A 43572-nucleotide genomic window follows, 5' to 3' on the forward strand; every position below is an offset into this window, starting at 1 on the left:
GCTTCACCACCGGCGCGACCGGCCCCGGCCGGACCTCTTCAACCGCCTCAACCGAGGCGATCACGTCGCTCATCAGGTGCTCTTCCTTGATCGGGAGATACACCGGTCACCGGGCTCTGTCCCGTAATCGGTGGTAGCGCTGTGTAGTGATCAGCGGAGGAGGATGCGGTGGCGGAGCAGGGGGAACCCGGCTCGGCCGTGCATCTGCCTCATGATCCGCTTGGTCCGTGTGTTGACGCCCTCGGTGCGGCCGTTGTGGTACGGGAGGGTGAGTCCGGCGTTGACGGCGGCGCGGTCGAGTTCGAGGCCGTTCGCGAAGGAGTGCAGGTGGGGCAGGTCGGCGGCACGAACCGTGGTGATCCAGTCGGTGAGCTTGACGTCGTTGCCCTCCGCTGGGGTCAGTAGCTGGGCGAACTCGCTGGTGAGGCGGGCGAGTTCGGTCATCTCGGGGCAGGCTTTGGTGAGTTCGTGCAGTAGTGCGGTGTCCTTGTCGCGCAGGTTCTCAGGGCGGGTGAGCAGGAGACGGGCGAAACGCTGCGGGGTGGTGACCGGTTTATCGCCCTCGGCGCGACCCTGGGTGATGTAGCGGACCAGGAGGTTCGCGCTGCCGGTGTAGCCCAGCTCCTTGATCTCGCGCAGGAGGTGGGTGACGGGTACCGCAGGGTCCTCGGCCCGGCGCCGACGCAGGTGGTCGCGGTAGGGGTCGACGAGCGTGGGCTTGTAGCGGGGTGCGCGGCGCTCTGTGGTGGGCTCCTTCATGCGGGCGTAGCGCTTGACGGTGTTCAGGGCGACATCGAGGCGGCGGGCGCATTCGAGCAGGCCGACGCCCTGGTCGAGCAGGTGGTGGACCCGCTGCCAGCGTTCGCGGGTGGTCTGCTCGCGTACGCTCCCGGGCCGGGCGGGGTTCACAGCGGTGGCCCAGCAGGCGGCGTGGGAGCGGACCTCGGCCAGGACCTTGCCGCACAGGTTGCTCCACAGGTGCCATCTGTCGCTGACCTGCACGGCTTCGGGGAGCCTGGCGGATCGCCTCGCCGTAGGAGGCGGAGCCGTCGCGGCAGACGTATTCGGCCCCGGGGTGCTCGCGCAGCCACGCGGCCAGGGTCTGGGCGGTGCGGTCGGGCAGGACGTCGATCCGCTCGCCGGTCTCGGCGTCGATGATCACTGTTGCGTAGCGGTGCCGGCGCTTGAGGGCGAAGTCGTCGATGCCGAGCACGCGCGGGACGCGCAGCGGCGGTGCCGCCCTGCGCATGAGCGTGCGCAGGGCGGTCGAGCGGGAGATCGCGCAGGCCAGCGAGCGGGAGAGTCGGGCGCCCGCCCGGCCCGCTAACTCCTTGACGATGAAGCCGAGTTGGTCGGCCAGACGGTTGGTGCGACGCTGGTAGCGTTCCACGACGCCCGGAACCTGCTCGCGGAACGTCTGCCTCGGGCAGCCGAGCACCGGACAGGCCAGGCGCCGGACCCGCACCGACGCCACGACCCGCCGTCCGTCCACCGGCACGTCCGCGACCACCCGCCCGTGGAAGCTGTGCACCCGCCCGGTCGGCTCCCCGCACACCGGGCACGGCACCGGATCGTCCCGGGTCCGCGCCGATACCCTGATGACCTCGCCCTCGTCTGTCACACCCTCGATGACGAGGGCTGAGAGTCCCGAAAACACCACATTCACAAGCTCATTGACATCGCGCACATCATGCCAACGACGGCCGTCACCCTTCGTTACCACCGATTACGGGACAGAGCCCAGTGAGCGGTGGGAACTTCTTTGATGGGGTTCAGCGGCGGGCGGCGGAGAGCCGTCCGTCACCGATACCGTGGAGACCCGCGGAGCTCGCCGGCTCCTGAGCTGTGGTCAGAGGCCGGCCTCGGTGATGATGCGATCCATGCGGGACGGTGGCAGCGCGGGGTTGGCTGCCGCGTCGTCGGCGACCCCGGGGTCGGGGTCGGCCAGCAACTGCTCCAGGAGGTCTTCGGTGGCACCGGGGTGGCGGGCGGCCCCGGCTCGCAGGAAGGACTCCTCGCAGGCGGCGAGGGCCCGCAGCTGGGGCAGGGGGAGTCCGGGGTCTTCCAGGGCGTGTGCGCGGGTTTGGGGGTTCGGGTCGTGCGCGAGGCCGCGCAGCTCCTGGCGTGGGAAGTTGGGGTGCTCGACGAGCAGGGGGCGCACCTTGGGGTTCTCCCCGTGGTCGCGGAGCAGCCGCAGCAGGGTCTGGGGCGGGGTGTCGGGGCGGCGGGCGGCGGTGCGCCGGACAGTGACGTCCGGGTCCTCGTCCAGCAGTCGCCAGGAACGATCTGGCAGGTCGCGGCCGGTTGCCACGATTCGCCGGAACGCCGTATGCGGGCTCTGCAGATGCTTCAGGCGCTCGGTCAGTGGCGCGGCCCGCAGCCAGTCGGGCTCACGGGACCAGTGGAGGGCGATCTCGGCGTCGATACTGCCGGCGGCTTCCTCGGCCCGGACCATGGCCAGCAGCCGGTCGCGGTCCGTGGGTGCGGTGTGGCGGCTGTAGGCGACCGCGACCCGCACGAACGGGCTCGCGCTGTCCCGCAGCCGCTCCACCATGTCGGCGCTCAGGTGCGGGTTGCCGGCCACGGAGTCCAGCACGTCCTTCTCCCCGGTGGCGAGCAGCCGCTCGAACTGGTCGGGGGACAAGGGAAGCCGACGCGCGATGTTGGCCCGGACGGCAGGGTCGGCCAGGCAGCGCTCGTAGTACTCGGGCGGGACACCCGGATGCCGGCCTCGCGTGGCCGCAGCCCGCACCCTGGGGTCCGGGTCGGTGAGCAGCGCCCGCTGCACGGCCATCGGCCGATCCCTCCAGGCCTGCGCGACGGCCGCACGCAGTTTCACATCCGGGGCGGCGGCCAGCTGCTCCGGCTCCTGTCCGTAGACCTCGACCAGGTCCCCGATGCCCAACGCGACGCCGCGCTTCACCATCAACTGGACGAAGTCCGCAAAGGCGTTGCGGACCGCCGGGTCGGGATGTCCGGCGATCGTGCGGCGTATCGCCGGGGAGACCCGCCTTCTGTGCAGCAGCACCGCCGAGTCGCTGCCGCCGTGGGCGAGCAGCGCCTCGGCCACCGCATCCGGCAGCCGGCCCTCGCGCATCGTCAGCCCGTGCCGGCCGGCCTGGTGCGCGGCCAGGCGCACCAGGATCCCGACCGGGGCGGCCGGGTTCCGGCCCAATCCGGACAACTGCGGCTGTGCGAGATTCACCATGCGCCCACGCTACCGGGGCCGCGTAGAAGGCTGGAGTCCACCGGGGAGGCAACGACAGCGGTGACCGCTGCTTCCGGCCCACCGAAGGCGACGACCCGGATCCATGGCCCCGTGGTGATCTGGCTGCGGGGCCGGCGGCTGACCCAGCCGCGCCGTCTCCAGGTCCAAGGTGAGCGCGTCGCGCAGGGCGAACAGCGTGTCCAGGTCCGCATACTGCGGCAAACGCCCGCCCCGGTCCGCGCGGCGGCACACCGGCGACCGCAATGGAGACCGGCACCTGGCGCCGCGACGGGGCCTGCTTCAAAAGCTGCTTCGAGTGAGCGGTCAATCGGCAACGAGGATGTCGGAAAGGCTCATGGCGGGACGGCCAAGCATGGCGGTCAGCGTGCGCTGCTGGCGCTCGGTCAAGGAGGTAACGAAGACCACTGCGTCAGCCTTGGCCTGGTCGCAGGCCTGAGCTACCTCGCGGACTTTTCCATAACTCAGCAAGGTCCGCGAGGAGTAGGGCAGAGCCATCTTCTGGGCCCCGCCATCCGAGACGCCTCGTCGTTGCACAATCTGCACGGCGACCCGAGCGCCGCGCGCTGCCAGTTCTGTGGCGGCCGACGACATGAGCGTTTCGAAGTCCTTCTGCTTAGCGGAGAAGTAGCCAACCAGGACTACATCAGCGTCCACTGTCGTGAGCCGGAACGCCTGGCGCTGGGCCGTCTCCGCCGGCACACGGCGGCCCAGGCGCCTGTCGCGTCTTCGGGGCTGATGCATGCGCCACAGGCTAAATGCTTGGCTACCTGCACCGATACCGCGTTTCTCGCCGGCCGACCGACGCAGGCTCGAACCCGGCCCCGCCAGCACAGCGCACACTTCCTCGAACGGGGCCCGATCATCCACATTCGGTGCCCATCCCGGGGCACCCCGGCCGAGCGTCCGACGCCGGCAGGTGGAGTCAAATCTCGCTTACACAACGAGGGGCCCAGGGGTAGGAGGCGGAGTCAGAACTGACTGATAAGTGGAGCCCGACCTCACATACGAAGCCACCCGCTGGACGGTCCGTTCGGCGTAAGCGAGGACTCGCCGCGGATGAAGTCCGACGGCACCACCCCGGTTACCCGCGCGGGCCGGATCGCTTCTCACTGACGTCCAGTTGCCGAGCACCACCAGCACCTGAACCCCGCTCGCAGAGCCGCCCAGCGGGAGGTACTGCCGACAGCACTGGCCGCCCCCGTTGCCGGCGGTAGGCTGCGGGCAGGTGCCGGCGACGGTTGAAGAGACAAGACGGTGTCCGCTCAGACGGAGCACGCCAGCAACGAGCCGCTCTTCGTACAGCCGGCCACCACCGAGGCGGCGCTGCGCGCCGCAGTGAACCGCCTGCACGCACCGCCCGGGCCCTGTTCGACCACGAGTTCCGGGCCGCGCGGCAAGAGGCGATCCAGACCGGCAGCGTCGTGCCGACGCACGCCCCCCCTGCACCGCCGGGCGGAATGGCTGTGCATCGAGCGCCACCCCGCCAGCACGAACTCGAAGATCGCCCAGGAGCCGCCGGACACGGCGACGGTGAAGCACAACAGTCCGGTCGAGCACGGCACCTCGGGGATCCCGAAGGCGCCCACCTACGCGCGCGGCCCGTACCAGCAGTGGTACCTGCAGGACCAGCGCGGGGACGGGGAAGGGACCGACGACAGCCCGTGCGTGCGGATCCTGAAGGCCGCCGGCCGGCCGGTGTGAACCACCCCCGCGAACAGGAAGGAGGACCGGAGCATGGACTTCGCGGAGCTGTCCGGGCGATGGCGGTCGGCGGTCGGGCCGGACGTCGCGGCTGCCGTGGTACCGCTCGGCATCGACGACCAGGGCAGGCTGCGGGTCGCCTGCCACAGCCAGGCGTGGCGCCGACAAGTACAGGCACTGGAGTCTGTGCTGGTGGTCCGGTTGAACCGCGAGCTGGCGGGCCTGGCCGTGACGGGGATCGTGGCCCAGGAGAGGACCGGCCCGTAACCGGCCCCACAGTGGGTCTCCCTCGTTCACGACCGGCAGGCGCACGCCCGAGCCCCATCCGGCGGCCACCCGAAGAGATCGCGAACCCGAGCCGACCGCCGCCGCCGGGGGACTACTCCAGACGGAGGCAGGCAGTGACGCTCTGCCCGGGGCGGGCGTTGGACGTAGCATGCCCAATCCCGCATCCAGCCCCAGCCACGCCAGCCCCGCCCCACCGGGAAGCCCACAGCAACTGCCGTACCTGCTGACCGCCGCCCAAGGCCAGGCGGCCCGCACGCTGTTGAGCTACGCGGTGTCGCTGCCCCTGCCCAGCACCGATGCGCAGCTGCTGGCCGCGGTGCTGGCCATCCGAGGCCGGTGCGGACACCGGATGCGGCTGACCGACCTCCGCGAGGAGGTTCATGCCGCCGCCCGGCCGTATGCGGACCGGCTCAGTGCCCACGACGACGACCACAGCCACCGGCATGCCAGTTCGCCGGCCGGGTAGGCCATCAGCACCACGCTGCCGCCCTGATAACCCACCTCGGCGCAGGGAGCCTCCTGCAGCGTCAGTTGCCCAGGTTCGGGCCCCTGGTCTCCTTCAGGTTGAGCAGACTGACCCCGTAGAACAGGGGGTAGATCGTCCCGTCCGGGTACTGGATCTCGGCGCTGATGGTGACGCCACTGGGAATCGTGCTGGTTGGCGGATGATCGTACTTTGGCGCCACTTTGTAGAGGACTGCCGCTCCCGGGCTCGTCCGGGCAAGGTCCTTCACCTTGAGGTCGACTTCGTCTTCGTAGCTGCGCATGCTTCCCGCGCTGGTGTTGAGCCCCACTTGGTAGCAGAGGAAGAGGTTCGTCCAGTCAGCCTCGTACCACCCTTGCCCGCCCAGGAGGTCTGCGATCAGGTGGCAGCGGGCGAGGTCGACACCGGGGGCCTGGGCCTGGGCGTCCCAGTAGCCGGTGACGCTCTTCGACTTTGTGGCGGCGCTGCCTTTGCCGAGTGGGGCAGCGAGGCATGCCGTGGCCGGACCAGCCCGGGTGCCGGGCCGTGTCGCCACTGCCGCTGCCGTGGGCGGAGGGGTCAGTTTGTTGCGCGCCGGGACCGGGTCGCCGGTGTTGAGGATCCAGCCGCCGCCAGCGCCGTTGAGGCGCGCTCCGGTCGGCATGTTCTTCAGACAGTCGGCCTTGGAGTTCGGGGACGGCGGCGCGGACGCGGTTCCGCCGGCCGGAAGGGGGGATGCCCCGGGGAAGGCAACGAACTGCTTGACGGTCATGCGCTTGCCCGCGACGATCACTGTCGCCATGCCGCCGTTCTTCTTCTCCGTTCCCGTCCGCCTGGCGGCGGCGCTGAAGATGGTCTGACGGGGCGACGCGACCGCACCAGGGTCCAGGACCTTCAAGGCCGTGTAGGTGCCGTCAGTCTCGCGGACCAGCGCGTCGTAGGTGTCGGTGGGGGTGCCGAGTTGCGACGCCTGAGCAGGGGGCAGCGCTGCGATCGCCGCCGGTGTGAGGTAGGCCGTTCCGGGTCCGGTTTCGACGGTGGCGCCGGTGCGCTTCGCGTACTCCTGGATGGCTGCCCGCTGCGGCCGGCTGGTCGGGGTGTCGCCACCCTGGCTGTCAACCCCATGGGTTCCGGCGACTGGGTCGGCCTGCGGCTGCGGGCGGGCGGCGTCTCCGCCCTGGGCCATGGAGGCCACCGCCGCCTGCGGACTCCCATCGACGGCGAGGCCCTGGAGGGCTTCCGCGATCTCTTGGAGGAGCTGCTGGCCCATGGCTTCCAGCTGCAGCTCCTCGCTCTGCCGCGCGCTGTCCTTCTGCCGGTGTGCGGCCATGGCCGTGTTGAGGTTGCTCTCCTGCGCGGCGAGGGAGGAGGCCCTGGCATCAAGCTGGGTCTGCTCGGCTCCGATGGAGCCTGCCAAGGCGTCCAGCTGGCTCACCTCGCCATTCAGCTCGTCCGCTTCGCTGTTGTACGCCTGGGACCCGACCGGGTTGGCATTGTGCGCGTCGATCCTGGCGTTCAGGGTGGCCTGTTTGGCAGTCAGGTCGTTGGCCTTCTGCCCAAGGGCGGTTTCCTCACTGAGGACGGCCGATTCCTCCGCGTTGGTCGCGCTGGCCTGCTGGGTGAGCGACTGGTTCTCAGCCTCCAGGTCCTTCTCCTGCTGCCGGTTGGCCGTGACCCGCTGGTTGTACGACGAGATTTCGGAAGGCAGCGTAGTCATGAACGAGCTGATCTGCGGCATCTGCCCGACGAGGTCGGCACTTCCGCGCTGAATTGCTGCCGGTGGGGCCACCGTGTCGGCAACGGCTTGTGCCGTCGGGTTCACGGCTGACCAGAGCACCGCGATGAGCGTCAGAGAGAGCAGGCAAGCAGTACGCCGGCGGGCCACCGGTTCACGAGTGGCTGTCCTGCCCCGTGCGCCGCCGCTCATCCGCTGACCTTGCCCGCGAAGCCGTCTGCGATCTTCGATGCCACCGCCTGGCCGTCGCCCGCTTCGCACACGGCGACCTGGAGCAACGCCGGGCCCTTCAGCCGAGCCTGGCGGTAGCAGGCCCACCCCCCTCCGCCGTCCTGCGTCGCGGTCCAGGCGACCGCGACCGGCGTAGGTTCGTAGGTCTTGTAGGCCCACTTCGACGTGCGCCCCGCGCCGTCAGTGCGGGAGGAGGACGGGCACCGGCCGAGCCCATCAGTCAGTACTTTGAGCGCCCCGGCGGCCTTGCCGTTGTCCGGGAACACCCCGATGGCCTGGCTCACTGTATAGCTGCCCGTGCCCTCGGCGTCCTGGTACGTCGCGGACAGGAAGGCGCTCCACCCGTTCCCGTAGACCGTCCGCGTCACCGGCCCAACCGCCACGGCACACGACGACGGTACGGCAGCAATCGCCGGGGGCGGTTCGTGCGACGTGGCGCCCGGCCCCAAGGAGACACCGGCCAGCACGCTGGCCTGCTGCGGAGACAGCAATTCCGCTTGCACCGTTCCCACCACCAGGCGCGCGGGGCTCTTCCCCTGATGGCCCGGCCATACCCGCCAGCCAACTGCCGCCAGCACCAGGCAGACCGTCGCCGCGCCAGCAGTCAGCCACCGCCAGCGCACCCTGGCCGACCCGCGGGACGGACGCTGCTCGGCATCCACACCTGTCGAGCTCTCGTGGGACACGGCAGCACCTGGTGCTCCAGGCGTGCCGCCCGTCGCCACGCCTGCGGCGTCGCTCCGACCTGTATTCGGTAAGCCGTCGGACATGCCAGTCCTCCTCTGTGTCACGGCGCCCGTGTGGGGCCACGTCGGCGACTTGGTACCCGAACTACCGGGCTGCCAAGCTTCCCGGGGCCTACGCGGGGGGCACCGCGACTCGGTGCCCGCCGCTCATGCTGGCGACAAGTGTTCCCAGGGTCCAGGTCAAACAACCGGCCACAAATGGCCGGGCAGCCGAAGCTCCCACGGCAGCTCCCAGCCAGAGCCGAAGGGACAAGATCCTTAGACAGGTTGGCATGGCTCTTGAATGAGACGGTTGGACGACGTGCAGGTCATCACCGTGGAACGGGGCATTCCGAATGCGGGCCTACAGGTTGGCACCCCGAGGCCCTCACCACGGCGCGCAGCTGTTCCTGGTCCACATCTGCCCGGCGGCAGGGACCCCCTTACGGCCCGTCAGGGAGGACGAACTGACTCATTCGCGGCCTGGCGCGCCCCACGCTGGGGCATGATCACAGCGTGAGCATCTGGTGGGTGGGACGCAGGGACGATCTGCTGGCGGAACTGGCGGACGCGCTGGTGCTCTTCGGCGCGGAACCGGTCGAAGACCCCGGTATCGGCGAGCTCGCGCACACCACCGCGGCTCTCGCGGGGAGTACCGCACCAGTCACCGGGGCCACGGCATCCACCGAGTCGGGGACCTGCTGGAACGGGCCGCCACCGAGCTGCGGACCGCGGACCGCTTCCGCGGCACACTCCTGCCCGTCGTCAACCGCCACCTGCGCTGCGCCACTTCCATCCTGGCGCAGGCCCGGGCCTGCCTGCAGACGCTGGCCGGGCCAGCCGGCAGGGAGCACCCCCGGGCTGAGGGCGGACCGGTAGAGGCAGCGTGAGTCCCGCCCAGACCCGCTCGAACCCCTGACGGCTGTACGTCCACGCACCACCGCCCCTGAGCCCCGTAGAGGGCTCGGCACGCCGGCGTTCACTCGCGCACCGTCCGCGTTCGGCACCGTCCGCCCAAGACCGGCGCCCACCCCGCCTTGCAGGCCTCGGTTACCGGCGAGGGCCCGTGCGGTCCCGGGCCGGCATCCGGTGTGTCGGCGAAGGCCCCGCGCACGACGCGCCGGCCCGTGCGGGCAGCAGGCTCCGGCTACCCGCACGGTTGACTGGTTGCCAGCTCGTCACATGGCCGGAAACGGTCCCGGCCGGTGCACGGCGTAGCTAGCCTGCTCCCGTGCCCAACTACACCACACACGTGCCGGGGTGGACCAACCTCGGGCCGCTGTCCGCCGATCCCCAGAAGCAATTCGTCCGCGAGGCACGGCAGGCGGGGGAGAGCGGCGCCGAGGCGGTCCTGAAGTTCCGCGCCTACAAGTCGGACCACAAGCGCGGCCATCGCTTCCACAGCGAGGCGCAGCAGATGCGCGAGCTGACCCTGCAGGGCACCGCGGGCGTCCTGCCCGTCCTCGACATCGACACCGGGGCCGAACCGGCCTGGTACGTGATGCCCCGGGCCGGCATGCTTGCGGACGTCGTCGCCGAGGCGGTGACCCTGCAGCAGATAGCCGGCCACATCCTGGTCGTGGCGCAGACTTTGGCCGGCCTGGCTGCGCGCGGTATCTATCACCGTGACATCAAACCGGACAACCTGTTCTGGTATGGCGGCGGCCCGGTCCTGGCCGACTTTGGCATCGCCTACTGGGCCGAGCCGGGCCAGACCGCTGAAGGAGAGAAGCTGGGGCCGATGTGGTTCATGGCCCCCGAGATGCGCGCCATGGCCCAGGAGGAGACGGGCCGGCACGCCGACGTCTACTCGCTTGCCCAGACCTTCGCCGTGTTCCTGCATCCGGGACGGGACATGCCGCTGCCCGGCACGTTCCGCGCCGGGACGGAGGAGTGCCACCTCTACGACCACTGGCTCGGCGACCCCGACGCCGTCCACTCCCTGGAGCACCTGCTGGAGGCCGCCACCCGGTACGAGACCAGCGACCGGATCACGATCGGCGACTTCGCCCGGGAACTCGATGTCTGGCTGGCCGGCAGCCCGACCCCGATCACCCGCAACGAAGGGCTCCGCAGAGGCTGGGGCCCCCAAGACGAAGGCGACCGTGACCGGGCCGAGACCCGACGCATCATGATCCGGGCCGCCGGGTCCCTCGCGGCGAGCGTTGGTTCACCGGACGGCGCCCGCGAATACCGCCTCGGAGACCCGGATGGTCCCATCCTGCTCGGGTCCTACGAGTTGCCCCAGGTCGACCCCGACGGCTTCGAGACCGACGGTGAGCTGAACTTCATCATCGTCCACCCCGGCGGCCGGCGAACCATCCTCTGCGCCGTTTTCCTGGGCAGAGAGGTGTCGTTCACCGCAGAGGTCCATCGGGCCGCCACCGACGGTTGGGAGCTGGACCGGCAATGGCCGCTGACTCCGTGGGCCAGGATGCGGCTGCCCTCCGCCGCGCAGGCGCTGCACGCCCTCGCGGGGCAGGTGCAGCAGATGGAGACCTGAGCTTCTCCCGCTCTCGACATCCTCGGGCCGCACCAGACCGCCCCGCAGGGCCGCGCCGGGGACCTCGTCCCTGGGGCTCACCGGCTGCTGCAGGGCGCCCCAGAAGCAGGTCCTCGGCTCAGCCCCGGGCCTGTGCGGGGCGGACAGGGCCTGCGGCCTCGGCGGCGGCCGCCACGAGCCGGTCGAGCAGCGTGTGATCGCCCAACTCGACGCAGAGCAAGGCCCGCACGAACACCCGCAGCTCGATGGCGCCCTGGGGGAACTCGAAGCACCGGTGGACGTTGCCGGATGCGAACCGGGCAGGATGCCGACAACCGGCGAGCAGGCAGTGCGCCTCCGCCGCGAGCGCGAGCTGCTTGAACGCCTCGTGCTTCTCCGGCGTCGCCTGCGCGTCGCAGCCCAGGTGATCCAGCGTGATGCGGTGGTGCTCGGACCCCTCCTCGACGGTCAGACGGCCACCACCCGGCGTGACGGACCGCCCCTGCACGACCTGCCCGTACGGGTGGGCCAGCGGCAGACCCACCTCCCGGGCGTGCAGCGGCGGCAGCCCGTCGAACCCGACGTACGGGCCCAATACCCCACGGTCGACACCCAACGTAGCCCTCCCCCAGCGACAACACGGCCTGACCGAGCCCCAACAAGCAGCACACCCAGAGCCCGCACCGGCTACGGACACCAGACACCTCGGCGAATCTACCCGCCACGCCCCCGCCACCGCAGCCCCTTCCACACGAGAGCACCCATGTCCGCTCTCCCGACGCCAGCGCCCCGTCCCCGGCCCGATACTGGCCGAGTGCCCGCCCACACCGAGACCAACGTCCGGCTACCGCACTGCGCACTCGACGCCCTGGCCGCCGTCGCATCGCATCGCGGCACTTCACGAGACGAGACGCTCCGCCAACTGCTCGCCGAGCACGTCGAAGCACAGCAAAAGCTCGACCCCGACGACCGTCTGACCCACATCTCGACCGTGCTGCGCTACCCGCCACCACCACGCTGGCGCAACGACCCCAGACACGACACACCCGTGCGGCTGCGCGCCCCCGCCGCCCTGCTGGAACGGGCCCGCTCCGTCTCGCTGACACTGCCCGGCCAGCACGAGCGCGCCCACAGCGACTACCAGAGCCGAAGGCTCACCGACGCGGTCATGACCGCCATCGCGCGCACCGAGCCCTTCACCGACGACTTCCTGACCGGCCTGCTCCCGCTGCTGCGCCACCGCGCAGCGCTCGGCCTGTGGCGGCTGACCACCGCAGTCACCAGCACCACACCGGAGAGGATCCTCCTGACCGAGGCCGAACACCTCCGCATCAACATGGCGTGGCTGGACGAGGCACCACCGCACGACAGCCGCACCGCCGAACAGCGGCACCTGCTCCTGACAGCCGAGGCCCTGGAGGAGGAGGAGGCCTGGCACTCCCCAGAACGCTTCCGGGCAGCCGCCCGCCTCGCCCGACACCTCCTCACCGGCCCCGACGCCAAAACCGGCGAACAACTGCTCCACACCCAGGGCGAGGAGTGGCACGAGCAGTACCAGGACGCACTCCACGCCCAGGACCCGGCCGCCACCTCGGAAGAAACCACCGGCTACGACTGGACCGGACGCGGCGGCACCGCCGTGTGGCGGGCCCACCGCCGCGTCGACCTGCAGGACTTCGAGGACTGGCTGATCAGCCGCGAGGACACCAACACCAAGCGCACGATGCCCCGGCCCGGCTGGCTGCTGCGCACCCCCGCCACCTGGCACGCCCACGCCCCCGCGAGCCGAGGACCACTACCCGAGCCGTACGCGACCTGGGTGGCCGAGGGCCGGGCGCTGGCCTTCCCCCACAGCAGCAGGCAGGCAGTGTGGCCCCTGCTGCGCTGCCCTGGCACCGGCTGGGAGCCGGTCCAGGCATCGAGCCACTGACCCGGGCAGCCGCCGCCCTGCAGCCCGACACCGTCACCGGCTTCATCGAGGCCGTCCTCGTCGACTGGAACCACGAGTTCGAGAGCGACTCCTCCCTCCCCATCTGGCTTGACCTCCCCGCGGACAAGGCGCAGGCCTTCGGCTTCATCACCGGCCCCGAGAAGCTCGAAGCCATGGCCGCAGCCCGCCGCGCGACCCAGCGGCACATGGACGACGTCATCAGCGAGTTCAAGGACCACGGGCTCGGCGAGGAGCGCCTGCAACTGCTCCGGGAAGCCCGGAGCAGCATCCGCGAGTTCCGCGCCTTCGCCAGGCAGTTCGACAAACGCATCGCAGCGAAGTCACCCAGACCCGGACCACGTGGCGCTGGCCAGGTCCCTCGGTGGCCGACACCCTCCTCGACGGCGCCGCAGCCGGCGTGGTGGAGTGCCTCGCCACTCAGGCCCATCGGCGATCCGGTCTGCTCATCGAGTACGCGCAGCACGAAGCCTGGCAGCTCGCGTTCGGCCGCTACAGCCGCCGCATGTGACACCCACCGATACATCAAGCTCCTCACCCTGCTGAAAAGTGGACCCAGATCCGAGCACCACAGCCCTCGGATCCCCGACGTCCCGCGCACCACCCCGGTGCGCCCGCCCGACAGGGGAGACCTCGCATGAACGCAAACCGTCCACTGATCACTGCCGTCGCCGGCGGCATGTCCACCCCCGCACTGGCCCTGACGGGAGCACCGTGGTGGCTGACCGCCCTCGCCTTCGGCTGCTTCGCCCTCAGCCTGCTCGTCGTCGCCCTCCAGTCCGTCTTCCCGCAGGAATCCGCGCACCGGCTGGCCTGGTGGCGCGCCCGCTGGCGCCACCAGCAACTGCGGCGTCAGAGCCAGCACTCCCACCACCTGGCCACCGGGCCCGGGACGAGGGCCGCCCGCCCCGACAGGCCTGCCCTACCGGGCGGCGGGTCACCAACCCACGAAGCGACACGCCACGACTGCTGAGGCCGGCGAACCTACGCAGGTCAGGCCCGGACGGCGCCCCGCACCGTCCGTAACTCGTTAGACCGGAACCCCACCACCACCGGCCGCAGCTGGCACGGACGTCCACCCGCGTCGCAGGGCGGCCGATCGGGGTATCCAAGCAGACGTGGCGTACCCGCCGGGACGCCGGTCCCAAGCCGCCGTCGGATGCCCCACCGCCCAGCTGCGTCTGAGCACCACCATCACCACCGCGGTCGCCCACCCAGCATTCCCAGGGTCACCCGGGCGTCACCGGGAGACAGTCCCGGCCCCGAGCGGCCTTCGCGGTCTGTGCCCGGGGCTCCTCGACAGCGCGTGGACCGGTGTCCATGGCCTCGGTGGGCAGCAGTTCCATGGCGGCAACCGCGGTGCGGGCCGGCTTGTCGCGGCGCTGTCCGAGCGGGGCCTTCTGGTGCCGGACCATCGCCATGGTCGCCGCCAGGCCGCCCGCCTTCGCGCCGTCCTCGAGCAGCCGTGCCTGACGCCCGCCGGGGCGAGACGGCACACCGGCCACGGGCCGCAAGGCCACCTGCCTCTCCGCCGCTGGGCCGACCGCCCGAAAATGCGTTGTCCCCGCTGGCAGTCGTGCGTCACAGTGGGCCCATCGCGCACGACGACCTGGAAGGAGCGCGACGATGAACGGTTTCACCTGCTTCTCGTATCAGCGCTCCCCATCGAGTTCCCGGACCAGCGGGACGTCCTCGTAGCGCGCTTCACCGGCCTCACCGCCGGGCCGCCCCGGGGATGGGTCCCCGTACGGGCGGCCCTTTCTCGTGTGCCGCCCAGCCGCAGTGCCGGATGGTGCAACTGGCAGCATGCCTGACTCTGGATCAGGGGACTCGGGGTTCGAATCCTCGTCCGGCAGCGCAGGCACCGGGAGAGTTGGCCGAGTGGTAAGGCAGCGGCTTGCTAAGCCGTAGTCGGGTGCAAGCCCGCGCGCGTTCGATCCGCGTACTCTCCGCGCAACAGAGAAGTTCACTGGAGGAGTCAGCCGGCAGGCGGCGCCGGCCTCGGTCTTGAAAACCGCCTGGGTGCGCGAGCACCCGTGTGGGTTCGACCTCCACTTCCTCCGCCAAGGGCGAGCTGGGCACTGGAGAGCCCAAGGGTCTGTAACACCCCCGCTTCGGCTGTGCCGGTTCGACTCCGTCCTCGCCCACCACCCCCTTCCCCCGTACCGCGCTGCGCCAGTCACCCGACAGCCAGCGTGCCCACACACCGGACTCCCCGCCGGCCAACGAACCGGCACAGCGCCGCCGTCCGCCCCGGTGCCGGGCCCAGCACCCGCGAACCTCCGGCCCACCGCGCCCTTCCGTTCCCGCCCGGAGCCGCATGACACCGCGCCAGCTGTCCCTCGGTAGCAGCCACGGCTTGCCGGACCGGTGCCGTGTCGGGCGCAATCACCCGTTCGAGGGACCGACACCGGGGGTAGCGGGTGGATAGCCTCCTGGCAGGGCCGCGCTTCGGGCGCACGGGAGGGACCGAGGAGACCATGACAACCGCCGTCTCGGTGGGCGAGAACGAACTGCGCACGATGCTGGCGCAGCGCAGCGGCCTGAGGGAGGACTCGCTCTGGTACCCCGCCCACGACGTACCGCGCGCCTTCAAGGTGTCGTGGCCGCTGACCGCCGAGCAGGCCGAGGACGTACTGTCCGACCTCCTCGACGGGCTGCGCCGCGTGCTGCCGACGCCTTCGACGGACGGACAAGACGGCCCCGGGCGGCGCTACGTGTACCTGTCCGAGATCACCGACCGCTACCAGCGGTGCGACACCCGCCGCATCCTCGAACGCATCCAACGCGCCGGGGCCACTCCGGCCAGCCCAGCCTTCGGCGGCGAGGACTACGATCCGCGCTCGGAGCAGGGATGGGGCGCCCGCCCGTCCGCCGCAGCCGACGGCGACGGCGACGGCAAACCGAACTGGGACTGGTGGCGCGCGGTGCGCCAGGCGGGCCCGCGGCCGTTCCACCGGATGCCCGACCCGTACGTCGGGGAGGAGGGGCCGCCGGTCGACCGCGCACTCGATCTGCGGGAGAGTACCGGGCGCGGTGCGGCCTACCGGGCGGCGCTGACGGCCGCGGTGCGCGAGGACCCGCGTCAGATCGACTGCTGGGCGCACCTGGGCGGTGACGCTCTCGCACGTGCCGCCGCCGACGGGCGGGCCCTGTCCGAGGCGCTGGGCTTCTACCAGACGGCCGTCGCCGTCGCCGAGCTGTCACTGCCACAGGCGTTCACCGGTGTCCTCGCCTGGTCGGAGCTGGACAACCGCCCCTTCCATCGGGCGCTGCACGGCCTCGGCCTGACCTGGTGGCGCCTGGGGGAGACGGCGAAGGCGGCGGCGGTCTTCGGCAACAGTCTGTGGACCAACCCCGATGACAACCAAGGTATCCGCTATCTGATCGGGCAGGCCGAGGCAGGCGTCCCCTGGCACCTCGCCGAGGGAGACTGACCAGCTCACGGCGCTTGCCACCGCAGGCGGAGCCGGCTGGTTCGGCCTGCGGTGGACGGGATGGACGGCGGTGGTCCTGCGCCTGCGGCAGGCCGCCCCCGGCCCCGCGGCGTGGCGCTGCGCCGGGGTCGGGCTAGCTAGCGCGTGGTGGCGCCGGGCCCGGAACGGTCGGGGTGACGTGCTGTCGGGAGCCGGACCAGCAGACGGGCTCCGCCGCCGGGGCCTGGTTCGATGGCGGCGGCGGTGCCGCCGAGGGAGCGGGAGATGGTGCGGACCAGTGCGAGTCCGAGGCCGGCGCCGCCCTCGGAGCGGGTGCGGGCGGGGTCGAGGCGGACGAAGCGGTCGAAGACCCGCTCCCGGTCGGCCGGGGCTATGCCGGGGCCGTCGTCGTCCACGGTCAGGACGGCCCAGCCGGCTTCGATCCGCACTCGGACGAGGACCTCGTCGGCCGCGTAGCGGGCCGCGTTGTCCAGCAGGTTGCGGATGATCCGGCCGACCAGCACCTCCCGGCCGTGGACGACGGCCGGCTCCAGCTGCGGTGCCCGGAACCGTGGGACGCCGCCGCCGTGGGTCCGTTCGGCGATCTGCTCGGCGACGAGGTCGCTCAGGTCGACGGTGTCGGTCTGCGTGGTGCCGTGCTCCCCTTCCTCCGCGCGGGCGAGCAGCAACAGGTCCTCGGCGAGGGACTGGAGCCGTCTGGTGCTGCTCAGCGCGTCCGTCACGACGTCCGGCCAGGAGGTGACCCGGTGGGGGTGCGCCAGTGGGACTTCCAGCGAGCTGCGCAGGGCCGCGAGCGGGCTGCGGAGCTCGTGCGAGGCGTCGGCGACCAGGCGGCGCTGCTCCAGCAGGGCCCGTTCGAGCTTGTCCAGCGTGGTGTTGGTCGTCTCGGCCAGCCGTCTGATGCCGTCCCGGGCGGGTGGGACGGGAACTCGTTCGTCGGTGGCACCGTCACCGATCCGGACCATCCGTCGTCGGATCGCCTCCACCGGCCGCAGCGCGAGCCCGGTCACCGACCAGGCGACCAGGGCGACGAACAGCGTGGCAAGGGGGGTGAAGTACCCGTCAAGCACTAGGTTGACCCCGGTCGAGGCCACGTCGGCGTCTGTCGGATCGATCAGCATATAGACCGCCAGCGTCTGAGGCGGCAGACCGTCGCGCCCGGTGTACATCTTCAGCTGCGCGGTGGTGAACGGCCCGACGGCCCACCGGCAGAAGGTGATGGTGTGACCAGCCAGCGAGCGGTAGCCGTGGAGGTTCGGACCCTCGGGGGTTGGACCGTCGGGGACCGGATCGCCGGGGAAGCGGGCGATGTACGTCGGGTCCGTCCACGCGCCGGTGGCGTCGGCCGGGGCCGGTGGCAGTTCCGTGAACCGGTCGCTGTGTGTGTCCAGCTCGTACAGGCCGAAGAGGTTGCGGGCGTTGAACCACTCTCCTCGCTGGTCGACCATCACGTACGAGATAGTGGTGGTCGGCGGCGCGGGCAGGTGCAACGTCAAGGCGAGGGCGATGCTGCGCCCTTCTTGGTGGGCCTGGTTGACCGACATCGCCAGGACCTTGTCGTGCACATAGAGGCTCGCCGCGTGGCTGGCCTGGGAGCAGACCAGAGCGGCGGCGGCCGCCGATGCCAGCGCGGCCCGGGTTCGGACCGCGAGTCGGCGCCAGAGCCGTAGCCGGGAGAGGGGACGTAGGCGGTCAGCGCGCAAGGGGAACCAGCCGGTAGCCGATGCCCCAGACGGTCTCGATGGCGCAACCCGCCCCGGCGGCCGTGAGTTTTCGGCGCAGGGCCGCGATGTAGACCTCGACGATGTTCACGTCCCCGCGGAAGTTCGAGTCCCAGACGGCGTCGAGGATCTCGCCCTTCGCCACGGCCTGCTGAACGCGCCGGGCCAGACACTCAAGAACTCCGAACTCCTTTCCCGTGAGCCGGATTTGCTGTTCGCCGACGGTGCATCGGCGAGCCGCCGGGTCGATCCGCAGGTCGCCCGCCGACAACACCGCGGGACGCCCCCTGGCGCCACGGCGTACGAGTGCGCGCAGGCGGGCCGTCAGTACCGGGTAGGAGAAAGGCTTGCTGAGGAAGTCGTCGGCGCCGCAGTCGAGAGCGTCGACCTCGTCGTACTCGCCGTTCTTCGCGGTGAGCATGAGGATCGACACCGGATTCTCGGCGCGGCGCAGTTCCTCGCAGACCCGGTAGCCGCTGAGGCCGGGAAGCATGAGATCGAGCACGATCGCCGCGTACTCCCCGGACTGCGCGAGCTCCAGCCCCCGGAGCCCGTCGAAGGCCACGTCGACGGCATAGCCGTCGGCCCGCATGCCCTGGCCGAGCAGTTCGGCCACCCGTACCTCGTCCTCGACTATCAGCAATCGCATTGCGTCAGCATAGTCAACTCGCCATGTCCATAGTGATGTTGCCTGAATTGCCGGGAAGATCCGGTCCGTGGGGGTAGGGAGACTGCCTCGTGGACGGATCACCAGGTCTGAAGAAATCCTCAGCTCTCCTCAAACTTCATTCAGGGTGATCGCCCTACTGTCATTCACGCGGACCGGATATCGCCGGCGGGTGGAGCGGGAAATGCCTGCCGGACATCCCCTGTCCGCTGTCGGCGGCTCAGCCGTCGGCCCCGGGCCTGGGGTTGCTCGAAGGCGCTTCCGCGCAGTCCGCGCGGGAGTCGGCATCACCGTCACATCGGAGGAACGGTCATGGCTGTCGTGCGGATGGAAGGAACACCGTTGAAGAGGATCAGGACTGCCGTGGTCGCGGCCGCCGTGCTGGTGGGCGTCGGGATCGGCATCGCGCCGGCCCAGGCCACCACCCTGGCTCCGCACACCGTCGGCAGCTGCACCAGCCCGCAGTTCGGCGGCGGGTTCTACTGCGGGGATGCCTACGGCAGCGGGCAGAACTTCTACACCTTCGAGGACGGCACCACGCAGATCTTCGTGATCGGCATGGACCATGCCGTGTGGAGCCGCTGGACCTACCTCGACGGCGGCATGAGCAGTTGGATGTCCCTGGGCGGGTACCTCACGAGCAAGGTCTCCATCTCCAACGCGGACGGGGGGTCCTTCACCATCGGCGCCATCGGTGGCGACGGCCACACCATGTGGTACCGGGACCGTGACGGCGGCGGCAACTGGACCGCCTGGCACGAGTAGAGCCTGACGGGGCGTCGGCTGCGGCAGCACTGCCGCAGCCGGGCCTGCCCCTGCCGGACGGACGTACCCCGCCCGACGTCAGCGTGTAGGCCATCGTGAAACGGGCGGCGCCCACGAGCATGGCGGCCCCCCAGATCACGGTGTACACCCACCAGATCCGGGCGGAAGGCCGGTTCGCGTTCCCACAGGGTGTCCCAGGAAGTGCCGTCGGACGTGCTACCCACGCCGACGCCAGGAACCACAGGCCGGCGAAAGCCGTCACCCAACCGGTCCTTCGCCGGCATGAACCGGGTGCTCCCGCTGACCAACGAGGCCGCGACCCCCGGCAGCATCACCACCGCCACGAAGGGCCCCAGCCCGTCCAGGCGACGCTCCCGCGCCCGCGAGCAGCGCGGCGAATGTGCTCACACCCGTGGAAGAGCGCGGTCGGCACCGCCACGTGCCAGAGCAGGGCCAGCAGGAGGCGCCGATTGCTGGGGTGTGTGCTCCGGCCGGTCACGGTTCCCGCCTGGTGACGAGCTCGGCCGGCGTCGTGACCTCGCGGGCGCACTCAGCCAGGCTCAGGCGCGGTGGGGGTGGGTAAGCCGCACGATCGCCGAGTTGATCGCGGACTTCACGGCGAGCGTCACCAGGACGGTGTCGCACCGGCGGAACTTCCTGCGGTCCTGGACCCCGCACACGATCGGCTCCAGCGCATCGACATCCGCCCGGGCTGACGTCTCCGCGCCGAAGGCCAGCGCGCCGTTCGCGTCCCGCAAGTCCTCGGTGGCGGACTTGGAGTGTCAGGGGCACGAGGGGGTCGGCGGGACGGTGTCCCCGCGTCCGGGCGTCCTTCTCCTCCATGTCTGGACCGCCCGCCCGCCCGCCCGCCCGGCCGCCCGGCCGTACGGACCGGTGCGGCGGAGATGACCGGCGCCGGGGCATGGCGCCCCGGTCCCGGTGCGCGGAACCTGGCAGCAGTGGCGCACCGCAGGGAACGGCGGCGTGCCGCGAACGGGGGGGCTGCCGGGCCTGCCTCCGGTCTGTCCGCCGTCCCGCTGTCGGTTCTTTCCCGTGTTGGGTTTTTTGCTGAGGAAGCGTCATGGATACCGATCGGCCGGAGTGGGCGGTCGGGTAGTGCAGCAGGTCAGGTTGGTGGCCCCCGGGGGCTGGAGTGAAGGGGGCAGGGCTCGTGGCTGACGCATCGTTCCATATCGACCTGGGGGAGGTGGAGGCTGCCGCGAAGCTGATCCGGGGCATGGTCGACGACCTCCAGGGGCCCACCAACGACCTGGAGGCCGTGGTGAAGCAGGTCACGGCCACGGTGTACGGCACGGACACGCTGGGCAAGGCGTTGACGGGTGCGGGTTCTTCGGTGGGTGGGTTGGCGGAGCACCAGCAGCAGGTGCTGGCGGGTATTCAGGAGTACCTGAAGAACTCGGCGGCGATGGCGCAGAACCTGCTGACCATGGTGGAGCAGCACCGTGCGACGGACGACCTGCAGGCCTCGGAGATGAAGCGCGTCCTGGACGGCGGCGCGCCGTCGTCGCCGGGGACGCCCACCAGCACGCCGACCCCGGTGGCTGTTCCGGTGGCGGCGCCCGGGCCGGTTCCGACGACGGTGACGGACTCGGGGTACCAGGACCCGACGAAGCCGAACCTGGACTACAACAAGCCGCCGCCCACCCGGCTGGAGCCCGGTCCGCGTACGGGCGCCGGTGGGCGTCAGCTCATCTGATCGTCAGAACCCGTTCCGTGGAACGGGTTCCCCCGCCCGCCGGATCGTCCGAGTCCGGTGGGGCATCGAATCGTCATCCAGGACGGCCTCGACCGGCCGTCGACTGCCGCCGTTTCCCGCGCAGCCGGGCAGTCCGTCCAAGAAAGTGACTCGTCATGATCGAGCTGCCGTCCGACCTCGCCGACGTGCTGAAGACCGTTCAGAGCAATCCGAACGGTACGGACATCGCCTTCCCCACGGGTAACGAGGACCTGTTGGCGGACCTCGCCCAGGCCTGGGACAAGTGGAATTCCGTCGCGGACACCCATGTCCAGGGGATCGTGGCGAATGCGCGGCGGGCGGTGGCCAGCATGTCCGGGCCCGCCGCCGACACGTTCCAGCAGTACCTGGACAAGTACGCGGGTCGTCCGGACTCGCATGCGCAGACGACGTTGCAGGCGACGTCGGCGGTGGCGCAGTCGTTGCGCGGTGCGACGCAGGCGGTGACGCACACCAAGACCGAGATGATCGGTGAGCTCCAGTACGCGAAGGAGTACATCGCCAGTCACCCGGCTGGGAAGCACGATGACGTCGCGCAGTCGGAGGGTGTGAAGCAGGCGGCGCAGACGTATCACACGTACGTCGGCCAGGTGGGGACGAACATCGACTCGATGCTGCGGCAGAGTGCCGGGCACATCGAGGCGATGACGGGTGCTGGGAAGACCGCCTCCCTGACCGGGACGGGCCCCAGCGGTCCCGGCGGCAGCGGACCGGGTGGGACGGGTCCGGGGTCCACGCCGCCAGGCGGCCCCGGGACGGGACTCGACGGCCTGACGCCGCCGCCCGCTCCAGGTGGGGCGGGTGGCGGTGACGGTGGTGGTGGGGCCGGCGGCGACGGTGGGGGTGGCGCCGGGGGCGGTGCGGGCGGGCACGGCGGCCACCTGCCGAAGATGCCCGCTGGTGGTGCGGGCGGGCACGGGCCCGCCTTGCAGCCGTTCGTACCGAAGATGCCGACGATGCCGTCCTTCGGCGGGCCCGGCAGCAGCAACGGTATGCCGGTCTTCAACCCCAGCTCCATCGGCAAGCCCCCGGGCCTCGCCCTGGCTGGCCTGCCGGGCTTCGACCCCAGCGGGGGTCTCGGCGGTGGCGCCGGGCTGACCCCCTTCGGCGGGGGCGGGGCCGCGCTGGGCCTCGGCGGCGGTGGCGGTGCGGGTGGCGGCTTCGGCGGCGGCGGTGGTGGTCTCGGTGGCGCTCTCGGGGGGCTGGGCAGTGCGCTCGGCGGAGCCGGCAGCGCGCTGGGTGGTGCTGCGGTCGGTGCGGCCGGCGTGCGGTCGGCTGCTGGGAGTGCGCTTGCGGGTGGTGCTGTCGGTCGGGCGGCTGGTGGTGCGGGGGCGGCGGGTAGTCGTCCGGGCGGGAGCATGCCGCACCTGCCCAGTGGCATGGGAGGCAAGGGGGGTAAGGAGGGCAAGAAGGCCAGCAGGTTCGCCCGGCCGACCCGGTTCGGTCTGCAGGAGGGCGAGGAGGAGCCGGAGGCACTGCGCGGCGACCGTGGCGTGGTCGGCCAGGCGACGGAGCTCCAGCCCCGCGACAAGCAGTGGCAGAAGATGCGGCAGCGCTGGATGGACGAGGCCCGTACGGAGGGTCACGGCCAGGCTCAGGGCGCGCCCGAGGAGGCCGTGGCGGCGGAGGCGCCGGCGGCCAGTGAGAACGCCCTGCTCGCGCAGCTGGCGGGTGCGATCCTCGGGCCGGATGCGGCTGCTGCGGCGACTGCTGACGGATCGTCCGGTGAGGAGGGCGGTGCCGAGAAGGCTGCGGAGAGCTCCGGTACGTCGACGGACCAGGCGGCCGGTGGCGGCGGCGAGAACGACGCGTACCTCGACCGGGCCCGCTCGGTGGCGTCCCGTCGCGGTCGGCCGGACTCGGAGCCGGCCGAGGCGCCGTGTACGGAACGCGCCGAGAGCGCGCCAGCCATGCCCGCCGCCGCACCGGCGAGCCCCCCGCGACTGCTGGAGGAGGGCGGGTACCAGGTGCCCAGCCCGTTCATGCGCGCCGCGCTCGCCAAGCTCGCCGCCGCACCGGCGGCCTGACGGTGAACCGCCGTCCCATATCCCTTGCCCGAACGGACGGTCCCCGGACCGGTCGGCCCACCCTGGTGATGAGGAAGCGTCATGGATGACCAGCAAGCCCCGGAATTTCGCGCGGCCGAACGGACCGAGCCCGAGTACACCCCCGCTCATGAGCAGCTGATCACCGCCCAGCCGATGCAGATGCGCGAGGGCACGCAGCCGGGTGAGTCGTCGGCGCAGGTGATGCGTGATCCGGTGGGGGAGCGGGTTGCGGTGCAGGGGTTGGCGCCGGGTGAGTCGTCGGCGCAGGTGATGCGTGATCCGGTGGGGGAGCGGGTTGGGGTGCAGGGGTTGGCGCCGGGTGAGTCGTCGGCGCAGGTGATGCGTGATCCGGTGGGGGAGCGGGTTGGGGTGCAGGGGTTGGCGCCGGGTGAGTCGTCGGCGCAGGTGATGCGTGACCCGGTGGGGGAGCGGGTTGGGGTGCAGGGGTTGGCGCCGGGCGAGACGCCGGCGCAAGTGATGCGTGATCCGGAGGAGGCCGTCACGCCGCGTATCGGGACGGTGATACCGCAGACGCCGGCGGACCAGGGCGTCCCGGCGCAGGTGGCGCTGTCGGGGTCGGGGTTGCCGGGTACGACTCCTGCGGTGCAGTTGGGGGGCGCTCCGGCCTCCGTCGAGGGGGCGCAGCCGGGTGTGCCGGTCGCGATGAAAACGCCTGCACTGCAGGGCACGAGCCAGTCCTCCGGCAGTGGCAGTGGCAGTGGCAGCGGCGCCGGGCAGGGCTTCCAGGTCAGCCCGGAGCAGTACCAGGCGGCGGTCTCGCCGATGCTGGCCGCGTCCGAGCAGGTCATGACGTTGTTCACGGCCCTGAACTCGTACCTGCCGAGCATGGAGTCGCAGGCGCCGTGGGGCAAGGACGAGTCGGGGAAGAAGTTCGCCGAGGGTGAGAAGGGCTACCTGAAGTACAGCGCGGACACCCTCAAGGCGCTGAAGGGCCTGCCCGACAGGCTGAAGTACATCGCTGACGGTCTGAAAGTGATGGCCCAGGGCTACGAGGGCGCCGACAGCGGCGTCACGTCCGATCTCACCGGCCAGGACGGCCAGTTGAGCGCGGTGACGCCGCCGGCCTGGTCGCCGAGCGTCCATACCCCGATCACTCCGATGAACACCTACGAGCACGTGAACCAGAGCGGAAGGCACTGACCCGATGGCTACCGAACTCCCCGAGCCACTGCAGTGGGTCCTGTTGCTTCTCGCCGGTACGCGTTGGCCGGAGCAGGACGAGGACCAGCTGCGGGACATGGCCGATCACTGGCGCAAGGCCGCCACCGCTCTCCAGGACGCCTCGCACGCGGCGGACGCCGCCGTGAAGCAGGCCCTGGAGGGCCAACAGGGCGCTGCGGCAGACGCGTTGACCAAGCACTGGGCCGACTACACGGTGGGCAAGGGGACCGACCAGGACCCCGGCTACCTGCCCAGCACGATCGCCGCCTGCAACGGCATGGGCGACATGCTGGAGGGCATGGCGAACTCCGCCGAGACCGCGAAGATCTCGATCATCGCGCAACTCGGCATCCTTGCCTTCGAGTTGGCCACCGCCGAGGCGGAGGCCCCGGTCACGGCGGGTGCCTCGTTGGTGGAGGTCCCGGTGATGGTGCAGACCACGCGTCAGGTGGTGATGGACTTCCTTAAGACGCTGTTGAAGGAGGCGCTGCAGCACGCGCTGAAGCAGGCCGTGCAGATGGCGGCGATCAACCTGCTGGCGCAGTCCATCGAGTTGGCGGAGGGGCACCGCAAGAGCATCGACATGAAGGAGGTCGGGCAGAACGCGCTGGGCGGCGCGGTGGCGGGGGCGACCGGTCATCTGCTGGGCAAGGGCATCGGTGCGGCGGGCGAGAAGCTGGGCCTGGGCGGGCTGATGGGCACGACCGGCGGCAAGATGCTCACCGGCGCGGCGGTCGGCGTCGGTACGGACGCGCTCACGCAGGAGATCACCACCGGTCACGTGGACACCGGCAGCCTGCTCGGCTCGGGCCTCAGCGGCGGCGCGGGCGCTGGGCTGCACGCGGGCGCGGCAGCGGCGCGTGACCACTTCAGGGAGCCGACCGCGCCGCCGCCCGAGGGCGCCCTCGGCGGTGGTGGTGCGGGTGGCGACCACGCTGCTCCGCCGACCTTCACCCCCTCCACCTCCACTGACCACGCGTCCGGCGGCTCGGGTGACAGCTACCACGGCCCGAGCGCCGATACGCCAGCGCCCGACCACACCGGCGGCTCCTCCGACACACCTACGTCGACCGGCGTCACCGGCCTGACCCCGTTCGGCTCCAACCGTCCCAGCGCGGGTGAGTCGGCCGGCGGCTCGGGCCACGACAGCTCGGCGCCCGCGCCTGATCCCGTGTCGGCGGGCACTGGTCACGGCAGCGGCGACGAGAAGTTGAGTTACCTGGACACCGGGGACGGGACGGTCTACCCGGACGGCACCACCGGCCTCTCGACCCACGAGCCAGCTCCCGAACCGACCCACGAGCCCGCGCCGTCGGAGCATGCGCCGGAGGGCGCTTCGTCCGGTGGTTCGGTCCATGAGGACTCCGCGCCTGCTCCCGAGCCGGCGTCGGGCCATATGCCGGGCGAGGGCTCGACCGGGACCGGGGGTGAGGGTCACGGCAACGGAGAGGAGAGGCTGCGGTACCTGGACACCGGGGACAAGACGGTCTACCCGGACGGCACGACCGGCCTTTCGAGCCACGACAGTTCCGCACCCCCTCCCGAGCCGGCGCCGACCCACCAGGGCGAGACGCTGAACCCCGGTGGCGACACGGTCCCGTCGCACCAGAGCGAGGCCGCTCCCGTCCACGATCAGCAGTCGGTCACCGCTGCCCCGCCCCACGAGGCCGCGCCGCAGCCGGTCGCCTCGGAGAACCGTCCCGCGCCGTCCGAACCAGCCTTCGCCGGGGGCGGCGGGGGCGGCGGGGGCGGCGGGTCCGCTCCGGCGGCGTCCCACAGCTCGCCGGACCTCGCGGGCGGTGGCCACTCCACCGGCAACACCCCGATGCCCGACACCCACCTGGCCGGTCTCGGGAACACCACCCACCTCGACGGCACCCGTGTCGCGAGCGGCCCGGCCCCGACGCGCCCTGCGCCGGGTGACCGCGTGCCCGGCTCGCCGGACGACGTCCAGGCTCCCCCGTCCGGCACCGACGCCCCGGCGAGCGCCACGAACAGCGCGAACGGTGCGAACAGCGGAGCCGTTCCGCCGCAGATGGGCGCGATGCCGCACATGCCCGGGGGATCGGCGCCGCACGCCGCGCCCACTTCGCACAGCACCGCCGCACCGCCGCAGGCCGCTCCCAAGCCCGCCCGCGGATCATCGTTCGTGACCGCCCCCGGCACCGGCGGGCTGAAGCTCGGCCCGATCCGCCCCCGTCCGGAAACGCATGCGCCCTCGCCGGAGCCGTCTTCCCAGACCCCGCACAGCGGCTCGCCGCGAAACGACCAGCCGCACAACGGGAAGACCTCGCCCGGCGAAACCCCCCACGGTGATACTGCGCCCAAGGACGGCACCGCCGCACCGCACCACGAGGACACCGAGCACAACCCGACGGCGCAACCGCAGCCGCACCGCCCGGCCACCGGCGACCGCCCGATAGGCGGCGAGGGCGGCCTGGAGGAGCCCAGCGAACTCGACGTCGCCCGCATCAATGGCGCGGTCCCGCACAATGAGGACGGCACGCCCCAGCGCCACCCCGACCCCAACGAGGGCAACTGGCTCGCCGCCATCAACGGGGAACCCCCGCACGGCCCCGGCCGCAACAACAACTGCGTCGACGCGACCCTGGCCGTCCTCGATACCTTCCACGGCGACCCCACCCCGGCCGCCGCCCGCACCCCGGACCACGACGCCAACGGCCACCCCTCGGACCTCGGCGAGCGCGCCGGCCGCGACCGTGTGGAGAAGAACCTCGGCGCCAAATTCTCCGACCTCGGCAACGGCCCCGCCGCCTTCCACCGCCTGGAGGAAACCCTCCACAAGAACGGCCACGGCTCCTCGGCCGCCATCACCACCATCGACGCCGACGGCCGCTCCCACTCCTGGAACGCCCTCAACCACAACGGCAAGATCACCTACGTCGACGGCCAGACCGGCAAACACAGCGACCAACCCTTCCACGAAGGCAACAACGGCGTCTTCGCCATCCCCCTCGACCCCAACCGCCACCCCACCACCCCCGTCCCCCACACCGACCCGAACCACAACCCCGCCGACGACCGCCGCGCCCCCGAACGCCCCGGCATGGACGCGGGTGGCCTGGAGACGGAGGGGGTCGATGCCGAAGACGCAGCCGCCTCAGGCCGGGCCGAGCGCAGCGATGCAGCTCGGTTCCAGAGGTTCCTGGAGAACGGAGGCTCCCGGGTCAGGATTCCTGACGGAACGCAGTTTATGTTTAGCAAAGGCATTCATTTTAAGAAGCTGCCGAACGTCGCCAGGCCGGTGCGTGTCACATCTGAAGAATCGGTGACGGCAGCTATGGGTGAGGGGGCCATTCTCGAACGAAAGAATAGTGAACAGGAGTGGGAAAACTCGGGCCTGCCATCCTATGAATTCCCAATCAGGGCCGGTGGCGACGATGCTGGCGAAGGTGCCGCTACTAGTGACCCCGCCGCCGGTAGTTCGACGGCGGGGCCCTCGGTGGCAAAACCAACGGTGAAGACCAAGTCAAACAAGAAACTCGATCTCACCATGGAATTCCATAAGGAGAACCCCTACGGATTTGCGCATTATTCGATGAGGACAATCGCGAAGAATGACCATCACCTGACAATTGACAATGCACTGGCAACGTTGGGTTCAACGATAGCCGGACAGGGCCGTGAGGGTGTCCTCCCGTTGGGTGAGTTCATAACGACGCGCGCAGATCATGTTGATGCTCAGGATAAGCGGGATGCCGAAAATGAGAAACCCGGCAAGGGAAAGGCTGTGGTCGGGAAGTCCGGCAAGGCGAAGGCCGAGGAAGACCTCTGGAACAAGGCGACTTTTGGGAAACAGAGCCAGTCGCACGGTTTCAGCAGAATTGACAACTTGCACTTCTATCCGGCGAGGAATGAAAGTGGTGTAACGCTCGCTGAATTCATGAAGTTCACGGACACCTCCCTTGACAGGCTGGGACTGGAGGCGGATTCTCGCACCAAGATGAAGCAGTCCGTCGATTTTCTCGCCCAACGCTTGACGAGTGCTGCCAAGATCAAAGCACCCAAGGACCGGGAGGCTGACGTTCTCTATATGGCCGGGGATAATAAAAAGGGCGGGGTTGTCGAGGTCATGACCTATGCCGTCCAGATGACACTTCACAACAATGCTCGTGCCGTCCCGGCCGCCCTTGAAGCCATGGTGAGGGACCATGACGATACCGGTATTCAACTCGACGAGCATTCCTTTGGCGAGATCAAGGAGTCACTTGTTCCTCGGGGCCCCAGGACTCCTGAAGATTCTGTGAAGATCGCGAAGATCGAGGATGACATGAGGAAGAACGGGTGGAAGACCAAGAACGGCGAAACGCTCGATCCGGTCAAGAAGGCAATTATCGCGCAGTACCGGGATGACGTAATGGACTGGATCAGGAATCCCTGAGCGGTCGGGGATTTTCCGGCTCCCTCGCGCGCACGGGGGACGGTGGAGGATGTTCTACGCATCAGGTAGAGCTCCCCAATGGGCGGACTCGCATGAAAACAGATATGCGCCCGCAAATTTAAGAATCTGATGGAGGAGTTTTCGTGATCAGCCGGGAGCAAGCACTCAGCACGGCCGACGCCTGGCTGAACGCCGGCAGCAGTGACGGTACCGCGCGTGAGGTGCGCCACCGGGAGTTCGATCTCGGGTGGGCGGTGTGGGCGGCGCCCGCGCCGTTGGAGCGGGACCCGGTGACCGGTGAGCGGCGGCCGCCTGCTGATCTGGGGCAGGCCTGTGGGGTGGTGGACCGTCAGAGCGGGGAGCTCAGTGTCTGGTCCTCGATCCCCGTGGACGAGGTCATCGAGGCGTACCGACTGCAGGCCCGTCCTGCCACCGGGCCGGGCAACACCCTCGCCGCGACCTATGCCGACCCCGGCACCGGCCAGGACGCGCGGATCGACCTGACCGCCGCCCCCGGCCGGCCGCCGGTGGAGCACCAGTTGGCGGCCGAACTGGCCCGGCTCGGCGTCGCGCCCACCGCCGTCCACACGATCCACACCGCGCTGCGGCCCGCCACCCTTCCCGGTGGATACCCCGCCGCCCTGATGGAACAGCACTTCCCCGCCGCCACGGTCACCTTCGACCACTCGTACGGCATCAGCGCCCAGGAGCGCGCCGAAGGAGCAGCCGCCCTGACGGAGCGGGTGCAGCGCGAGGTCCGCCCCGCGCCGCCGCGCCCCAGGCGGGTCCCGGTGCCGGAGCCCGGCAGCGTCACTGCGGCGGAACCAGTGAGGGACGTGGAGCTGGGCCGCCGGCTCGCCGCCGCTTTCCCCCAGGTGGTCCGCTACGACGCCGACGACCTGTCAGCCAGTGCGCTGCCCGACGACGCCTGCTCCACGCTCGTCTGGGCCGGCCAGCCCGCCGAGGTGCCGCTGTTCTTCACCGCCGACCGGCTCGAAGAGCCCCCGTCCGGCGGGCTCTTCGCCGACCTGCGCACCCACCTGCGCACTGCGGGCACCGCCGTCGAGCCCGCGACCCTGGACATCCTCGCCGGCTGGACCCGCATCGGCACGGACGGACTCTGCGTCGTCGCCGTCCGCTGCACCGGCGACGAGACCGGCTCCGTCTGGGCGGTCCACCCGCGCACCGGCAGCGGACGCTTCGTCAACACCTCAGTCTCCGCCTTCCTGCGGAGCCTCGTCCTGCTCACCGGCACACGCGCAGCCCTGGCCGGACTCGACCCCGTCGAAGCCGGTGGCGCCCTCGCCGCTCTCCAGACCGCCCTCGCCGAGACCGACCCCGCTGCCTTCCGTACGGACAGCACCTGGTGGTCCGTCATCACCGAACAGCTGTGGCACGGCCTGTTCTGAGCGGGCGTTCGCCGACTTTCGTCGACCGCATATCCGCCCACCCGAAACCCGGCGCGGCCTGCTCAGGCCACGTCGCTCACCCCGACAACACTCGCGCGGGGACCGCTCCGGCCAGATGCCGGAACGCGAACCGTGCGGCAGAGAGGACCTTCCATGACCACAACCAGCAGGCCCGCCCGTCCGTCCGGCCCGGCCGTCAAGATAAGGGCTGCCGTTGTCGCGGCCACCATCGCCTTCGGCGGGCTGGCCTTCGCGGCCGGGCCGGCCCAGGCGGACAGCACCTGCCAGCTCAAGGGCGCGCCGTACGACTGCAGTTACACCGTGACCTCGGTGACGCTTCCGGACGGGACGAAGGAGCTGTTCGTCGTCGGGACCGACCACGCGGTGTGGACGAACTGGAGCTATACCAACGGAAGTTGGTCCGGATGGCAGTCCATGGGCGGCGGTGTCGAGAGCGGGATCACCGTCGGCGGGAAGGCTGACGGCGGCTGGTCGTTCTTCATCAGCGCTACGGGCACCGACGGCAACACCTGGTACCGTCAGCGATCCGCGAACGGGTACTGGGGGCCCTGGCACCTTCCCTGTCCTGAGCCGGACTTCAACTCGTCGTGCTGATCCATTCGCCGACCTGTCGGTGACGGGTCTGTAACAGCCGGCGGTGTAACCCGGGTTGTGTGAGCCTTCGGCGGCCGACGGAGAGTCGGCCGCCGAAGGCGATGTCGAATGCCTGGAGTGGGTGCTGTCACGTTGATGCGCGTGCGTTCGGCTGAGGGTGTTCTGCGGTACCAGGAAGCCTGACGGGCAGGCTGCCTCACACGCCGCACGAGCTGCGGGGCCGTGGCTACGCGGCCCCGCCGGCTGGACAGACCCGGTCTCGTCGGTGTGCCGTCGGGTCGCACCGAAGATTTCGTCCAGGTCCTGGGGCGCCGCACCGTCTTTCGAGTCAGTGAAAGGTGGGGAGCGCGGCGGCCCACTGTGCGGTGGTGGTGCCGGTCACCGCGTACGGGCCGGTGGTGCGGATGAGCTGGTAGGAGTCGGCGGCGGTCGCGTGGCTGACCCCGGCGGAGGTGGCCGACCGGATGGGCGAGGTCTATGCCGGCCGGCTACTCGACGCGCTCCAGGACGACGCGGGCCCGCAGGTCCGGACTCACGACGGCCGGACGATCCTCCGTCTGCCGCAGGCGGGCTGACTGGAAGTGAGTACGGTCGCCCGGTCAGGCTCCGGCTGCCCTCCGCCCGCCCGCGCACCGTTCCGGAATCCGGCAGAAGTATCACCGTCGGCAGTTCTACCGGGCCAAATGCCTGGTCAAGTCGGCCGGTCGGTGATCGACTAACCCACGTCCCCTCTCCCTCCTCCCCTTGGAGCGCAGCCAGTGAAGTTCAGAAAGACCCTGGTCGTCGTGTTGGCCGCGGCGGTCCCGATCCTGGGGCTCGCCGGGCCCGCTTCGGCGGCCGGATCCTCTCCGAAGCCGAACCCGCAGTCCACGTCGAAGCCGCCGATCGCCGCGATGCGCGCAGCCGCCGCCACGCTTGCGACCCGCAACGCGACCGGCACGGTCAACGCGGTGCCGAGCGGGCCGATGACCTTCCACGGCGGCCCGGTGCAGACCGCACCGAAGGTCTACCTCGACTTCTGGGGCTGGAACTCCGATCCGGCGGGCGTGAAGAGCCAGATCATCAGGTTCTACAGCCACGTCGGCGGCTCCCCGTGGCTCGCCACCGTGAGCCAGTACGGCGCGGGCTTCCAGCCCGGTCTGCTCGCGGGGGTCTGGTCCGACCCGACCGGACCGACGATGGCCCAGCCGACCATGTCCGACATCGGCGACGAGGCCATCCACGCCGCCTCCGCCATGGGCGTCACCGCGAGCGTCAACGCCCAGGTCATCGTCCTGCTGCCCACCGGCCACAACTACTCCACCGCATTCAAGAGCGACTGCGGCTGGCACGCCGTCGCCAACGGGAGCCTCCCCTATACCGCGATGCCCTACTTCGGGGACGACACCACCCGCCAGTGCGGTGAGAAGCAGTACTCGGTGGCGGGTGCCTACAGCAAGGTCGGTGGCCACGAGCTGGCCGAGACGATGACCGACCCGTATCTCAACGCCTGGTACACGGATAGCCTGGACGGCGAGATCGGCGACCTCTGCAACTGGCAGGACATCAGCAAGCAGAACGTCAACAGCGCGGCTTTCTACGTGCAGTCGCTGTGGAGCAACGCCTCGAACAGCTGCACACTCGCGTCCGGCGCCTGGACCGGCCTGATGAACAACAACGGTGCCCCGCCGCCCGGCATAGCCTCCGGGGCCTCGCCGACCGTCTCCTCCTTCCAGCAGGGCCGCCTGGACGTCTTCGTCCGGGGCGCCGACGGTGCGATCTGGCACCAGTGGTGGGACGTGAACGACTACTCCGGCGCCAAGGGCGGCTGGAGCGCCTGGGAATCGCTCGGCGGCAACGTGGTCTCCAACCCGACCGCAGTCTCCTGGAGTAGCTCCCGCCTCGACCTGTTCGCCATCGGTGGCGACGGCAACATCTGGGACATGACCTGGACCTCCACCGGCGGGTGGACCGGCTGGCAGAACTTCGGCACCCCGCCGCCCGGCATAGCCTCCGGTGCCTCCCCCGTCGTGACCTCCTCCGGTAACGGCCGCCTGGACCTCTTCGTGCGCGGCGCCGACGACGCGGCCTGGCACGTCTACTACAGCGGCGGCTGGAGCGGCTGGCAGTCCCTGGGCGGCGGGCTCAGCTCCGACCCGACCGCAGTGGCCCAGGACCCCAGCCACTACGACGTCTTCGCCCTCGGCACCGACGGCAAGATCTGGCACGACTCCTGGACCGGCGGCGCCGACTGGAACGGCTGGACCCAGGACGTGGCCACCCCGCCCGCCGGCATCGCCGCGGGCGCCTCCCCCACGGTCGTGACCTGGAACGGCGCCCCCGGCAACCTGGAACTCTTCATCCGCGGTAAGGACAACTCCATGTCCTACAACCTCTACGACGGCTCCGGCTGGGGCGGCTGGGGCGCCCGCGGCGGCAGCTACATCTCCAACGCCGCCGCGATCACCCCGGGTCCCGACCAGATCAACTGGTTCGGCATCGGCGGCGACGGCAGGATCTGGTCCCAAGCCTGGGCCTGACCCCACAACAGATCCGGGGAAGCCCAGGCCGGACGCCATCCGCCTGGGCTTCCCCGGATGGTGTCTCCGGCCACCGGTCTGTGTTCGAGTCGATCCCGGGGGGAACTTCAGCGGGAGTCGTCGGTTCGAACCCGACATGGGGTCAGAAGCGGGCGCTGCGGCGTGGGGAGCCGGTTCGGCTGTCCAGTTCGCGTAGTTCGGCGGCTTCGAGTTGGCGGGGGCTGTTGAGGTCGCGCAAGGCTTCGCGGGCGGCGAGGAGGGTGGCGCGGGCCTCGTCGTTGCGGGCCAGGCGGCGTAGTACGAGTCCGAGGTCCAGCCGGTGAGCGCGGCCCAGGCGGCCAGCTTGGCGGTGTCGAAGGTGGCCAGCGCCTGCCTGAGGGGCTGCTCAGCCTCGGCCCAACGGCCCAGCGCTACCAGGTCGTTGCCGATGTGCCGACGGGTCGCCGCGAGGTAGAGCGTGAGCAGATCGGTCTGCTGCCCGGGTATGCCGGTCCGACTGATCGCCGCGTTGCGCCGGTGGATGTCCAGGGCTTCCTCGGCCCGGCCGGCCTGGCGCAGGTGCTTGCCCAGGGCGTTGAGGGTGGAGAGCCAGGCGAGGCGGCCCTGTACAGTGAGTGACTCTGTCGGTGATCTTCGGATTCTCAGGCGCGGCGGCGTGATCATCGGCCATGCTCGGCTTGGTTCTGAAGGTCGAGTGTCGTAGGCGAGGTGGGCCGATGTCTCTCCGTCCCCGTTCTGGCGTGCAGGTTCCGCCGTTGACCGCGCAGGTGGCGCGGGCGAGTAATCCCCGTGGTACGACGGCGATGTGGGTGCGTGACCGGCTGGACGGACTGTGGAGAGACGAGGACTTCGACGCCTGGTATCCGCGCGACGGGCGGCCGGGCCTCTCGCCCGCCCTGCTGGCCACCGTCAGCGTGCTGCAGTCCTAATGAACCTGTCCGACCGTCAGGCGGCCGAGGCGGTGCGCTGCCGCATCGACGTCAAGTACGCCCTCGGCCTGGAGCTGGACGATCCCGGCTTCCACCACAGTGTGCTGTCCGACTTCCGCGAGCGTCTCGCCGAGGACGGCCGGGCCGACACCCTCCTCGATCTCGTGCTGGCCCGGCTGAAGGAGGCCGGCCTGGTCAAGGCGCGTGGCCGGCAGCGGACCGACTCGACCTATGTGCTGGCCGCCGTGCGGGAACTGACCCGTCTGGAGCTGGTCCTGGAAGCGGTCCGCGCCGCCCTGGAGGAGGCCGCCCGCGACTGCCCCGATCTTCTGGAGGGCTTGGTGGACGAGGACTGGGCCTTGCGTTACGGGCGGCAGGTCCGCCTGGTCAGCCAGCCCAGCCATCCGGCCGCCCGCCTGGAACAGGCCGGCCACGACGCCGTCGAACTCCTCGGCCGCATCCGCACCCACCGTCCGCCACAGGGCCCGGCGGCGCAGGCGCTGCGACAGATCATCCTGCAGAACTTCCTGGTGGACGCCCGCGGACAGCTGCGTCCACGCGCGGCATCCGCACCGTCCCCGCCTTCCTGCAGGCCCTGCGCGAGCTCAGGATCTGGGCGGGCAACCCCTCCTTCCACGCCATGGCACGCCGCATCCAGGTATCCCCATCCACCCTGTGCGACGCCACCAGCCCCGCGCGTACCGCGCTGCCCACCGCCTACGCCGTCCGCTCATTCGTCGCCGCGTGCCTGCCCAACCGCGCACCGGACAACACCGAGGCGAAGGCGTGGCTCGCCACGTACCACCGCCTGCGGGCACAGGAGGAAGACCGCCACCCACGACCCCGCCCACAGGACGACCGCGGACCCGGCACGACCGCACCCGACGCGCCCGCCCCGGCCGCCGAGGTGCCGCCCGGCACGCGCGCTACCCGGAGCTGGCCGATGATGGACGGCATCCCGCCGGAGCGGGCCGCCTTCGTCACGGCGCTGCAGCAGGCCCTGGCCGGCACCGAACTCTCCCAGCGCCAACTCGCCTCCCAGAGCAACTGCAGCCCGGGTACCCTCTCGCGCTACCTGCGCGGATCCCGCCTGCCCACGCTCTGGAACCTGGAGGACCTCCTTGCCGTCCTCTTTAGCGCCGGCGCAGACCGCCGCCTCCTCAGGAAGCTGCCCGACCTGCACCTGAATGCCGACAGATCTACCGGGGACAAGCGCCTGCTCGCGCACCTGTACCGCGAGAACTGCGTGCTGCGTGACGAGCTCGCCCGCGCCCGATCCCCCCGGAGCACCGCAGCCTGACACCACATCCCCGCTCCGTTACGGCCGCGCCACGCGTCCCCGGTTCACTCACGGTGGCCTACCGGTCGGCCCGTTCACAGCCTGGCACGCCACGTGATGGGGCATGATCACCGTGTGAGTACGTGGTGGGTGGGGCGCAGGGACGAGCTGCTGGCGGACCCGGCGGACGCGTTGGTGTTCTTCGGCGCGCCCCCGCTCGACGACCCTGGTGTCGGTAGCCAGTTCCAGTTTTCCGACCACTTCGCTGACCGGATCAGCCTTGACCTGGTGCGATGCATCGCTTCGGTGTCCGCGTCGGCTCGTTGAGGCTGACGGTGATCCCTCTGAGTCCCCTTCGCCAGGCTCGCCAGCGGTCAGTCCGTGATGGTCACGGACATGGAGGAGAACTCTGCTTCGACCACGGCTCCGCTCTCGTCCTGCACAACCAACGCAGTGCCGGCCGCAGTGACATGAAGGCGGTATTCGCCCTTTATCGAACTCGGAGCCAGGCCATCTGGCCTGTTGCGGGTGAAGATGCCAGACGACCATGTTCCGGTCAGAGTCGAGAGGGTCAGCCCGTCTCCCCTGCACTGGCGCGCCTTGCCGATCTTGCCTCGAAGGCGCGGGGGCCGAACCCGAGCCCACTCTGGGAAGGCAGCGCGTGGGGCGGGTGAGAGCATGCCCAAGGTCTCGCGTGTGATGGCGTCTCGAAGGATGCTGCGGAAGTCCTCCCGCTCGGTGATCTCCTTCGCGTCGACCCATGCACTCGGATAGCCGATCTCGGCGAGCGCCGCGACGATGTCGAGGCGGAGAACCAGCGGCGCCTCGCCAATCTCGTCGCGAAGTGCCGGGGCGAAGGCTCCGCGGTCCTGCGGGTCCGAGAAGCCCTTGTCTTCGGTCACGAAGATGACCGGGAGTGGCCTGCCGGCCGCGCTGGACTTGCCAGCGATCTTCGCCTGCACCGACTCCAGGTCGTTGTCCCGTCGGGCTGCGCGAAGCGCGGTCAGGTAGATCGTGGTGTCTCGTCCGCCCTCGCCGTTGGCCTTGCAGGGAGGCCGACGGTCAGCCTCCCGGTCCAGCGCCTCAAGAGCGTCCTCCGGCGCGGTTGGCAGGACGTTGAAGGCCTCCCGCAGTTTGGCTTCGAAGAAGTCGGTCTCCAGTTCCGTAGGGCGATCTGACCAGGCTGTTGAGACTATGCGGGAAGCCGGCCGGACGTACTTGTTCACTTCACGCTGGGCTGCTTCAAGCGCCTTGCGGGCCTGGGTGAGGGCCTCGCGATGCTGCCGTACCGTCTCGCGCAGAACGATGTCGGTGATGGCGAGAGTGTGTCCGCAGCGGCTGGCAGCTGCGGACAACAGGGTCAGCGTCGGGTTGCCGGGAAGAACTCGATGCAGCTGGTTGGCGTCAAGAAGGATCACTTTCGCAGGGTAGTGATGCTCACCGGCCGCCGTCCGGACTTTCCGACCTTGATCTATTGGACTGCGGCATCCCGTTCCAGGAGTTCGGCTTCGAGCGTGGCGATCCGCCGTTCTGCGAAGCGGAGGTTGGAGCGGGCGTTTTCGAGTCGTTCCTGAAAGGTGCGGTGCTTGGCGTGCACGCCGTGCCCGCACTCCGGGCAGTCCAGCGGCACGCGCGGGCGTACCTGGTGGACGGCCGTCCAGGCTCAGCCGCACCCGAGGTCGTCCCGGCTGGCATCCAGCTGGCCCCGCTCCGCGTGCACCGCAGCGATCGCCATCCAACCTTCGCCCGCCGTTCCCAAGCCTGCCCGCCCAGGCCCGCCAGCCAACCGTTGTGACCGCGACGGGCCGCAAACCGGTTCGCACCCGGCAGCTGACGTGCCGTACAGTCAAGGTCACCGACGCGGGGTGGAGCAGCTCGGTAGCTCGCTGGGCTCATAACCCAGAGGTCGCAGGTTCAAATCCTGTCCCCGCTACCAATCCGGGCCCGGTGCGCCAAGGCGCACCGGGCCCGGCCGCGTCTTCCCCGCGAGGGCTACTGCCCCGGTGCGGACTGGGCCCGGCCGCGCCCAGCGCTGCTCCGCGGCTGCTTCTGCCAGATCGACCTCCTGCTCCAGTCCGTCGACGCCGGTGATCACCCGGCCGGGTGCTCCTGGTGCGGGACTACCTCGCGGCTGGGGGCCGTCGGCGTTGAGCACACGGGCCGCCCCTCGCGGCTGGACGAAGACACAGGCAGTCGGTGGCGGCTTTCGCTGCTGGCGCTCGGCGGCTGGCAAGGTGCCGGAGCGGGCTACGGTGTGCATGGCGATCAAGCGGGTTCGGGTGGGGGAGTGAGCGGGTGGCGCAGATCGTGGTGCCGGGGCCGGAGCCGGACTGGCAGCCGGCCACCAGTCCGTCGTACAACGTCGGGAGGAACCCGGCCGCGCAGTTCAGCCTGTGGGTGGCGGCGGCCGGCTCGTTGCGGATGGTGGCCGGGCTGAAGCCGCCACTGGATGTGCTCGCCGCCAGGTTGCGGTTGACGCTGGAACGCAGCTGGGAGGACCTGGGCGAGGTCGACACCGCCGTCTTCCGCATCGAGGGCCTGAACTTCGCGCTGAGCCAGATGACCTACGGCCAGCCGCAGACCTGGGTGTGGCTGCACCGCTCCCACGAGGATGCCGACGCCGCGCTGGAGGTCCTGCTGCGCGCCCTCGGTGTGGGCCCAGGCGCCGTGGAGTTCACCGGGGGTCCGGAGACCGGATTCCACTACCCGGACGGCGCCCGCCCGGCGGCCTCCTGAGCCACCGTCCGGGACGTGGCCCCGCTCTCCCGCTGGCCGGCACGGCCGCTTAAGACCGACGGGGCTGCTTACCGGTGAAGTACCCCCGCAGCAGGCGTTGGTGCGCGCCCGTAGGGGCTGCAGGTCGTTGTCAGAGGTGGGGACTAGGATGCGCTGCCGTGGACGCTGCTGATCTTGACTACCAGGCCCGGACGTTGTCCGGCTGCATTCCTCCGCTCCTGGTCACCCGACTGCTTGAGCTGGGCCACACGGAGGAGGTGGAGTTCCAGGCCGGCCGTGGGGAGTGGTTCTGCGCGCGGGAGTGGGCCCGGCTGCGCGGCGACCAGGGCCAGCAGGGGCAGGCGCTGGAGGTGCTCGCTCCGTACGTCGCGACGGGTTGGTGGCCGGCCGCCCGAGCCCAGGCGGAGCTGCTGGAGGGCTGGGGGCGGGTGGAGGAGGCGATCGCGCTGTCCCGCCCGTACGCGCAGGCGGGAGACCGGTCGGCGCTGGAGTTCTTCGCACGCCTGCTGGCCCGCCACGACCACAGCGACGAGGCGTTCGCGCTGCTGCGTACCGGAATCGAGGACTGGTTCCTCGCCGCAGCCCTGGTCGACGTCGCCGAAGGCACCGGCCTGGACGAGGAGGCCGCGGCGCTGCTGACAGGCCGGAACGACGCGGGCCACCCTTGCGGTGACCCCGGTAAAAACAACCCCGGCTGCGACAGCCGCCGCACCGAACCGTCCAACGCCGTCGGACTACTCGCAGCGATCCGGGAACGTCAGGGCCGCATTGAGGACGCGATCGCCCTGCTGCGCACCCGGGACGCGACCTCCGTCAACGGCCGTGACCAGCTGGCCGACCTGCTGGCGAGGCACGACCGGATCGAGGAACTGCGCGCGTACGCGGCGTCCGAGTACCACGGGCACGCCGCGCGGCGCCTCGCCGAGATGTTGGAAGAGCACGGTGACGTGGAAGGCGCGATCGACGTGTACAGGCAGCCGGGCGAATCGTTGGCCCGCCGGTGCCACGGCGCGGTGCAACTGTCCCAACTTCTGGCCCGGCACGGCCGGGGCGACGAGGCGATCGAGGTGATGCGCACGCTCGCGGACTCTCCCGGCGGCGCGGACGACTGGATTGTCGACACACTGTGCACCCTGTACGCCGACCACGGCCGCTCCCAGGACGGCCTGGCCTACCTCGACGCCCTCAAGGCGCGCCGCGGCGGTGAGGAGGAGTGGGACTACTCCAGGATGCGACTTCCGCTCATGGCCCACTGCGGTCTGCTCGACGAAGCGATCGAGCAGGCGCGGGCGCACCCCGAGGGCGGCACCTGGTACGCGGCCTGGAGCATTTCCGACCTGCTCGCCCAGGCCGGCCGCACCGACGAAGCCATCGCCGTCCTCGAACAGCACGCGCCCTCTAACAGCTCCGTCCTCGCCCAGCGCCTTGTCGACCTCGGCCGCATCAAGGACGCCGTACGAGTTCTCCAACAGCCGAGGATCAAACCGGCCACACCAACTTGGGATGGCGCCTTCTCCGTCGAACCCCCGTTCTGACACTGCGCACTCCGGGCCCGGCCCGTTGGTGGGGGAACCATGGTCAAACTTCGCTGAGGGCAGGACACCTCGATTGAAGAGATCGGCACTCGACAATCCAACTGAACCTGCAACACAGACTGTCATTGACAACTAGGCTTGTCGATATGACTTCTGAGAGGGCGTTCGATACCGATTTAGGCTGCCGCGAGGGGTCTCGGTCGGAGGTATTGCCCGACTTTGTCAGGGCTGGCGGTCAGGCGGGTGGCCATGGAGTTGACCATGGCCCAGTGGATCATCGAGCGTGACCGGTCCGGCAGCTCCTCGTAGTCGCGGTGGAGCCGCCGGTACCGGGACATGATCCCGAAGGTCTGTTCCACGCGCCAGCGGATCGGCTGGACGACGAAGCCCTTCTGCTCCTTGTCGCGGGAGACGACCTCGACGTCGATGCCCAGCGCGGTGCCGTGCCTGACGACGCCGTTGTTGTATCCGGCGTCGGCCCAGGTCTTGGTGACACTGGGCCACTGGGCGGCGAGGGTGTCCAGGATCTGCCTGCCGCCGGCGGAGTCCTGGACGCCGGCGGCGGTGACGATCAGCACGAGGATCAGGCCGAGGGTGTCGGTGGCGATGTGGCGCTTGCGGCCCTTGACCCGTTTCCCGCCGTCGTAGCCCTGGCTCTCGGCCGGGGCGTTCGCCGACGCCTTGACCGACTGGGCGTCGATGATCGCGGCACTCGGCAGGATCCGGCGGCCCTTCTTCGCCCGGAGCTGGTCACGGAGCGTGTCGTGGATCTGTTCGGCGGTGCCGTCCCGCTCCCACTCCTTGAAGTAGCCGTAGACGGTGGTGTGCGGCGGGAAGTCGTGCGGCAGGTACCGCCAGGCGACGCCGGTCCGGGTGACGTAGAGGATCGCGTCGACCACCTCGCGCAGTTCTGTCGTGGGCATCCGCCCCTCGGCGCGGGTCCGGCGCCACTCGGTCAGCATGGGCTCGATGAGCTCCCACTGGTCGTCTTTCAGGTCCGAGGGGTACCGCCGTCGTTCTGTCACACCTGATCAATACCGCTGACACGGACCCGACCACCACGGGATCATGGAATCGAGTCCGTGCCGCGATGCAGAAAGCCGGACAGTTGGGGGGAATCCCCTACCGAACGCCCTCTGAGAGGGCGATAAGAGCCAACTCGCCCTGGTTTATGTGATCGCCCCGGAGGGTTATAGGGGATTTACCGGACAGAGCTCCCTCCAGTGAGGCGGGAGTCACCGTTCGAAGCCTGCCGATGAGGCCGTCCACGCGAATTCCGCAGGAGATGGTCCGTCACCACGAGGAGCAGATCAGGACCAAGTTCGAGGAAACGGCTCTTATCGCCCTCTGAGTGGACGTTAAGTCCCTTTTCTCTCGGTTCGTGATCGCTCGTACGTGTGAACGTCGGCCGTACTGGCGTGCCAGCTCGGGTTCGGGTGATGTTCTGCGGCACATGGACAGACGGGCGTATCCGAGCGACTTATGGGACGAGCAATGGGCGTTGATCGAGCCGATGATCACGGCCTGGAAGCAGGAACGGGTGACGCGATCGGCGACCGGGGCCCCGGGCTCCTGCGATCTGCGGGAGATCGTGAACGCGGTCTTCTACCAGAACCGGACGGGTTGTCAGTGGCGCTACCTGCCCCATGACCTGCCGTCCTGGTCGGCGGTGTTCTACTACTTCGGCCTGTGGCGCCAGGACGGGCTCGACCAGCGGATCCAGGAACTCCTGCGCTGCCAGGTACGGGAGAGAGCCCGGCGATTAGAGGACCCGTCCCTCGTGATCATCGACACCCAGTCCGTGCGCGCGGCCGCCGGTGTCCCGAAGACCACGACGGGGCTGGACGCGAACAAGAAGGTGGTGCGACACGATGCTGCACGAGATGAGTGGATGCGCTGGTCAGAGGCCCGACGACTGATGTCGGCGGCGTAGTTCCTGGCCAGTGCTCAAGGCCAGTCCCCACCCCGACGTGCGTTGCCGGTAACGGCTCGGTGCGGAGCTCGGGGGAGAAGCCCAAGGGCCTGCGTTCCATCCGCGGGCCACAGGCAAGGGGAAGACCGGACGGGTGAACGCGAGTGAACCCCTGATGATGCTTCGTGATTTTCGGCTCCGCAGGTGGGATGTTCCAGCGGGGTGCAGGACTGGCCGTTGAGAAGCGGCAGGCGCCGGTTGGGGATTCCTTGCCAGCCGGGAGAGCATCGCCGTCCCGGAGTCAAGGGGGCACCCACCCCGGTCGTATCTCGCTCGCGTGGAACGTGGTAACCCCGATGGGGTCCGGAGACACCGTCTCCGGTAAGCCGACCGCAAGGAAGGCCCAACTCCCCAGCGGGAACAGGATGATCCAAAAAAGCCAAGGCCGGCGGCCGAAAGGCGGCAGGAAACCGGGACTGGTGGCCAGCGCCTCCGCTGGCCGTCCCGAACAACTGGCCGGATACGGGCTCTGCCCGGACCCGAAAGGGTGCTGACGTGGATCAGGTGGGCCTGTGAGGACCCGATGACTTCAACGCTCGAACCGACGGACAAGTTGGACACCATGGCGACACCGATATCCACGGCGGATTCCGCCGTGGTCCACCGGGCTGCGGTGAACGGACCAGAGGACGACCCCACCGACTGGCTGTCGATCGACTGGCAGGCGGCAGAAGGGGAAGTACGGCGGCTGAGGCAGAGGATCTTCACGGCATCGCAGGCAGGGGACCTGAAACGGGTCCGCAATCTGCAGAAGTTGATGCTCCGTTCCCGCTCCAACACGTTCATGAGCGTGCGGCGGGTCACGGAGGTCAATGCTGGCCACAAGACGGCGGGCATCGACGGGATGGTCGTGTTACTGCCCCAGGGCAAGGCCGAATTGGCCGACTGGATGCAGCACAGGGCCGCTCCGTGGAAGGCCCGACCCGTCAGGCGGGTGTTCATTCCGAAGGCGAACGGACGGCAAAGGCCGCTCGGGATTCCCGTGATCTTGGACCGCTGTCTTCAGGCTGCGGTCCTCGGTGCACTTGAACCCGAGTGGGAGGCACGGTTCGAGCCGCGATCCTATGGATTTCGGCCCGGCCGTGGCTGTCAGGACGCGATCCAAGCCATCTTCCAGACCGCGAAAGGCAAGTTCCCCAAGCGGCAGTGGGTGCTGGACGCCGACCTGACGGCGGCATTCGACCGGATCGACCATGATCGGCTTCTGGGTCTGCTCGGAGGGTTCCCCGCGCGGGGACTGGTCGAGCAGTGGCTCAAGGCCGGAGTGGTTGACCAGGGAAGATTCGCCCCGACGGTGGAGGGGACCCCGCAAGGCGGGATCGTTTCACCGCTGTTGATGAACGTGGCTCTTCATGGGTTGGAGGGGGCGGCCGGGGTCCGCTATCGGCGAACCGGTGCTCACGCCGGGGAGACCGAGGCGGGCTCGCCGATCTTGATCAGGTACGCCGACGACCTGGTGGCTCTCTGTCACAGTCGTGACGAGGCCGAGCAGGTCAAGGCCCGGCTTGCCGCGTGGCTGATGCCCGGGGGTCTGGTCTTCAACGAGGACAAGACGCGCATCGCGCACCTCGATGATGGTTTTGACTTCCTGGGGTTCAACGTCCGCCGTTATCGCGGCACGCTGCTGATCAAGCCGAGCAGGGCTGCCCTGCAACGGATTCGGGACCGGCTCTCCGCCGAGGTGGTGAACCTGCGAGGGGTCTGGGCTTGATCCGCTTTGACGGACACCTGAGATCAGGGGCTTCGGCCCCGGAAGGATGATGTCCATCATGGAGAGCATGGGGAAGAAGAAGCCGCG

General features: G+C 70.1%; 32 protein-coding genes, 5 tRNA genes and 5 pseudogenes. 29 read left to right on the forward strand and 13 right to left on the reverse strand.

The window, feature by feature from the left end; genetic code table 11:
- Positions 1-150: 150 nt before the first annotated feature.
- From ABD330_RS27560 to ABD330_RS27570, 3 genes and pseudogenes are all read right to left on the reverse strand, one after another.
- Positions 151-1687, reverse strand: a pseudogene (locus ABD330_RS27560) (ISL3 family transposase).
- Between the two features lie 162 nt (positions 1688-1849).
- Positions 1850-3208, reverse strand: coding sequence for a hypothetical protein (locus ABD330_RS27565; protein WP_344468717.1), 1359 nt, complete (start codon positions 3206-3208; stop codon positions 1850-1852).
- 324 nt (positions 3209-3532) lie between these two features.
- On the reverse strand, positions 3533-3970 hold the full coding sequence (locus ABD330_RS27570; protein ID WP_344468718.1) for an HflX-like GTP-binding protein: 438 nt from the start codon (positions 3968-3970) through the stop codon (positions 3533-3535).
- 513 nt (positions 3971-4483) lie between these two features.
- Between ABD330_RS27570 and ABD330_RS27575 the strand changes: the two genes are divergently transcribed.
- The 3 genes from ABD330_RS27575 to ABD330_RS27585 all read left to right on the forward strand — a co-directional run bounded on the left by ABD330_RS27575 (position 4484) and on the right by ABD330_RS27585 (position 5684).
- A complete protein-coding gene (locus tag ABD330_RS27575; RefSeq protein WP_344468719.1) occupies positions 4484-4930 on the forward strand; it encodes a hypothetical protein in 447 nt (148 codons plus the stop codon).
- 33 nt (positions 4931-4963) lie between these two features.
- Positions 4964-5197, forward strand: coding sequence for a DciA family protein (locus ABD330_RS27580; RefSeq protein ID WP_344468720.1), 234 nt, complete (start codon positions 4964-4966; stop codon positions 5195-5197).
- 169 nt (positions 5198-5366) lie between these two features.
- Positions 5367-5684 (forward strand): hypothetical protein, encoded by a 318-nt coding sequence (locus ABD330_RS27585; RefSeq protein WP_344468721.1) that lies wholly within the window; start codon positions 5367-5369, stop codon positions 5682-5684.
- A gap of 61 nt (positions 5685-5745) precedes the next feature.
- On the opposite strand, the gene ABD330_RS27590 is transcribed toward ABD330_RS27585, so the two are convergent.
- Positions 5746-7518, reverse strand: a complete 1773-nt coding sequence (locus ABD330_RS27590) for a DNA/RNA non-specific endonuclease (protein WP_344468722.1) — start codon at positions 7516-7518, stop codon at positions 5746-5748.
- Between the two features lie 86 nt (positions 7519-7604).
- Positions 7605-8333, reverse strand: a complete 729-nt coding sequence (locus tag ABD330_RS27595) for a sensor domain-containing protein (protein ID WP_344468723.1) — start codon at positions 8331-8333, stop codon at positions 7605-7607.
- A gap of 1270 nt (positions 8334-9603) precedes the next feature.
- On the opposite strand from ABD330_RS27595, the gene ABD330_RS27600 reads away from it, so the two are divergent.
- Positions 9604-10875 carry a protein kinase domain-containing protein gene (locus ABD330_RS27600; RefSeq protein ID WP_344468724.1) on the forward strand — a complete coding sequence of 424 codons (1272 nt, stop codon included), beginning with the start codon at positions 9604-9606 and terminating at the stop codon, positions 10873-10875.
- Positions 10876-10993: 118 nt separating this feature from the next.
- Here the strand turns inward: ABD330_RS27600 and ABD330_RS27605 are convergent, their stop codons facing one another.
- Positions 10994-11470, reverse strand: a complete 477-nt coding sequence (locus ABD330_RS27605; RefSeq protein WP_344468725.1) for a DUF6420 family protein — start codon at positions 11468-11470, stop codon at positions 10994-10996.
- 198 nt (positions 11471-11668) lie between these two features.
- On the opposite strand from ABD330_RS27605, the gene ABD330_RS27610 reads away from it, so the two are divergent.
- From ABD330_RS27610 to ABD330_RS27620, 3 genes are all read left to right on the forward strand, one after another.
- Entirely contained in the window at positions 11669-12784 is a 1116-nt protein-coding gene (locus ABD330_RS27610; RefSeq protein ID WP_344468726.1) for a hypothetical protein, read from the forward strand.
- Between the two features lie 382 nt (positions 12785-13166).
- Complete coding sequence (locus ABD330_RS27615; RefSeq protein WP_344468727.1) at positions 13167-13313, forward strand: hypothetical protein; 147 nt, start codon at positions 13167-13169, stop codon at positions 13311-13313.
- Positions 13314-13439: 126 nt separating this feature from the next.
- Entirely contained in the window at positions 13440-13775 is a 336-nt protein-coding gene (locus ABD330_RS27620) for a hypothetical protein (RefSeq protein ID WP_344468728.1), read from the forward strand.
- A 256-nt stretch (positions 13776-14031) separates the two neighbouring features.
- On the opposite strand, the gene ABD330_RS27625 is transcribed toward ABD330_RS27620, so the two are convergent.
- A complete protein-coding gene (locus ABD330_RS27625; protein WP_344468729.1) occupies positions 14032-14298 on the reverse strand; it encodes a hypothetical protein in 267 nt (88 codons plus the stop codon).
- Positions 14299-14585: 287 nt separating this feature from the next.
- Between ABD330_RS27625 and ABD330_RS27630 the strand changes: the two genes are divergently transcribed.
- From ABD330_RS27630 to ABD330_RS27650, 5 genes are all read left to right on the forward strand, one after another.
- A tRNA-Gln gene (locus ABD330_RS27630) sits at positions 14586-14658 on the forward strand.
- Positions 14659-14669: 11 nt separating this feature from the next.
- Positions 14670-14754: transfer RNA gene (locus tag ABD330_RS27635), tRNA-Ser, on the forward strand.
- 19 nt (positions 14755-14773) lie between these two features.
- A tRNA-OTHER gene (locus ABD330_RS27640) sits at positions 14774-14868 on the forward strand.
- Position 14869: 1 nt separating this feature from the next.
- A tRNA-Tyr gene (locus ABD330_RS27645) sits at positions 14870-14952 on the forward strand.
- 330 nt (positions 14953-15282) lie between these two features.
- The gene (locus ABD330_RS27650) at positions 15283-16239 is read left to right on the forward strand and encodes a hypothetical protein (RefSeq protein WP_344468730.1); all 957 of its coding nucleotides are present in this window, start codon (positions 15283-15285) and stop codon (positions 16237-16239) included.
- Between the two features lie 137 nt (positions 16240-16376).
- On the opposite strand, the gene ABD330_RS27655 is transcribed toward ABD330_RS27650, so the two are convergent.
- Positions 16377-17942: a sensor histidine kinase gene (locus ABD330_RS27655; RefSeq protein ID WP_344468731.1), complete on the reverse strand. Its 1566-nt coding sequence runs from the start codon at positions 17940-17942 to the stop codon at positions 16377-16379.
- Positions 17932-18609, reverse strand: a complete 678-nt coding sequence (locus ABD330_RS27660) for a response regulator transcription factor (protein ID WP_344468732.1) — start codon at positions 18607-18609, stop codon at positions 17932-17934. Before ABD330_RS27660 ends, ABD330_RS27655 begins: the two co-directional genes overlap by 11 nt.
- A 360-nt stretch (positions 18610-18969) precedes the next feature.
- On the opposite strand from ABD330_RS27660, the gene ABD330_RS27665 reads away from it, so the two are divergent.
- Complete coding sequence (locus ABD330_RS27665; RefSeq protein ID WP_344468733.1) at positions 18970-19392, forward strand: DUF8189 domain-containing protein; 423 nt, start codon at positions 18970-18972, stop codon at positions 19390-19392.
- A gap of 560 nt (positions 19393-19952) precedes the next feature.
- Here the strand turns inward: ABD330_RS27665 and ABD330_RS27670 are convergent.
- On the reverse strand, positions 19953-20150 hold the full coding sequence (locus ABD330_RS27670) for a hypothetical protein (protein ID WP_344468734.1): 198 nt from the start codon (positions 20148-20150) through the stop codon (positions 19953-19955).
- Between the two features lie 413 nt (positions 20151-20563).
- Between ABD330_RS27670 and ABD330_RS27675 the strand changes: the two genes are divergently transcribed.
- The 7 genes from ABD330_RS27675 (at position 20564) to ABD330_RS27705 (ending at position 33323) form a co-directional block, all read left to right on the forward strand.
- On the forward strand, positions 20564-21109 hold the full coding sequence (locus ABD330_RS27675; RefSeq protein WP_344468735.1) for a hypothetical protein: 546 nt from the start codon (positions 20564-20566) through the stop codon (positions 21107-21109).
- Between the two features lie 155 nt (positions 21110-21264).
- Positions 21265-23175 (forward strand): WXG100-like domain-containing protein, encoded by a 1911-nt coding sequence (locus ABD330_RS27680; RefSeq protein WP_344468736.1) that lies wholly within the window; start codon positions 21265-21267, stop codon positions 23173-23175.
- Between the two features lie 81 nt (positions 23176-23256).
- On the forward strand, positions 23257-24357 hold the full coding sequence (locus tag ABD330_RS27685) for a hypothetical protein (RefSeq protein ID WP_344468737.1): 1101 nt from the start codon (positions 23257-23259) through the stop codon (positions 24355-24357).
- Between the two features lie 4 nt (positions 24358-24361).
- Positions 24362-28780 carry a toxin glutamine deamidase domain-containing protein gene (locus ABD330_RS27690; protein WP_344468738.1) on the forward strand — a complete coding sequence of 1473 codons (4419 nt, stop codon included), beginning with the start codon at positions 24362-24364 and terminating at the stop codon, positions 28778-28780.
- Between the two features lie 143 nt (positions 28781-28923).
- Positions 28924-30189, forward strand: coding sequence for an SUKH-4 family immunity protein (locus ABD330_RS27695; RefSeq protein WP_344468739.1), 1266 nt, complete (start codon positions 28924-28926; stop codon positions 30187-30189).
- Positions 30190-30342: 153 nt separating this feature from the next.
- Positions 30343-30804 (forward strand): DUF8189 domain-containing protein, encoded by a 462-nt coding sequence (locus ABD330_RS27700; RefSeq protein ID WP_344468740.1) that lies wholly within the window; start codon positions 30343-30345, stop codon positions 30802-30804.
- A gap of 758 nt (positions 30805-31562) precedes the next feature.
- Positions 31563-33323 carry a PLL family lectin gene (locus tag ABD330_RS27705; RefSeq protein WP_344468741.1) on the forward strand — a complete coding sequence of 587 codons (1761 nt, stop codon included), beginning with the start codon at positions 31563-31565 and terminating at the stop codon, positions 33321-33323.
- Positions 33324-33722: 399 nt separating this feature from the next.
- Here ABD330_RS27705 and ABD330_RS32585 read toward each other — a convergent pair.
- Positions 33723-33986, reverse strand: a pseudogene (locus ABD330_RS32585) (hypothetical protein); the annotation flags it as partial.
- 92 nt (positions 33987-34078) lie between these two features.
- On the opposite strand from ABD330_RS32585, the gene ABD330_RS27710 reads away from it, so the two are divergent.
- From ABD330_RS27710 to ABD330_RS27725, 4 genes and pseudogenes are all read left to right on the forward strand, one after another.
- Positions 34079-34252 (forward strand): hypothetical protein, encoded by a 174-nt coding sequence (locus tag ABD330_RS27710; protein WP_344468742.1) that lies wholly within the window; start codon positions 34079-34081, stop codon positions 34250-34252.
- Positions 34252-34317: pseudogene (locus tag ABD330_RS32625) on the forward strand (hypothetical protein); the annotation flags it as partial. The gene ABD330_RS27710 and the pseudogene ABD330_RS32625, both read left to right, overlap by 1 nt.
- A 575-nt stretch (positions 34318-34892) precedes the next feature.
- On the forward strand, positions 34893-35552 hold the full coding sequence (locus tag ABD330_RS27720; protein ID WP_344468743.1) for a helix-turn-helix domain-containing protein: 660 nt from the start codon (positions 34893-34895) through the stop codon (positions 35550-35552).
- Between the two features lie 114 nt (positions 35553-35666).
- Positions 35667-35858: a hypothetical protein gene (locus ABD330_RS27725; RefSeq protein ID WP_344468744.1), complete on the forward strand. Its 192-nt coding sequence runs from the start codon at positions 35667-35669 to the stop codon at positions 35856-35858.
- Positions 35859-35905: 47 nt separating this feature from the next.
- On the opposite strand, the gene ABD330_RS27730 is transcribed toward ABD330_RS27725, so the two are convergent.
- Positions 35906-36949, reverse strand: coding sequence for a PIN domain-containing protein (locus ABD330_RS27730; RefSeq protein ID WP_344468745.1), 1044 nt, complete (start codon positions 36947-36949; stop codon positions 35906-35908).
- Between the two features lie 441 nt (positions 36950-37390).
- On the opposite strand from ABD330_RS27730, the gene ABD330_RS27735 reads away from it, so the two are divergent.
- The 3 genes from ABD330_RS27735 to ABD330_RS27745 all read left to right on the forward strand — a co-directional run bounded on the left by ABD330_RS27735 (position 37391) and on the right by ABD330_RS27745 (position 39802).
- Positions 37391-37467, forward strand: a tRNA-Met gene (locus ABD330_RS27735).
- Between the two features lie 359 nt (positions 37468-37826).
- Positions 37827-38267: a hypothetical protein gene (locus tag ABD330_RS27740; RefSeq protein ID WP_344468746.1), complete on the forward strand. Its 441-nt coding sequence runs from the start codon at positions 37827-37829 to the stop codon at positions 38265-38267.
- Positions 38268-38425: 158 nt separating this feature from the next.
- Positions 38426-39802, forward strand: a complete 1377-nt coding sequence (locus ABD330_RS27745) for a tetratricopeptide repeat protein (RefSeq protein WP_344468747.1) — start codon at positions 38426-38428, stop codon at positions 39800-39802.
- A 176-nt stretch (positions 39803-39978) separates the two neighbouring features.
- On the opposite strand, the gene ABD330_RS27750 is transcribed toward ABD330_RS27745, so the two are convergent.
- A complete protein-coding gene (locus ABD330_RS27750; protein ID WP_344468748.1) occupies positions 39979-40827 on the reverse strand; it encodes an IS5 family transposase in 849 nt (282 codons plus the stop codon).
- 428 nt (positions 40828-41255) lie between these two features.
- On the opposite strand from ABD330_RS27750, the pseudogene ABD330_RS27755 reads away from it, so the two are divergent.
- Positions 41256-41660: pseudogene (locus ABD330_RS27755) on the forward strand (transposase); the annotation flags it as partial.
- Between the two features lie 676 nt (positions 41661-42336).
- Positions 42337-43473 (forward strand): annotated as a pseudogene (locus ABD330_RS27760) (reverse transcriptase domain-containing protein); the annotation flags it as partial.
- Between the last annotated feature and the right edge of the window lie 99 nt (positions 43474-43572).

The sequence above is a fragment of the Kitasatospora kazusensis genome (genome assembly GCF_039529945.1).
GTDB classification, from domain to species: Bacteria; Actinomycetota; Actinomycetes; order Streptomycetales; family Streptomycetaceae; genus Kitasatospora; species Kitasatospora kazusensis.

Excerpts from the sequence above, each read along its gene's own strand:
- ABD330_RS27660 (WP_344468732.1), bottom strand. The coding sequence starts at position 18,609 with ATGCGATTGCTGATAGTCGAGGACGAGGTACGGGTGGCCGAACTGCTC.
- ABD330_RS27650 (WP_344468730.1), top strand. The coding sequence starts at position 15,283 with ATGACAACCGCCGTCTCGGTGGGCGAGAACGAACTGCGCACGATGCTG.
- ABD330_RS27620 (WP_344468728.1), top strand. The coding sequence starts at position 13,440 with ATGAACGCAAACCGTCCACTGATCACTGCCGTCGCCGGCGGCATGTCC.
- ABD330_RS27690 (WP_344468738.1), top strand. The coding sequence starts at position 24,362 with ATGGCTACCGAACTCCCCGAGCCACTGCAGTGGGTCCTGTTGCTTCTC.
- ABD330_RS27700 (WP_344468740.1), top strand. The coding sequence starts at position 30,343 with ATGACCACAACCAGCAGGCCCGCCCGTCCGTCCGGCCCGGCCGTCAAG.
- ABD330_RS27570 (WP_344468718.1), bottom strand. The coding sequence starts at position 3,970 with ATGCATCAGCCCCGAAGACGCGACAGGCGCCTGGGCCGCCGTGTGCCG.
- ABD330_RS27580 (WP_344468720.1), top strand. The coding sequence starts at position 4,964 with ATGGACTTCGCGGAGCTGTCCGGGCGATGGCGGTCGGCGGTCGGGCCG.
- ABD330_RS27685 (WP_344468737.1), top strand. The coding sequence starts at position 23,257 with ATGGATGACCAGCAAGCCCCGGAATTTCGCGCGGCCGAACGGACCGAG.
- ABD330_RS27720 (WP_344468743.1), top strand. The coding sequence starts at position 34,893 with ATGGCACGCCGCATCCAGGTATCCCCATCCACCCTGTGCGACGCCACC.
- ABD330_RS27680 (WP_344468736.1), top strand. The coding sequence starts at position 21,265 with ATGATCGAGCTGCCGTCCGACCTCGCCGACGTGCTGAAGACCGTTCAG.
- ABD330_RS27565 (WP_344468717.1), bottom strand. The coding sequence starts at position 3,208 with ATGGTGAATCTCGCACAGCCGCAGTTGTCCGGATTGGGCCGGAACCCG.
- ABD330_RS27585 (WP_344468721.1), top strand. The coding sequence starts at position 5,367 with ATGCCCAATCCCGCATCCAGCCCCAGCCACGCCAGCCCCGCCCCACCG.